Source organism: Isoptericola sp. NPDC057559, from assembly GCF_042801555.1.
In the GTDB taxonomy this organism is placed as follows: Bacteria; Actinomycetota; Actinomycetes; order Actinomycetales; family Cellulomonadaceae; genus Isoptericola.
Genome location: NZ_JBHVFQ010000001.1, coordinates 508563 through 565213 on the forward strand (window position 1 = coordinate 508563; position 56651 = coordinate 565213).

Genomic DNA, 56651 nt, shown 5'->3' on the forward strand with positions numbered 1-56651 from the left:
TTTCGTGGCGAGCGGCGCGATCGACGCGTTGCTGCTGCTGCCCGCAGGGGACGACTCCGACGCCGCGATCGCCCGGGACGCGGCGGCGCGCATCCCGACCGTGCTGGTCAACGAACGGTCTGCCGACTACCAGAGCGTCAGCGCGGACGAGTACGCCGCCGGCGCGCTCGCGGTGGAGCACCTGGCCGGGCTGGGGCACCGCGACATCGGGCTCCTGCACCTCGACGGGGCGACACGCCGCGGCTCGGACCGCATCGACGGGCACGTCGCCGGCCTTCGCGAGCACGGCCTCGAGCTGGACGAGCGTTGGGTCCTCGACGGCGGGCACGAGCCGGAGACCGGCCGGGAGGCGCTGCGTGAGCTGGTGGCTCGAGGCCCGCTGCCGTCGGCCGTCGTCGTGCACAGCGTCCAGGCCGCGGTGGGCGTGCTGCTCGGGGCGAAGGGGCTGGGGATCCAGGTGCCGGAGGAGCTCTCGATCGTCGGGTTCCACGACATGCGGTTCGCCGCCTACCTCGAGCCGGCGCTGACGGTCGTGCGGCTGGGGCTGCGCGAGATGGGTGCGGCCGCGGTCGAGACCGCGATGCGCCTGCTGGACGGTCAGGCGGTAGAGCGCCATGTGAAGGTCACCGAGCCGGCGCCGAGCCTCGTCGTGCGCGGCTCCACCTCGCCCCCGCGGCCTGCCGTGACGCCCGAGGCGCGCTGACCGGCCGAGCGCCGACGACTCCCGAACCGATGCCGAGGGTCCCTTGGCGACATCGTTAACACGTGTTACCGTCGCTCTCGCCCACGCCGGACGGCGTCCGTACGAGCCCGTCCCCCCGACACGTCAAGGAAGACGCCACATGTCGACAACAACCCTCAGCAGGCCCCGGATCGTCGCGGCGGCAGCCGCCGGAAACTTCGTGGAGTGGTACGACTTCGCGATCTACGGGTACTTCTCGGCCGTCCTCGCGAAGGTCTTCTTCCCCGAGAGTGAAGGGGTCGTCGGCCTGCTCGCCACGCTGGCGATCTTCGCGGCGGCATTCGTCCTCCGGCCCGTCGGCGCCCTGGTGTTCGGCCACCTCGGGGACCGTCACGGACGGCGCTGGGTCCTCTCCGTGGTCATCCTCCTGATGGCGGGGGCGACCACCCTGATCGGGGTCCTGCCGTCGTACGCGCAGATCGGTGCCTTCGCGCCTGCCGCCCTCACCGTCCTGCGACTGGTCCAGGGATTCTCGGCGGGCGGTGAGTTCGGCGGTGCCGCGTCGCTCCTGTTCGAGACCGCCAAGGACGGTCGCCGCGGCCTGATGGGCTCGGCGCAGCCCGCGAGCATCGTCGCCGCCCTCGCCGTCTCCGCGGGGCTCGGCGCCGCGCTGACCTCGGCGATGAGCGAGGAGTTCCTGTACAGCTTCGGGTGGCGCATCCCCTTCCTCCTCTCGCTGCCCCTGGGTGTCGTGGGGTGGTACATCCGCCGCCGCATCGACGAGTCCCCGGCGTTCGTCGAGCTCCAGGCGACGGACTCGCTGGAGGAGGCCCCGATCAAGGAGGTCTTCCGCTCCAGCTGGCGCATGATCGTGGCGGGCACCGCCGCGATCGTGTCCTGGACCGCCGGCGGCTACGTGACCCTCCAGTTCCTGCCCACCTTCTTCGAGGGGGTCCTGGAGCGTCCGCTCCACCAGGGCCTGACGGCCTCGCTCGTCGGGCTCACCGCGTACGCGGGCTTCGTCGTGCTCGGCGGCTGGCTGTCCGACCGCTTCGCCCGCTGGAAGGTCATGCTCGTGGGCGCGGTCCTGCTCGCGGTCCTCGCGATCCCCTGCTACCAGCTGCTCGTGGTGGGCACGCCCGCGGCGATCGGCGCCGCGGTGCTCCTCTTCGCCGCCGCCCTCGGACTGGTGGCCGGGCCCACCCCGGCGCTGCTGTCGGAGCTCGCGCCTGACAAGGTGCGGACCTCGTTCCTCGGCATCGTCTACGCCGTCGCGAACGCGGCGTTCGGCGGCGTGGCCCCCTACATCGTCGTGGCGCTCGTGTCGTCGACAGGGTCGCTGCTGGCCCCCGCCTACTACCTGATCGTCCTGCAGGTCGTCGCGATCGCCGGACTCGTCGCGGTCGGTGTCCACCAACGGAACGTCGCCCGGCGCCCGGTGCTCCAGACCGCGGTCTGACCGGCCCCATGCACCCCTGACCGAAGGAGTACCCCGGCATGCCGACCACCACCCTGCGCGGGCTGATCTGGGACCACCCACGAGCCGTCGACCCCATTCTCCGGGCCACCGACGAGCACGAAGCCCGTACGGGCACGACGGTGGCGTGGACCGCACGCCCGCTCGAGGAGTTCGAGGACGTCCCGCTCGACGAGCTGGCGGAGGACTTCGACGTCCTGGCCATCGACCACCCCTTCGTCGGGGACGCCGCGCGCAACGGCGCCCTCGCGCCGCTGTCGGAGCTTGTCGCGGCCGGCGAGCTGGACCGGCGCGACCGCGACTACGTCGGGCCGAGCCTCCGGAGCTATCTCTGGGAGGGGCGGCTGATGGCCCTCCCGGTCGACGCGGCTTGCATGGTGAGCGCCGCCAGGACCACGGGAGGTGCGGGCGTCCTGCCCCGCACCTGGCAGGACGCGGTCCTGCACCTGGCGTCGCTCGGGCCGGAGCGCACCCTGCTCGCCGCGAACCCCACGCACCTGTGGGGGACCTTCCTCTCGATGTGCGAGGCCGTGCACCAGGGCGGTCGGGCCGGCGACCGGCCGGCGTGGTGGGGCGACGGCGGACTGGACGAGGACACCGCGCTCGGCGCCCTCGACCTGCTCCGGGACGTCCTGGCGCTGGTGCCCGAGCGCTCGTTCGGCGCCAGCCCGATCCAGGTGCTCGACGAGCTCGCCGGAGCGGGTGCGGCCGTGTACTCGCCCCTCGTCTTCGGCTACGTCACGTATGCGCTGGAGCGGCCGGGTGCCGCGCGCGTCGCGTTCGGGGACGCGCCGTCCGGCGCGCCGGGGACGCCCACGGGCTCCCTCACCGGCGGGGTGGGGCTCGCCGTGTCGGCACGCTCGACGAACCTGCAGGAAGCTGCGGACTTCGTCCTCCTCGCGACGTCGCCCGACGTCCAGGCGGGAAGCTACGCCGCCGCCGGCGGCCAGCCCGCCGCCGCCCGGGCCTGGCACGACCCCGGGACCGACCGGCGCGCGGGCGGCTTCTTCGGCGGCACGCTCGCGACCATGGAGCGGTCCTTCCTGCGCCCGCGGGGCCCGGGCTACCCGCGGTTCCAGCGCGCCGCGGCGACGGCGCTGCACGACCTGATCCGCGGGGGTGCGAGGGACGCGCAGGTCGTCGCGCACCTCGACGAGCTCTGGGCGGGCGCTCGTGTCGGCTAGCCCACGCCTCGCCGGGACGCTCCCCGCCGTCCTCCGGGCGACGTACGAGCGGCACGCGGACGCCCCCGCGCTGTGGCACGACGGCCGCTGGCTGTCGTTCGCCGAGACCGCGCGGGTCGCCGCCGGGATCCGGGCGGTCCTCGCGGAGCGCGGGGCCGGGCCCGGGGACCGGGTCGTCGTGCACCTCGGGAACGGCGTCACGGCTCGGCTCGTCGACCAGGCGCTGCTCGGCCACGGCCTCGTCCGGGTGGCCGTGTCGGCACGGCTCCACGTGCGCGAGGTCGCGGCCATCGCCGCCGACTCGCGGGCGGCCGTCGTGTGCGGTGACACCGGGGAGGTCGCCCAGCTCCGGGCCGCGCTGCGCGAGGTCGGGTCGGCCGCCGTCGTGCTGGGGCTGGACCCCGACCAGCCGCCCGACGGCTCGTCGGCGTCCGACGAGCCGACGGCCCCGGGCCGCCTGCACGACGACGACGTCGCCATGCTCATGTACACGTCGGGCACGACCGGTGACCCGAAGGCGGCGGTGGTGACCCAGGGGGCGTGGGCGGCCCGTACCCGGGCGTCCCTCGCCCTGCTGCCGCGGCTCACAGAGGCCGACACGGTGGTCCTCGCCGCGCCGATGGCGCACTTCGCCGGGTCGGTGGCCCTCGACTGCCTGACGCAGGGTGCCCGCACCGTGGTCGCGCCGCGGTTCGACGCCGATGCCGTCCTCGACCTCGTGCAGGCGCACGACGGCACGGTGGTGCCGCTCGTGCCCGTGCTGCTGGCACGGCTGGTCGACGCGGCGGTACGGCGGCCGACCGCGGGCGGGAGCCTGCGCAGCCTCCCGTACGGCGGCTCGGCCGTGGGCACGGACACGCTGGTCCGCGCCTCCCGCCGCTTTCCCGGGACGCTCACCCAGTTCTACGGCCTCGCCGAGGCGCTCGCGCCGCTCACGGTGCTCACCCCCGAGGAGCACGACGCCGCGGCGGAGGCGCTCGTCGCCGGCGGCCCGGACGTCGCCTGGGCGCGCGGACGGCTCGCGTCGGCCGGCCGCTTCGTCGACGGTGTCCGGCACCGGGTCGACGACGGTGAGCTCGCCGTGCGCGGCCCGGCCGTCATGCCCGGCTACTGGGGCCGGCCGGACCTCGACGCCGAGGTGCTCCGCGACGGGTGGTTCGCGACCGGGGACCGCGCCAGCATCGACGACGACGGCTATCTCCGGCTGGCCGGGCGCGGCGCCGACGCCATCGCGTCCGGCGGGTTCACCGTCCACCCGCGCGAGGTCGAGCGGGTGCTCGAGCGGGTCACGGGGGTGGCCGACGTCGCCGTCGCCGGAGTACCGGACCCCCGGTGGGGCGAGGCCGTCCACGCGTTCGTCGTCGTCGATCAGGACGGACCGCTGCGGGACCCCGAGGTCCTGGCGGCGGCGCTGCGCGACGCGTGCACGGCGGCCATCGCCTCGTACAAGAAACCGCGTCAGATCCATGTGCGCGCCACGCTGCCGCGCAACCACCACGGCAAGGTCGACCGGCGGGCCCTGCGCGCCTCGGTCGAGCCCGAGCCGGTATCCGAGGAGAACGACTCATGACCCAGGCACTCGAGGGGATCCGCGTCCTCGACTTCACGCAGATGATGCTCGGCCCGTACGGCACGCAGATGCTCGCGGACCTCGGCGCGGACGTCATCAAGGTGGAACGCCCCGCGGGGGAGTGGGAACGCGGGCTGGAGATGATGGGCGACCTGGTCGCCGGTGAGTCGGCGGCCTTCCTCGCGATGAACCGCAACAAGCGGTCGGTCGCGCTCGATCTCAAGGACCCCGCTGCGCGGGCGGCCCTGCTGCGGCTCGCGGAGACCTGCGACGTCGTCGTGGAGAACTTCCGCCCGGGCGTGCTGGACCGGCTGGGGCTCGGCTACGACGATGTCCGGGCGGTGCGGCCCGACATCGTCTACTGCTCGGGCTCCGGGTGGGGGCAGAACACGCCGTTCGCCCGGGAGGGCAGACCCGGCCAGGACCTCCTCATCCAGGCCATGTCGGGGCTCGCGGCCGCCACCGGTCGCCGCGGCGACCCGCCGACGCCGGCAGGGACGGCGATCGTCGACCACGCCACGGCCCTCACGCTGGCCAACGGCGTCCTCGCCGCCCTCGTGGCGCGCGAGCGGCACGGCGTCGGACAGCGCGTCGAGGTGGACCTCTACTCCACCGCGATCGCGATGCAGTGCCAGGAGATCTCGGCGTTCCTCAACCAGGACGAGGCCTACGAGCGGTCCGAGGAGGGCATCGGGCAGGCATGGCTCTCCGCGCCGTTCGGCGTCTACGAGGCGCGGGACGGCTGGGTCGCGCTGGCCATGGCTCCGCTGGACGTGGTCGCCGCCGTCGTGGGCGACCCGTCCCTCGCGGACCTCGACCCCTGGGCCGAGCGCGACGAGGTCAAGCGCCTGCTCGAGGGACACCTGCGCCGAGAGCCGGCCGCCCACTGGGTCCGGGAGCTCGGGGCCGCCGGGCTCTGGGCGGCGCGGGTGCGGACGACCCAGGAGGCCGTCGCCGAGCTCCAGGAGCAGGGCTCCGACCTCCTCGTCACCACCGACGGCCCCGACGGCACGGCCATCTCGCTGATCGGCTGTCCCGTCACTCTCAGCGAGACCCCCTGGCAGCTGCGCCTGCCCCCGCCCCGCGTGGGTGAGCACACGGCAGAGGTGCTGCGCGAGGTGCTCACCGACGACGAGGTCGCACGACTCACGACGACCGCGACCGCCACCGGCGAGAGGACCCGGACCCATGGCTGACCAGCGACGTGTCCACCCGCACCTCGTGGTCCACGACGACGGCGCGGTCCGCGTCCTGCGGATCGACCGGGAGGAGAAGCTCGGTGCCTTCTCCGGTTCGCTCGTCGCGGCTCTCGGGCGCGAGGTCGCGGCGCTGCAGGACGCGGAGGACGTGCGCGCCGTCGTCCTCACGGGGACCGGCAAGGGCTTCGTGGCCGGTGCCGACATCGGCGAGTACGCGACGTCGGGCCGGGCCGAGTTCGAGGCGTACCAGCACCGTTCGCGCCTCGTCTTCGACGCCCTGAGCGCGCTGCCGCAACCGACCGTCGCCGCGGTGAACGGCTATGCCTTCGGCGGGGGTTTCGAGATCGCGCTCTGCTGCGACGTCATCCTGTGCTCGTCCAACGCCCGGTTCGGGCTGCCGGAGGTCCGGCTGGGACTGGTCCCCGGCGGGGGAGGGCCGCCACGGCTGGCCCGCGAGTTCGGCACCCGGTGGACCAAGGAGGTGGTCATGACCGGGCGCACCGTCTACCCGGAGGAGGCGCGTGCCCGCGGCGTCGTCGCGCGCGTGATCGAACCGGACCAGCTGTCGGGCGCGGCGCTCGAGCTGGCCACGACGCTCGCGGAGCTGCCGGCCGAGGCGGTGCGTGTCGCGAAGCGACGGATCGACCTCGGCCGGGAGCAGGACCTCGAGGCGGCACTCACCGACGACCAGACGGCCCTCGGTGAGCTGTTCGAGACGCCGGACGCGCGCGAGGGGATCGAGGCCTTCCTCCAGAAGCGCCCGCCGGTCTTCGCCCGGCCGCCGCTCGGCTGATGAAAAGTTTCCCTGCCGGTTGACATCATGAAAGTTGATGGCAACCTGGACGCGGGACGCTGCGACGGCGCACGTCCCGGCCCGACCAGCGGAGGATCCGATGAGCCGAGCTCTGCCCCCTGCCCGACGCCCAGCGACCGTCCCGGCAGGGATCGGCGTCCTGCTCGGCCTGGCGATGGCGGTCCCCGCCGGCGCCGCCGCGGCCGCGACGCCCGACCCCGACCTGCCGGTCGCGACCGCCGACCTCGCGCCCGCCGCGGCCACGGCGCAGCGCGACGACGTCGCGGACCTGCCGCTCGACGACGGCGGCGCGGCCATCGTCACCGAGCGCACGGAGCGGCTGATCGCCCCCGGCCTCGAGCTCACCGAGTTCGCGCGGGTGTCCGCCGCGGGCTGGCTGAGCGGCGAGGTGCTGGTCGCCCACCTCGGGCAGGACGACGGACCGCGGCTCGGCTACCTCGGCCCGGACGCCGTCGCCGGCAACGCCACCGTGAGCGAGATGGCCGCCGACCGCGGTGCCGTCGCGGCGGTCAACGGCGACTTCTTCGACATCAACAACTCCGGCGCGGCCCTCGGCGCCGCGGTGGACGACGGCACCCTGCTGAAGTCGGCGACCCCCGGGCGCGAGAAGGCCCTGACGGTCGACACGTCCGGTGTCGCGCGGCTCGCGGAGCTCTTCCTGGAGGGCACCGTCTCCTTCGGCTCGGGCGCCGGCGCGCGCGAGCTGCCCGTCGCCGGGCTCAACGTCACCGGCGTCCCGGCCGGCGGCGTCGCCGTCTTCGACGCCGCCTGGGGCGACGTGGCGCGCACGCGCCCGCTGGGCGCGGGGGAGCAGGGCGTCGAGGTGCAGGTCCGTGCCGCGGACGGTGCGACCACGGGGACCGTCGTCTCCGTCGGGAAGCCGGGTGCGGGCCGCCTGCCCGCCGACGTGCGGGCCGTCGTCGCCCGCCCGGGCGCCGCGGCCGACGCGCTCAAGGCGCTCGCGCCCGGCGCCGAGGTGTCCCTCGCCTACGGGCTGCGCGAGGACCTCGGCGAGATCCGCACCGCCATCGGCGGCGACCCGGACGACTGGCTGCTCGAGGACGGCGAGGTCACGTCGTCCACCAGCGACTTCGCGACGCTGCGGCACCCGCGCACGGCGGTCGGGATCAGCGCGGACGGCGGCACGGCCTACCTCGTCGTCGTCGACGGGCGGCAGGCGCAGAGCATCGGCGCGTCGCTGCCGGAGCTCGGCCGGTTCCTCGGCCAGCTCGGCGCCGACGACGCGATCAACCTCGACGGCGGCGGCTCCACGACGATGGTCGCGCGGCTGCCCGGCGACGCCGGCACCAGCGTGCTCAACAGCCCGTCCGACGGCACCGAGCGGCTCGACGCCAACGGCCTCGGCCTGTTCACCCCCGAGGGCTCGGGCGAGGTGCACGGGTTCGACGTCCGCGCGGCCGTCCCCACCGGGGACGCCCCGGCGACCGACGCGCTGCGCGTCTTCCCCGGCCTGCACCGCACCCTGACGGCGGCCGGCTTCGACGAGACCCGGGCGGCCGTCGACACCCGCCCGGACTCCTGGACGACGAGCGCCGCCGCCGCGGCGACGGTCGCGCGCGGCGAGGACGGCGCGGGCGTCGTCACCGGCGTCGCGGCCGGCACGACGACCGTCCGCGCGGCGGCCCCGGCGTCCGACGGCGTGGCGACCGGCTCCGCGGACCTCACGGTGCTCGGCGAGCCGGTGCGGCTCACGGTCCCCGAGCCCGTGGTGACGCTCCCCGACGACGACGCGACGGCGTCGCTCACCGTCGTCGGGCACGACGCCGACGGGTACTCGGCGCCGGTGGAGGCGCGCGACGTCGAGGTCACGGGCGGCGACGGCGTGGCCGCGCTGGAGCCCGCGGCCGACGGGTCGTTCACCGTCCGTGCGCTGCGCCCCTCGGGCGCCGCGAGCTTCACGCTCGCCGTCGGGGACGAGGAGGTCGAGGTCGCCGTGGCGGTCTCGCTGGAGGACGTCGTCGTCGCCGACCTGGCGGACGCCGCCCGCTGGACCTCCGCGCACGACCGAGCCGCCGGCGGCTCGGTCGCCCCCGCCGCCGGGCACGACGGCGCGGCCGGCCTGAAGCTCACCTACGACTTCACGCAGTCCACCGCCACGCGCGGCCAGTACGCCGTGGCCCCCGACGGCGGGATCGTCGTGGCGGGCCAGCCCCGCAAGGTCACGATGTGGGTCGACGGCGACGAGCAGGGCGCCTGGCTGCGCCTGCAGGTGCGCCAGGGCGACGGCGTCGTCACCAACCTCGACGGCCCCACCGTGTCCTGGAAGGGGTGGCGACAGGTCGAGTTCGCCGTCCCGGAGGGCGTCGCGTACCCCCTCACGGTGCAGCGCGTGCGGGTGCTGGAGACGCGCGCGGCCTCCCAGTACAAGGGCGCGCTCACGATCTCGGACGTGCGGGCGCAGGTGCCGCCGGACGTCGACGCGCCGCAGGCCGAGCGCGTCGAGGACCCCGTGGTCGTGGCGGAGGGCGCCACGGACGACGCGCCGCTGCGCGTGGCCGTCCTGTCCGACGCGCAGTTCGTCGCCCGCGACCCGGGTTCCGGCGCCGTGCAGGGGGCGAAGCAGGCGCTGGCCGAGATCGTCGCCGAGGACCCGGACCTGCTGGTCATCAACGGCGACCTCGTGGACGAGGCGTCGCCCGCCGACTTCGACCTAGCCCGCGAGGTGCTCGACGAGGGCCTCGCCGACGCCGACTTCCCCTGGTACTACCTGCCGGGCAACCACGAGGTCATGGGCGGCTCGATCGAGAACTTCGAGGACGAGTTCGGCGAGCGCACGCACGTCGTCGACGTGCCCGACCCGCGCGACCCCGACGGCGGCACCACGCGCCTCGTGATGCTGGACTCGTCCAGCGGGCGGCTCGGCAGCGACTTCGCCCAGCTGCGTGCCCTGCGGGACGCGCTCGACGACGCGGCGTCGGACGACGGCGTCACCGGCGTCGTGACCCTCTTCCACCACCCGCTGGACGACCCGCTGCCCACCAAGGCCAGCCAGCTCCAGGACCGGGTGGAGGCCCGGACGCTGCGCGCGTGGTTCGAGGACTTCCGCGAGACGTCGGGCAAGCAGGTCGCGTCCGTCGGGTCGCACGTGGGCGTCTTCCACGCGGGCACCGAGGACGGCATCCCCTACGTCGTCAACGGCAACTCCGGCAAGAGCCCGGCGAGCACGCCGGCCGACGGCGGCTTCACCGGCTGGTCGATGGTGGGGATCGACCCGGCCGCGCGGGGCACCGGCGACGGCGGCTGGTTCTCCTGGGAGGTCAACGCCCGCGCCGCGAGCGTCGCGGTGAGCGGGCCCGAGGAGCTCGCCGTGGGCACGTCCGGCCAGGTCAGCGCCCTGCTCACGCAGGACGGCACCCGCGAGGTGCCGGTCGCGTGGCCGGTCTCCTCGCGCTGGGGCGGTGACCGGGTGTTCGTCGGGTCGGCCGACGACGCCCCCCGCGGCACCGTCCTCGCCCTCGACCCGGTCACCCACGAGGCGACCGCCGTCGCCCCCGGCCGCGCGACCGTCGAGGTCGAGGTGAACGGCGTCGTCGGGACGCGCGAGGTGCTGGTGCCCGCGGGGGCGCCCGGCCAGGCGCGGATCAGCGACGACAACGGTTGGGACACGGGCCTGCGCGACGGCGACTACGACGTCCTCGTCGACCTCTGGTGGGGCGAGAACGCCACCAGCATGCGGCTCTACGAGGACGGAGCGCTGATCCACACGGAGAAGCTGACGCACGGCGGCACCGGCGCCCAGCGGGTCGCCATCCCCGTCACCGGCAAGAGGAACGGCGCGTACGAGTACACGTGCGAGCTGGTCAACGCCGCGGGCACCACCCCCTGCGCCGGCAGCCACACGGTGCGGGTCACGGACGCGAACCCGGGCACGCCCACGCTGTCGCACGACAACGGCGACGGGGACGGCGACTACGCCGTCACCATGCACAAGTGGTGGGGCACGCAGGCCACCGGGTACGTCCTGTACGAGGACGGCGTCGAGGTGGACCGGCAGGAGCTCGTGCCGGGGACCGGGGGAGACGCGCAGTCGGCCACGACCGTCCTCACCGCCCGCGCCGCCGGCGCGCACCGGTACGTCGCGGTGCTCACCAACGCCGCGGGCGAGACGCGCAGCAAGGAGCTCACGGTGCGCGTGCGGTGACGTCCGGGGAGCCGCCCGCCGCGGTCGTTGGCCCCGCCCGCGGCGGGCGGCATATCCTCGGACCATGAGCGACTTCCAGGTCAACCCGCGCGTCAAGTCCGAGCCCACCGGTGCCGTCCTCGGGCGCTTCATCGGCGCGTTCGTGCTCTTCCTGGGCGGCCTCGTGCTGTTCGGCTCCGGCGTCTCCGGCGGGAACCCGACCCTGGACCCCTACTTCGTCGTCGGCGGCATCCTCGCCGTCTCGCTGGCCTTCGGCCTGCCGATGATCGGCGCGCACGAGCGCGGCTGACCCCGCCGCACCGCACTGCCGAACAGGCGGTTGGCACCGGTATGGACCGATCTCTCGCTCCATACCGGTGCCAACCGCCTGTTCGTCGTCCTGCGGGGTCGGTCAGGTCATGACCGGCGCACCGTGAGGACCTCCGAGACGTTGCCCGCCCGGTCCGTCGCCCGGGCCTCGACCCGGTCGTGGGGCCGGATCCCGACCACGTCCTCGTAGCGCGTCCAGGCGGCGCCGTTCACCCGGTACTCCAGCAGCGCGACGCCCGACGCGTCGTCGGTGGCGCCGAGCGTCAGGGACTTCCGGTTCGGGTGGGCCCACGCGAAGGTCACCTCGGGCGCCGTGACGTCGGGCAGCAGGTATGCCCCGGTGCCCTGCACGGCCGTGCGTGTGGTGTCCTCGAGCAGCCACCGGGTGGCGTCGGCCGGCTCGGTGAGGGTGAGGGACACGCCCGAGGTGGTACGGCCGTCAACGTCGAGGGCGCCACCGCTCGCCGCGTTCACGAGCCGCCCGTCGTACTCCTCCGCGGTCGAGGTGTCCGGGACGAACCTCCACCGCTGTCGCGGGTCGTCCGCGTCCGCCTCGACGCCGGCGTACCGGACCTCGGTGTCCGAGACCGCGGCGAGGGCGCCGGAGCCGTCGGACGCCGCGATCGTGTACGCGCCGCCGCCCGCCGGGGCGAGCGACCAGACGCCGTCGCCCCACCGCGACCAGACGACGACGTCGCGCTCGGGGTGGTCGGCGTCGCCGGCGTACCGGTCCACCTGGTACTCGGTGCCGACGCCGGTGGTCACGATCCGGAACGCGTCCGTGGCGAAGTCGACGTCCTGCGCCGTCTCCCGCTCCGGGGCCGGGGGAACCTGGGTGTAGTCGCCGTGGTAGACGTCGGGCGCCGGCTCGTCCCACGGGGCGGGGAGCGTGAGGTCGGCGGGGTAGACCTTGGCGAACAGCGCGTAGGCCTGCGGGTCGTACTCCTTCAGCTCGGCCCGGGTGTTGATGGGGCTGCGTACGCCGTCGGTCCAGTCCGGCTTCTCCGCCATGACGTCGAACCAGATCGCCGAGAGCGTCGCGAAGTACTCGTCGATGTTGCCGATCGCGTAGGTGTTCGGCCACCGACCGGTCGCCCAGGAGTTCTCGTACGCCGCGTACAGCTCGTCGGAGAGGCTCTCGTCCGCGAGCGTCTCGATCCCCACCAAGCGCACGGCGTGGCCGAACTCGTGGACCAGGATGTTCTCGTTCCGGTAGCCCGTGTTGAGGAACGCGTTCTCGTCGTCGCGCGTGCGCAGCACGTTGCGCTCGGATATCGACGAGACGCAGCCGTTCCACTCGCTGCCGCCGTACCCCTCGACGTCGTACATCTCGGGGTCGTACCCGCCGCGGTGCTCGGGGACGAGGTACGCGTTCTCGCGCGCCGCGTACACCGCCAGGGAGCAGCCGAAGTCGGCCATCCGGTCCGCGATCCCGTTGTCCGTCTTGCCGAGCTGGACGTCCACCTGGGCGGCGGCGAGGTCCAGCGTGGCCGGGTCGACCCGCGGGTCCGCCTTGACCGTGATCCCCGTCCCCGTGGTCACCGACTGCGTGTAGTAGTCGAGCCGGGGGACGCCGGTGTAGGTCACGTCCTGGGCGGGGCGGCCCTCGGCGTCCTCGATGCTCGAGCCGTCGATCGTGAGGGTGAGCGGCTGGTCGGGGTCGAGGGTGCCGGTGTACGCCACGCTCGCGAGGTGCAGGTCGTCGGGGAGCCGCGCCATGCTGTCGGCGTCCGACGCCGCGATCTGCCGGTTGTCCTTGTCGAAGAAGATCGTGTCCGTCGGTCCGGTGGCGGGCTTCGGCGTGAGGGCGACCCTGGTGCCGCCGCTGGTCAGGGTGAGGTTGTCGACGCTGACCGCCGCGGTCTCGTCCACGTAGCGGTCCCAGGAGATCTCGAGGAACTTGCCCTCGTTGATGACGCGGACCTCGGTGACCTGGGGGCCGTCGAACCCCGGGTCCGTCGCCACGGTGCCGTCGGCGGCGACGGGGACGGCCGCCGCGTCCTCGTCCGCGGCGGCCGGCCCGCCCGTCCCTGCGAGCAGCGCCGCGAGCGTCGCCGACGCCGTGAGCGTCGCGGTCAGGGCGGCTCGAGCGCCCCGTTCTCGTCCGTTCTTCACACCAGTCTTCCCTTCGTCTGCGGAGGTCCTGCCTGACGTTGGTGACGCGGGTGTTGCTCGTCCCTGCCCCGGCCGGCGCCGGGGCAGGGACGCCTTCAGACGGACGGGGCCAGCAGGGCCGTCGTCCAGGCCTCGACGCCGGCCGCGTCGATGGGCAGGGCGTCGGAGAGCACCTCGTGCCCGTCGTCCGTGACGAGCAGGTCGTCCTCCAGCCGCACGCCGACGCCGCGCAGCTCCGGCGGCACGGTGAGGTCGTGGGCGTGGAAGTACAGCCCCGGCTCGACGGTCATGACGACGCCCGGCTCGAGGTCGGCGCCCATGTAGTCCTTCCAGTCGCTGTGCGCGCAGTCGTGCACGTCGAGGCCCAGGTGGTGCCCGATGCCGCACACGAGCCAGCGGCGGTGGTGCTGGCCCTGCGGCGACAGCGCCTCGTCGACGGAGACGGGCAGCAGGCCCCAGTCGTGCAGGCCCTCGGCGAGCACCTCCATCGCCGCGTAGTGGAAGTCGAGGTAGTTCACGCCCGGCCGCACGTGCGCCATCCCGGCCCGGTGGCTCTTCTCCACCAGGTCGTGCACGGCGCGCTGCTCGGCGCTGAACCGGCCGGACGGCGGCACGGTGCGCGTGACGTCGGCGGTGTACAGGGTGTCGGTCTCGACCCCCATGTCGAGCAGCAGGGGCGCGTCGGGCAGCACGGGGCCGTCGCAGCGCACCCAGTGCAGCGTGGGGGCGTGCGGCCCGCTGCCGATGATGGTCGCGTAGCCGGGGCCGTTGCCCGTGGTCCGGGCGTGGCGGTCGAACGTGCCCTGCAGCCAGCGCTCGCCGCCCGAGCGCACCGCCGCCGGGATCTCGCGCGCCACCGCCTCGAAGCCGGTCACGGTGTGGTCGACGGCGGCGCGCAGCTGCGCCACCTCCCAGGCGTCCTTGACCATGCGCAGGTCGGAGCAGACCCGGGCGAGCTCGGCGGACCGCTCCAGGCCGTGCCGTGTCACGAGGTCCGCCGGCACCCCGCGCCCGGCCCACCAGCCGGACCCGTGCGCGAGGGCCTCGTCCAGGTCGGCCAGGGGCCGCACGGGGACGCCCAGCGCGCGCTCCCACTCGCCGAGACCGGGGGAGGCGCCCACCCACAGCTCGCCGTGCAGGGCGTCGGAGTAGAACGCCGGGTCGCCCGGCCTGGCGGGGGGCGGCGCGAAGAGCACGGCGTCGGTGCCGTGCAGCACGACGACGGCGTCCTCGATCTGGCACCCCGTCAGCCACACGAAGTCGCTGTCGGCGCGGAAGTCGTACGAGGTGTCGTTGCTGCGCACGGGCGCGCGCCCGGCCCCGACGACGACGGTGCGCCCGCCGAGCCGTTCCGCGAGCCGCGCGCGGTGGGCGGCGGCCGCCTCGGCCGCGCCGCCGGGCACCCGGGCGGGCACGACGTCGGTGCCCCAGCCCTCGGCGATCATCGCGTTGAAGGCGGGCACCTCCGTGAGGCGTGGGGTCCGGTTGCCCGCGTGGGGCGGACGGTGGCCCTGGTCGTGGTGCGTCATCGTCGTTCTCCTCCCGCGTCCCGGACGAGCTCCCGCAGGCGCCGCAGCACCCGGGGGTCGCCGAGACCGTCGTGCTCGTACTCGTTGGTCACCCAGGCGTGCGAGCCGCCCAGCCTGGACAGGGTGTCGAGCTGCAGGCCCGAGTCCACGTACATGTCGTCGAAGTAGACGGCCGCGGCCAGGGGCACGTCGTTCGCGGCGAGCCGCTCGAGGTCGTACAGCGGGCTCCACCCCGCGCGGGCGGCGAGCGCGTGCACGGCCGGGGCGAACGGCCGCAGCAGCCGCACCTCGTCGAACATCCACGGGAAGGCCATCTCGCCCGTGAGCAGCAGCGGCCGCTCGTCGGGGCCGAACTGCGGCCGCTCGTCGCGGGCCCGCTGCGCCGCCCAGGCGGTGGGGCCGTTCGCCCCGTCGCCGTAGATGGACTCCTGCAGGGTCCAGAACAGCGGGTTCGACGCCGACGACGAGCGCACCAGCACCTGCTCGAGAAACCCGTGCGACAGCCGGCCGGGGCGTACGAACGCGTCGTCGACCAGCCAGTGCAGGCGCTCGGACCCGGGCTTCATCCCCAGGTCGATCCCCAGGGACTGGAATCGGTGCACGGTGAGGGCGTCGCCGTCGGGCAGGCGCACGTCGCCGGCGGCGAGCCGGTCGGCGATCGCGGCGACGGCCTCGACGTCCTGCGGGTACAGGTCGTAGTAGCGGCGGGTCTTGGCCTCCGCGCGGGCGAACGTGCGCCGGTACACCTCGTCGGCGCTCGCCGGCGTCCCCGGGATGCCGCCGGTGACGTAGCAGGCGGTGAGCCCCTCGGGCGCCGTCGACAGGTACGCGAGGGTGATCCAGCCGCCGAACGACTGGCCCAGGCTCGCCCAGCGGCGGCCGTCGTAGTGCGTGCGGCGCACGTGCTCGAGGTCGGCCACGATCGAGTCCGCGCGGAAGCAGGCCAGGTAGTCCGCGCCCGCCTCGGCGTCGCCGCGCGCGGCGACCTCCTCGCCGTCCAGCGGGGTGCTGCGGCCGGTGCCCCGCTGGTCGGGCAGCACGACGCGGTACGTCTTCAGGGCCTCGTCGATCCATCCGCCGCGGTCCAGGGGGCGCGGGGACGCGCCGCCCGGCCCGCCCTGCAGGTAGACCAGGAGGGGCAGGTCGTCGCCCCGGCGGTCGGGGTCGACCACCTCGCGCCAGAAGACGCGGATCTGCTCGCCGTCGGGCCGCGACCAGTCGAGGGGGACGGTGGTGCCGTGCTCGGTGACGTGCAGGCCGGGCAGGTGGTAGGTCGTCACGCGGTGGTCTCCTCCTCGGGGGCGGCGGGCCGGGCCCGGGCCGCCTCGCGGCGCGCCCGCTCCCACTCGGGCCGGATCCGCGGCACGGCGGCGAGCAGGGTCCGGGTGTACTCGTGCTGCGGGTCGTCGAAGACGGCGTCGCGCGCGCCCTGCTCGACGATCCGGCCCTTCGACATGACGGCGACGCGGTCGGCGATCTGCCGCACCACCGCGAGGTCGTGCGCGATGAAGAGGTAGCTGAACCCCTCCTCGCGCTGCAGCCGCCGCAGCAGGTTGATGATCTGCGCCTGCACGGACACGTCGAGGGCGGAGACCGCCTCGTCGCACACCACCAGCCGAGGCGAGACCGCGAGGGCCCGGGCGATGCCGATGCGCTGCGCCTGGCCGCCGGAGAACTGGGACGGGTAGCGGCGATGGTGGTCGGGGTCCAGGCCCACGCGCTCCATGAGCTGCTGCGTGAACGCCCTGGTGCCACCGGGCACGTCGTGCCCCTGGTAGACGAGCGGCGCGGTGACGATCCGCTCCACCGTGTGCCGCGGGTTCAGCGACGAGTACGGGTCCTGGAACACCACCTGCACGTCGTTGCGGAACCGGCGCAGCCGCTCGCCGCGCACCTGGGTGACGGGCTCGCCGTCGAACACGATCTCGCCCGACGTCGCGTCCATGAGCCGCGCGACGATCCGCGCCGTCGTCGACTTGCCCGACCCGGACTCGCCCACGAGCGCGAGCGTCTCGCGGTCGCCCACCTCGAGGCTCACGCCGTCGACCGCGCGGAACGTGTCCGCCCGGGCCAGCAGGCCGCCCGTGCCGGGCACGGCGAACTCCTTGACCACGTCGGTGACGGTCAGCAGGGCCTGCCCGGTGCGGGCGGCCGGGGCGGCGGGGGCCTCGGTCCCGGTGCTGATGGTGCTCATGCGTTCCCTCCCACCACGTCGATGCTGCGCAGCTCGCCGATCTCGTCGTCGATCCGGGGGACGGCGTCGAGCAGCGCGCGGGTGTACGGGTGCTGCGGGTCGGAGAACAGCCGCTCGGCGGACGCTTGCTCGACGCTCACCCCGTGCCGCATCACGACCACGTCCTCGGCGATCTCGCTGACCACCGCGAGGTCGTGCGAGATGAGGATCAGGGCCGTCCCGGTCTCGCGCCGCACCTCCTGCAGGAGGTCGAGGATCTGGGCCTGCACGGTGACGTCGAGCGCGGTGGTGGGCTCGTCGGCGATGAGCAGGTCCGGCTCGGTGGACAGCGCCATCGCGATCATCACGCGTTGGCGCATGCCGCCGGAGAACTGGTGCGGGTAGTGGTCCACGCGGCGGGCGGCGTCCGCGATGTGCACGCGCTCCATCGCCTCGACCGCGACCTTCCGGGCCTGCCGCCGGGTCACGCCCGCACGGTGGGCCCGGTACGCCTCCTCGATCTGCTGCCCCACCGAGTAGTAGGGGTTCAGCGAGGACAGCGGGTCCTGGAAGATCATCGACATGCGGTCGCCGCGCAGGTGCCGCACCTTCGACTCGGACAGCGAGGTCAGGTCGGTGTCCTCCAGGGCCACGCGGCCCCGCAGGCTCGCCGTCGGGGGCAGCAGCCCCATGACGGCCAGGGACGTCATCGACTTGCCGGAGCCCGACTCGCCGACGATCCCCAGCGACGCGCCCCGCTCCAGGGTGAAGGAGAGCCCGTCGACGACGTCCACCGGGCCCTGCGCGGTGCGGAAGGTGACGGTGAGGTCCTCGACCTCGAGCAGCGCGCTCATGCCCTCGCTCCGATCCGGACCCGCGGGTCGATGGTCGTGTAGACGATGTCCACGACCACGTTCCCGACGATCACGAGGAACGCCGCGACGAGCGTGACGCCCATGATGACCGGCTGGTCGTTCTTGGTGATGGAGTCGGACGCCATCTTGCCGACGCCGTTGAGACCGAACACGGTCTCGATGATGATCGCGCCGCCCAGCAGCCCGGCGAAGTCCATGCCGAACAGCGTCACGACCGGCGTCAGGGCGGGGCGGAGGGCGTGCCGCCGCCACACGAGCCGCGGGGCGAGGCCCTTGGCCCGCGCCGTGCGGACGAAGTTCTCGTCGAGGGTGTCCAGCACGTTCGCCCGGGTGAGCCGCTGGTACATCGACGCGTAGGTGAACGCGAGCACGAGCCACGGCATGACGAAGTTGAGGAACCACTGGCCGGGGTCGGTGCCGAACGGCACCGCCTGCGGGAAGGGCAGCCACCCGAGCCGGACCACCAGCACGTACTGCAGCACCAGGGCCAGCACGTAGTTGGGGATCGAGACGCCCCCGAGCGCGGCGCCGGTGGCGGCGCGGTCGAACCAGGTGCCCTTCTTGATCGCGGCGAGCAGCCCGCCGCCGACGCCCATGAGCAGCCACAGCACGGCCGCGCCGACGGCGAGCGTCGCGGAGACGCCGATCCGCTGCTCGAACATCGCGAGCACGGGCTGGCCGGTCTGGAAGGAGTAGCCGAGGCACGGCGCCGCGCAGTCGATCGCGTTGGCGCCGGTGCCGTAGGTGGTGCCGACGAACAGCCCCGACAGGAACCCGAGGAACTGCTCGTAGAACGGCCGGTCGAGACCCAGGTTGGTGCGGATCTGGTCGATCAGCTCGGGCGTGCAGTTCTTGCCGCAGATCTGCACGGCGGGGTCGGGGGAGAGGGCGAAGAAGATCGCGTAGGTGAACAGGACGACGAGGAACAGGACGCCGACCATGCCGGCGAGCCTCGTCACGAGAAAGCGGGCCATCAGCGCCTCTCCCCCGCGTCGACCACGTCCTTGAGCCGGTCGCCGAGGACCGTGAAGGACAGCACGAGCAGGAACAGGAAGGTCCCGGGGATCGCGAAGTACATGGGGTCGACGGCGTACCAGCTCATCGACTGCGCGATCATCTGGCCCCAGGAGGGGGTCGGCGGGACCACGCCGACGCCGAGGAAGCTCAGCCCCGCCTCGGTGCCGATGTACCCCGGCACGGCGAGGGTGGTCATGACGATGATCGTGGAGCGCAGGTTCGGCAGGATCTCGAGGAGCACGATCCGCCACCCCGACGCCCCGGACGCGCGGGCCGCCTCGACGAACTCGCGCTGCGCGAGCGTCATCGTCTGCCCGCGCACGACGCGGGCGAGGTACGGCCAGCCGAAGACCGAGATGACCAGCACCAGCAGCGGCGCCCGGTTGCTCGCCGGCAGCGCCGAGAGGATCGCGATCATGAAGATCAGCGCCGGGAACGCCATGAGGAAGTCCATGACGCGCGAGACGACCTGGTCGACCTTGCCGCCGTGGTACCCGGCGAGGAGGCCGAAGAGGACGCCCAGCAGGGTGGTGAGGGTGGTCGCCGCGAGCGCGATGAGCATGGAGGTGCGCGCGCCGTAGACGATGCGCGCGAACAGGTCGCGCCCGGTGCCGGGCTCGACGCCGAACCAGTGCTCGGCGCTGATCCCGCCCAGGGGCCCGATCGGCAGGCCGCCGAGGTTCGGGTCGATGGCCGACTGGTCGAACTCGTACGGCCCCCAGCCGGAGAGCTTGACGACGAGCGGCGCGGCGACGGCCAGCAGCGCGACGAGCGCGATGTAGGACAGGGCGAGCACCGCGCCGCGGGAGCGGAGCAGGTGGTGCCAGACCCCCTGCCGGCGCGCCGGGGGCGCGACGCCGACGGACGGCGCGCCCCCGGTCTCGGTCTCGAGCGTGGTCATGCTGATGGTCATGGGTCAGCCCTTGCTCGGGTCCTTGAGGCCGACGCCGGTGTAGTCGAGACCACCCGTCGCCACGCCGGGGCTGGAGTACACCCCGGTGATGTTCTCGCCGGGCAGCAGCACGACCTTCTCCACCAGGAGCGGCACGATCGGCGCCTCCTTGAGGACCTGCTCGTCGAGGTTGCCCCAGGCCTCGTTCGCGGCCGCCGGGTCGGTGATGGCGAGCGCGTCGTCGATGGCGGAGTTGATCGCCGGGTCGTCGATCTGCCCGAGGTTCGAGTTGCCCTTGGGGGTGATGCGCCGGCCGTCGAACAGCGGCGGGACGACGGTGCTCGCCGACGACGCCCAGTCGGGGCACCAGCCGGTGATCGCGGCGTCGTTCTGCAGCTTCGGCGTGCCGATCGTCTCGTAGAACTTCGAGGTGTCGATCGGGTTGAAGGTGACCTTGATACCCACGCGGGCCAGCGACTGCTGCACGGCCTCGGCCTGCGCCTGCAGCTTGGGCTGGGTGCGCATGTCGAGCACCATCGAGAACCCGTCGGGGTAGCCGGCCTCGGCGAGCAGCTGCTTCGCCTTGTCGGCGTCGCCCGCGTTGTTCTCGCTCGGGTACAGGTCGAAGTCCTTGTAGCCCGCGACGGACGTGGGGATCGTCGTGGTGGCGATGTCGGCGAGCATGGTGCCGCCGGTGCCGTTCTGCACGGCGGTCTTGTCGATCGCGTACGAGATCGCCTGGCGCACCTTGACGTCGTCCAGCGGCTTCTTCGTGGTGTTGAGGCCCATGTAGGTGGTGCAGACGCCGGGCCAGTCGACGAGGCGGTCCTTGTACCGCGGGTCCTGCACGCGGGCGAGGGTGGCGGGCTGAAGGTTGCCCGCGATGGCGTTGACGTCCGTGCCCTGCCCGGCGAGCAGGCGCTCGTCGATCGTGGACGGGTCCAGGCCGAGCTGGAAGTTCCAGCCGTCCGGCTTGGCGGTCCGCACGTCGTCGGTCGCCGGGTCCCAGTTCTCGTTGCGCGCCAGCTTGATGACGCTGCCGGGGGTGTAGGTGTCGAGCGTGTAGGGCCCGGAGGCGACGATGTCGTTGAGGAACTCGTCGCCGGCGCCGGAGCCCACGGGGAACGGCGCGAAGTTCGGCTGCGACGCGACGGCCGGGAAGTCGGGGAACGGCGCCTTGAGGTGGAAGACGATCGTCGTGTCGTCGGGCGTCTCGATGGTCGGCAGGTCGCCGGACCTGTACGGCCCCTCGTAGTCCTTCGGGGCGTCGATGACCTGCTTGGCGTAGGGGGAGCCGATGCCGATCTCCGGGTCCCAGGCGCGCGAGACGCCGAACTTGACCTCCGCCGACGTGATCGGGTCGCCGTCGTCGAACTTCAGGCCGTCCTTGAGCGTGAACGTCCAGGTGAGGCCGTCGTCCGACACCGTGCCCGTGTCCGTGGCGAGGTCGGGCACGATCTCGTTCGGGTCCTCGGCGCTGCCGGACGCCGGCGTCGTGAGGGTGCGGTACACGAGGCGGTAGAAGTTGTTCACGCCGCCGTCCCAGCCCTTGGCCGGGTCGAGGTAGGAGAAGTCGGCGTTCTGCAGCACCTGGACGACGCCGCCCTCGGCGGGCTCGCCCTCGAGGCCGCCGGCGGTGCTCGCCGTCGAGCCGCCGCCACCGCCCCCGGACGAGCAGGCGCCGAGCGCGAGGAGGGCCGCGACGCCGAACGCTGCGGCACGGAGGGCTGGTCTGGTCACTCGTCGTGTCATGGAAAACCTCCCAGGTGGGGATGGTGCGACGGGTCGGTCGGGTGAGCGGTGGTGCGGGTCAGGACAGGCGGAGGAAGACGCGCATGGCGCCCGCCTCGCGGTTGCCCCAGAGCGCGTAGGGCACGAGGGCCACGTGCGCGCGGTCGGTGGCGGGCGCCGCGGGGGCGCCCAGCGGGGGGTACGGGTCGTCGCCCGCGGGGGGCGCGACGGCGAGCGCGCCGCGCAGCACGTGCCACGGGTGGTCGTCGTCGGCGACGAGCCCGGGCACGTCCTCCGCGGCGAGGAGCAGGTCGTCCACCGGGGCGGGGGAGTCCTGCTGCTCGACGCAGTACACGAGCGGCCCGCGCAGGACGGCGGCCGTGCCGCGCGCGGCGTCCAGGTGCGGGTGCGCGGTGACGGCCCGCACCGGCATCGGCAGGTCCAGGGTGACGGTCTGTCCCGGCCGCCAGGCGCGCGTCAGCCGCAGCCACCCGTCGGTGGGCCGCTCCGGGACCGCGACGCCGTCCACCGCGGCGGCGGCGCCGTCGGCCCAGGCCGGCACGCGCAGCACCAGGGTGGCGGGGTCGTCGGTCGCGCGGCGCACGTGCACGGCCACGCGGCCGTGCCACGGGAGGTCCGTCTCGACGTCCACGTCGATCGCCGGCGAGCTCACCGCGGCGCTCGCGTACAGCGCGAGGGTGAGGGAGTCGTCGTCGGCGACGGCGAGGTGGTCCTGCAGCTCGGACATCCACCGCACCACGTTGGGCGGGCAGCACGGGCAGCCGAACCAGGCCCGGCGCAGCAGCTCGCCGTCCTTCTCGGCGCCGCTGCGCTGCTCGTGGTCGGGGCGGCGCTGCAGCGGGTTGTCGTAGAAGAAGGCCGCGCCGTCCTCCGACAGCCCGACGGCGAACGCGTTGTGCAGCACGCGCTCGAGGTGGTCGAGGACGTCGGCCCGCCCGGTCGCGAGGAAGAGCCGCCACCCCCACTGCAGGGTGCCGATAGCGGCGCAGGTCTCGGCGTAGGCGCGCTCGCCGGGCAGCTCGAAGCGGTCGCCGAACGCCTCGTCCGAGTGCCGGGACCCGATGCCGCCCGTGAGGTAGGACTTGCGGGCCACCATGTCGTCCCAGAGGCGCTCCAGGTGCGCGACCAGTGCGGCGTCGCCGGTCTCGAGCGCGACGTCGGTGGCGCCCGCGGCGAGGTAGACCATGCGCACGGCGTGCCCGGTGACGGAGCCCAGCTCCCGCAGCGGGACGGCGTCCTGGAAGTAGTCGGCGGCGAAGATCGTGTGCTCCAGCGTCCCGGCGCCACGGCGCTCGACGAACAGCCGGGCCTGCTCGAGGTAGCGCCGGTCGCCGGTCTCGCGGGCGAGCTCGACCAGGGCCATCTCCACCTCGGGGTGGCCGCAGTACGCGGGCTCGCCCTCGGGTCCGTAGCGCTCGACGACCAGGTCCGCGAACCGGGCCGCGACGTCGAGGAGGCGTCGGTCGCCGAGCTGGCGGGACGCGGCGACCGCGGCCTGGGCAAGGTGCCCCAGGTTGTACATCTCGTGCCCCCAGGACAGGTCCTGCCACGGCTTCTTGGGGCTCTGGGGCGACTGGTAGAAGGTGCCGAGGTAGCCGTCGGGCCGCTGGGCCCGCTCGATCAGCGCCACCGACTCCTCGTAGAAGTCGCGGGCGACGGCCTGCGCGTCGGCCTCGCCCGCGTCCTCGGGCTCCCGGGCGAGCTCGTAGGCCAGGCCCTCGAGCGTCTTGTACACGTCGGTGTCGAGGAACGGGTAGCGGCCCCGGTAGTCGCCGACCTCGGGGTCGGCGAGCCGGCGGAAGTTGTCGAGGTTGCCCGCGCCGCGGACCTCCCGCACGACGTGCGGGACGGTGACCGTCCGGTTGCGGCGCTGCCAGTCGTGCAGCAGGCCGCCCGTGAGCCGCACCCGGTCGGCGCCCAGGGGCGAGCCGGGACGGCCGCTCGCCGTGACGGCGGCGGCCCGGGTGGGGACGGGGGTCGGGTGCGGGGCGATGGCCACGAGGCCTCCTCAGTGATATATCACATTGCACAGGTGCTGACGGGTCGCCCAGGGCTCACCGTCAGGACGCCGTCGTCCGGTCCGTTCCGGCGACTACGGCGTCGCGTCGTCCAGGTCTCTGTCGGGGCGGGAAACGTGGTGTTCTCCCGGGTGGGGAGAGGGTCCGGGTCGCGGTCTCCCCCGCCATCGACGGGCGGGCCGCCTTGACCTCTGCGCCGATGTGGGCGGTAACATATCACGCGCTACTGTGATGTCTACCACCCCCGCGAAGCCCGTCCCGAGGAAGTGTCCATGTCGGAAGCCGTGTCGTCGTTCCGCCGTATCGAGGCGCCGGTGAGCCTGCGCGAGAGCGTCTCGCGCGCCCTCACCGCGGCCATCGTGTCGGGCGACCTCGCCCCCGGCACGCTCGTGTCCGTGCCCTCTCTCACCGCGCGGTTCGCGGTGTCGGCCACCCCGGTGCGGGAGGCGATGCTCGACCTCGAGAAGCGCGGCTTCGTGACCGCGGTGCGCAACAAGGGCTTCCGGGTCACGGAGGTGTCGCCCGAGATGCTGGGCCACATCGCCGCCGTCCGGCAGCTCCTCGAGCCGCCGGCGATGGAGCTCCTCGCGGGCCGGTTCCCGCAGGCGGCGCTGCCCGCGCTGCGGGAGCAGGCCGACGCGATCGTGACCGGCGCGCGCTCGGGGGACCTGGTGACCTACCTCGAGGCCGACCGGGACTTCCACCTGCGCCTCACGACCCTGGCGGGCAACCCGCTCCTCGTGGACGTCGTCGCCGACCTGCGGAGCCGGGCGCGGCTGCTCGGTCTCTCGCAGATGGTCGCGACCGACCGCCTGGAGCAGTCCGCGGCGGAGCACCACGAGCTGCTGGACCTGCTCGCGTCCGGCGAGGCGGCCGGCGCGCGGGACCTCATGCACCGGCACATCGGTCACACCACGGGCTGGTGGGCGGGGCGCCCCGAGGAGGAGTGACGCGCCCGGGTCGGTCCCCGGGCCGACTCGTACCCATTGCTGGTATGTGACATATTACTGATCCGTCGTGAGGGGAGCCGCATGTCCGACGTCGTGGTCGTGGGAGCGGGGATCGTGGGTGCCGCGTGCGCCCGGGCCCTCGCGCGCCGCGGGGTCACGGTGACCGTGCTCGACCGGCGCGGCGCGGCGTCCGGCACCACCGCGCACGGGGAGGGGAACCTGCTCGTCTCCGACAAGGAGCCCGGCCCCGAGCTGGTGCTCGCTCAGCACGCCGCGCGCCGCTGGCCGTCGCTCGTCACGGAGCTGTCCGACGAGCTCGGCCCCCGGTTCCCCGACATCGAGTACGACGCGAAGGGCGGGCTCGTCGCCGCGACCACCGCGGGCGGAGCGCAGCCGCTGCGCGACTTCGCCGCCCGGCAGCGTGGCGCGGGCGTCGACGCGCGCGAGGTCGACGTCGCGCAGGCGCTCGAGCTCGAGCCCGCGCTCAACCCGGGCCTGACCGCCGCCGTCTGGTACCCCGAGGACGCTCAGGTGCAGCCCGTCGCCGCCGCGGAGGCGCTGCTCGCCTCCGCCCGCCGCGCCGGGGCGCGCGTGCGCACGGGGGTCGAGGTCCTCGGCGCGCTGCGCGCGGGCGACCGGATCGTCGGGGTGCGCACGTCCGACGGCGACCTGCCCGCCGGGGCCGTCGTGCTCGCCGCGGGCCCGTGGTCCGGCGTCGTCGCCGCGCGGCTCGGCGTGGCGCTGCCGGTGCGGCCCCGGCGCGGGATGGTGCTGGTGACCACCCGGATGCCGCACGTGGTGCGGCACAAGGTCTACGACGGCGACTACGTCGGCGCGACCCAGTCCGGCGACGCCGCGCTGCAGACGTCCAGCGTCGTGGAGTCGACGGCCGCCGGCACCGTGCTCATCGGGTCGAGCCGTGAGCAGGTCGGCTTCGACGAGCGGCTGCGCGCCGTCGTGCTGCGCGAGATGGCCGCGCGCGCGATCCGCCTGTTCCCGTTCCTCGCCGACGCGAGCGTCATGCGCACCTACCTCGGCTTCCGCCCCTACGTGCCCGACCACCTGCCGATCGTCGGCGCCGACCCCCGGTCGCCGGGGCTGTGGGTGGCGACGGGGCACGAGGGAGCCGGCATCGGCCTGGGGCCCGTGAGCGGCGAGCTGCTCGCCGACCTGTTCACCGGCGCGCCGCCCGCGGTCGACCCCGCGCCGTTCCGCGTCGACCGCCCGGCGGTGCTCGCCGGCCCGCCCGTCGAGCCCACCGAGGAGGCCTCATGACGCCGGAGTCGCCCGGTGCCCCGGACCCGCTGACCATCACCCTCGACGGCGAGCCCGTCGCGGGCACCGCGGGGCAGACCGTCGCCGGGATCCTGCTCGCCGCCCGCCGCAGGTCGTGGCGCACCACCAGTGTGGACGCCGCGCCGCGCGGCGTCTTCTGCGGCATCGGCGTGTGCTTCGACTGCCTCGTCACCGTCAACGGCGACCGCGACGTGCGGGCCTGCCTGCGCCGCGCCGCCGACGGCGACGTCGTCGAGTCGCAGCACGACCCGCTGCCGGGGGCGGCGTCGTGAGCCGCCGCACGGTGGTCGTCGTCGGGGCGGGCCCCGCCGGCCTGTCCGCCGCCCGCGCCGCGGCCCGCGCGGGCGCGGACGTGACCCTGCTGGACGCGTCCGACCAGGTCGGGGGCCAGTTCTGGCGCCACCGCGTGCTCCCCGGCGGCGGCACGGCACCCGACGAGCCGACGTTCCACCACGGCTGGGGCACGTTCACCTCCCTGCGCGACGTCGTCGCCTCGCACCCGCGGGTCACGCTGCTGACGTCGGCCCAGGTGTGGGCCCTGGAGCGGCTCGACGACGGTGTGCGGCTGCGCGTGCTGGTCGGCCCGGCCGACTCCCGCGGCCGCGAGCACCTCACCCTGACCCCCGACGCGCTGGTCCTGGCCACCGGCGCGCACGACCGCACGCTGCCCTTCCCCGGCTGGCAGCTGCCCGGCGTCACCACGGCCGGGGCGGCCCAGGCCCTCGCCAAGGCCGAGCGCGTGGCCGTCGGCGAGCGGGTCGTCGTCGCCGGGGCGGGACCGTTCCTGCTGCCCGTCGCGACGTCCCTGCTCCGCACCGGCGCGCGCGTCCTGTCGGTCCACGAGGCCGCGACCCCGGCGTCGCTGGCGCGCGGCTGGGGCGCGCGCCCCGCCGGGCTGCTCGGCGCCGCGCACAAGCTGGGCGAGCTCGGCGGGTACGCCGGCACGCTCTCCCGCCACCGGGTGGCGTACCGCCTCGGCGAGGCCGTCGTCGCCGCCCGCGGGGACGGCCGGGTCGAGGAGGTGACCGTCGCGCGCGTCGACGCCCGCTGGGCGCCCGTGCCCGGCACCGAGCGCACCGTCGCGGCCGACGCCGTGTGCGTCTCGCACGGATTCACGCCGCGGCTCGAGCTCGCCGTCGCTGCCGCGTGCGCGATCTCGCCCGACCGGTTCGTCATCGTCGACGACGGGCAGCGCACCAGCGCCGCCGGGGTCTGGGCCGCGGGCGAGGTCACCGGCATCGGCGGCGCCGAGGCCGCGCTCGCCGAGGGGTGGGTGGCCGGGCACCACGCGGCGTCCGGGGCCTCCGACGACGCCGCCCTCGTCCGTGCCGTGCGCCGGCGGGACCGGTCCGGCGACTTCGCCCGCAGGCTCGAGGCGGCGCACGGGATCCGGCGCGGCTGGACCGCGTGGCTGCGCGACGACACGCTCGTGTGCCGCTGCGAGGAGGTCGACGCCGGCACGCTGCGCGCCGCCGCCCGCGCCACCGACTCCACCGACCTGCGCTCCGTGCGGCTGACCAGCCGCGCGGGCCTCGGCCCATGCCAGGCGCGGGTCTGCGGCCGCACCGTCGCCGAGCTGGTCGGGGCCACCGGGCCCGCGGCCGCGGGCTGCGGGGCGACGTCCGAGGCCCCGCCGGAGTCGCCGCCTGCCGTCCCCGACCGCCGGCCCCTCGTCGTCCCGGTGCGTCTGGGCGACCTCGCCACGCTGCCGGACGACCCGACCCGACCTGACCCGACCTGACCCGACCGCCCCGGCCCGCCGCCGGACACCGACCTTGCGCGTCCGAGCCCGTGACGCGCGAACCGAGAGGAAGACACCACATGAGCTCCCGCACCATGGACCTGGGCGGCGTCGTCGTCGCCACGACGCTCCCGTTCGTCGCCGACGCGGCCGCGCCCGCCGGCCTCGCCGTCGACCACGAGGGGTACGCCGCGCACGTCGACCACCTGATGAACGCCGGCTGCCGCGGCGTGGGGCCGAACGGGTCGCTGGGCGAGTACTCGTCGCTCACCGACGACGAGCGCCGGCAGGTCGTGAAGACCGCCGTCGAGGCCGTCGCCGGCCGCGGCATCGTCATCGCGGGCGTGCACGGCGTGGGCTGGCACCAGGCGCAGCACTGGGCCGAGCTCGCCGCCGAGGACGGTGCCGACGCCGTCCTGCTGCTGCCGCCCACGATCTACCGCGCGAACCGGCGCGAGATCGTCGAGCACTACACGCGCGTCAACGAGGTGGGCCTGCCGATCATGGTCTACAACAACCCGTTCGACACCAAGGTCGACCTCACGCCGGACCTCGTCGCCGAGCTCGCCGAGCTCGACAACGTCGTGGCGATCAAGGAGTTCTCGGGCGACGTGCGCCGCATCACCGAGCTGCGCGAGGTGGCCGACATCGACGTCGTCGCCGGCGCCGACGACCTCCTGCTCGAGTCGCTCGTCATGGGCGCCACGGGCTGGTTCGCCGGGTACCCGAACGCCATCCCGGAGGTCGCCGTCGAGCTCTACGAGCTGGTGCGGGCCGGGAAGGTCGTGGAGGCGCGCGCCCTGTACGAGAACGTCATCGCCATGTTCCGCTGGGACTCGCGGACCGAGTTCGTCCAGGCCATCAAGCTGTCCACGCAGATCGCGGGTCGCCCGTTCGGCACCGAGACGCGCCCGCCCCGCGGTCCGCTCTCCGCCGAGCAGGAGGCCGCCGTGCGTCGTGACACCGAGAAGGCGCTGGCGTACATCGCCAACCGCTGATCCTGTACAGAAACCCCGAGCCCGTCCCACCGAGCCCCACCGAGGAGGCCGACCATGCGATCGTCCCGGACCTTCACCGCCGTCGACTCGCACACCGAGGGGATGCCCACCCGGGTCGTCACCTCCGGGGTGGGCGTCATCCCCGGCGCCACGATGAACGACAAGCGCCTGTACTTCGTCGAGCACCTCGACGACGTGCGGAAGCTGCTCGTCAACGAGCCGCGGGGGCACGCCGCGATGAGCGGCGCCATCCTGCAGCCCTCGACGCGTGACGACTGCGACTGGGGCGTCGTCTACATCGAGGTGTCCGGCTGCCTGCCGATGTGCGGGCACGGCACGATCGGCGTCGCGACGGTGCTCGTGGAGACGGGCATGGTGACGGTCACCGAGCCGACGACCACCATCCGGCTGGACACGCCGGCCGGGGTGGTCGTCGCGCAGGTGGAGGTGCGCGACGGGCACGCCGAGTCCGTGACCATCGCGAACGTGCCCAGCTTCGTCGTGCGGCTCGACGACGAGATCGAGGTGCCCGGGCTCGGCACCGTGCCGTACTCGCTGGCTTTCGGCGGCAACTTCTACGCCCTCGTCGACCTCGACGACGTGGGGCTGCCGTTCGACCGGTCCCGGCAGCAGGACATCCTCGCCGCCGGCCTGGCGATCATGGACGCCATCAACACGACGGCGCCCCCGTCGCACCCGACGATCGCCGGGGTGGACCACTGCCACCACGTGGAGTTCATCGCGCCGGGCTCCACCGCCCAGCACTCGCGGCACGCGATGGCGATCCACCCCGGCTGGTTCGACCGGTCGCCCTGCGGCACCGGGACGTCCGCCCGGCTGGCGGAGCTGTGGGCGCGCGGCGAGCTGGGGCTCGACCAGGACCTCGTCAACGAGTCCTTCATCGGCTCGCGGTTCGTGGGCCGGGTCGTCGGCGAGACCGAGGTCTCCGGCATCCCGGCCGTGCTGCCCACCGTCACCGGCCGCGCCTGGGTCACGGGCCTGGGCACCTACCTGCTCGACCCGAGCGACCCGTTCCCCACCGGCTTCCAGTTCTGAGGTTCCGCATGTCGATCCCCACCACGCCACAGGTCACCCCGCCCGTCCCCGCTGCCATGGCGCCGGCCGACGTCGAGGCGGTCGCGCGCGCCGCGCAGCAGGCCGCGCCCGCCCTCGCCGCGCTGCCGCCCCGCGCCCGGGCCGCCGCGCTCCGGGCCGTCGCCGACGCGCTCGGCTCGCACGCCGACGAGCTCGTGGGGCTCGCGGCGGCCGAGACGCACCTGGCCGACGCCCGCCTGCGCGGCGAGCTGAACCGCACCCAGGTCCAGCTCCGCCTCTTCGCGCGCACGATCGAGGCGGGCGACTACCTCGACGTGCGGCTCGACGCCGCCGACCCGGGCTTCGTGCTCGGGCCGCGGCCCGACCTGCGCCGCACGCTGTGGCCCGTCGGTCCGGTGCTCAACTTCGCGGCGAGCAACTTCCCCTTCGCGTTCTCCGTGGCGGGCGGCGACACCGTGGCGGCCCTGGCGGCCGGGTGCCCGGTCGTCGTCAAGGCGCACCCCGGCCACCCGGGCCTGTCCCGACGGGTCGCGGCCCTGGTGACCGAGGCGCTGACCGCCGCCGGGCTGCCCGCGGGCACGTTCTCCCTGGTCGAGGGCGACGACGCGGGCCGCGCGCTCCTGGCGCACCCCGCGGTCCGCGCGGCCGCGTTCACCGGGTCGACACGGGTGGGCCGCCTGCTCGCCGACGCCGCGGCCGCGCGGCCCGACCCCATCCCGTTCTACGGCGAGCTCGGGTCGCTCAACCCGGTGCTGGTGACCCCGGCGGCCCTCGCCGAGCGAGGGGAGGAGATCGCCCGCGGCTGGGTCGCGTCCGTGAGCGGCTCCGCCGGTCAGCTGTGCACCAAGCCGGGCTTCCTGCTGGTGCCCGAGGGGCACGGCCTGGAGGGCGTCGTCGCCGAGGCCGCCGCCGCGGTCGCCGAGCACCCGCTGCTCAACCCCCGCGTCGGGGCGGGGTACGTCGCCCGCCGGGACGTCGTGCTCGGCACCGACGGCGTGACGGTGCTGGCCGAGGGCGCCGTCGCGACCGACGACGACGGGACCGTGCGGGCCACGCCGACGCTCGTCGCCACCGACCTGGAGGCCCTGCGCGCGCACCGCGACCCCGTGCTCGAGGAGACGTTCGGACCGTTCGCCGTGCTCGTCACCTACCCCGCGGGCACGGACCTCGGCGCCGTCGTCGGGGAGCTGTTCGCCGGCGAGCTCACCGCCACCGTGCACCGCGGGTCGGGGGAGTCGGGCGAGCTCGCGGGGCTGCTGGGCACCCTGGGCCGGCACGCCGGGCGGGTGCTGGTGGACGGGTGGCCGACCGGCGTGGCCGTCACCCCCGCGATGCAGCACGGGGGTCCGTGGCCCGCCACCACCAGCGACGGGACGTCGGTCGGCACCGCCGCCATCGGCCGGTTCCTGCGCGGTGTCACCTACCAGGACGCCCCGCAGGACGCGCTCCCGGCGCCGTTGCAGGACGGTAACCCGTGGGGGGTCCCGCAGGCGCGGTCGGGTGTGGGAGAGTCGGCGCACTGGTGAGGCAGCGAGGCCGGGACCAGCCGCGACACACGGGAGGAACGACGACGTGCTCATCGCCGAGGAGCTGCTGGTGCTCGCCCACGACGACCGCCGCACGGGCCCGTCGCTGTTCGACGACGCGCCCTACCGGCTGGCCGGTGCGCTGCTCGTCGAGCTGGTGATCTCCGGCCGGGCCGCGGTGCTCGACGGGCCGGCCGAGGACGGGCGGGTCGTGGTCCTGGACCCGGCGCCGACCGGGCGGCCCGAGCTGGACCGCGCCCTCGGGCTCGCCGGCGGGCGCCGCGCGGTGGAGCTGGTCGACCTGCTGGCCCGCGACGTCGAGCGGCCCCTGCTCGACGGTCTCGTCGCGCAGGGGCTGCTCCGGCGCGAGGAGCGGTCGGCCTGGGGCGTCCTGCGCAGCACGCGCTGGCGCACCGCGGACGGGCCGGCCCTCTCGGCGCTGCGCCGCCGCGTGCACGGTGTGCTGCTCGACGGCGGCGAGCCCGACGACCGCACCGCCGCGCTGCTCACCCTCGCGGACGGGTCCGGCTGGCTGCAGCCCCGGGTCCCGCGCGAGCGGCGGCGCGACGCCGAGGCGCGGATGGGCGAGGTCGCGGCGACGTGGTGGCGGGGCACCCCGGTCCGGGAGGCCGCCGGGGCGGTCGCCGCCGCCGTCCTCGGCGTCGTCGGCTCGGCCGCGCTGCTCGTGCCGGCCGGTACCTGACCGTCAGCGGTCGCCGTCGAGGCGGCTCAGCAGGTCGACGGCGGCGCGGGCGTAGTCGCCGATCCACCGGTCGTGGAGGCGTTTGATCGGCAGCGGTGCGAGGGCCAGGTGCCGCTCCCGCCCGACCTTGCGGCCGGTGACGAGCTCCGCGCGCTCCAGCACGCGCAGGTGCTGCAGCACGGTGGTGCGGTCCAGCTCGGGGAACAGCCCGCACAGCTCGCCGGTGGTGCGCGGGGAGGTCTTGAGCGCGTCGAGCATCCGCCGGCGCACCGGCGCCGCCAGGGCCTTGAACACCCGGTCGTCGTCGGCCGCGTCGTCGTCCGCCGCCCTGGTCGCGTCCCCACTCATGTGATAAAAATACAACATGAACGAGCAGCAGGCACTCACCGAGCTGACCTTCACGGTCTCGGGCCGCGTCTCGCGCCCGAGCCGCGACGTCTACGAGGCCATCGCGGACCCCGCACAGCTGTCCCGCTACTTCACGACCGGCGGCGCCCGTGGGCGCCTCGAGCCCGGGGCCGACGTGTCCTGGGACTTCGCCGACTTCCCCGGCCGCTTCCCCGTCACCGTCGTCGAGGCGGACCCGCCGCGGCGCATCGTCATCCGGTGGGAGGGCTCCGAGACGGCGGGCGGCTCCGCCACGACCACCACCACGTTCGAGCTCGAGCCCCTCGACGACGACACCCGCACCCTCGTCACCATCTCCGAGTCGGCGTGGTCCGCCACCCCTGGCGGCGCGAAGAACGCGTTCGGCAACTGCGAGGGCTGGACGGGCATGCTCGCCGCGCTCAAGGCCTGGGTCGAGCACGGCATCAACCTGCGCGACGGCTTCTACCGGTAGGGCTGCGCCGGTCGTCGTCCGCCGCTACGGTGAGCGCACGCCGCGCGACGTCGCACGCCCGCCGGCCGTTCCTGCAGGTCGGTCGACGGATCGGGGACCCATGGACGCCACGCTCCTCGTCGGGGTCGCGACGGCGGTGCTCACGTATGTCGCGCTGCGCGCCGGGCGCGCGTGGCGGGCGGTGGCGGCGATCCTCGTGCTCGCCGCCTGCGTCGACGGGCTGGCGGGCGACGACGGCGACCCGCCGTGGCTCGTCCCGTTCATCGTGGGTGCGGGCGTCGCGTTCCTGGCGGAGGCCCTCGTCTCCGGTGCCCGCGCCCTGCGGCAGGCGGACGCGGACCGCCGAACAGGCACCTGACACCGTGATCGGGGGTGAATGCCCCCGAGAACGGTGTCACGTGCCTGTTCGGCACCGGTCCGCGGCGGGCGTCAGGCGGTGCGGCGGACCTCGTCGAGGAAGCGGCGCACGCGGTCGCGGAGCGAGTCCACGCGCCGCTCGATGATGGCGGCGCGCACGCCCTCGTCGTCGGACCCGGCCTCGGCGAAGGTCGGGCGCCGTCGGGCGTTGCGGGAGCAGTGGAACTCGTTGCAGATCAGCGTGCCGATCGTGTCGCCGTTGCGGCCCGCGGCGCCGCCTCGCTTCGCGACGTAGAGCTGGACGTCGTTGGTCGCGACGACGTCCTCGCACCACGCGCACATCGCCGCACGCCGCCGGCCGGTGCCGTCGTTGGAGCGCAGGAGGACGCCGACCGGGGTGTCGTCCACCCAGGTCACGACGTACGCGGCCAGGGGCTGCTTGCGGTCGCGCCAGCCCAGGTACTCGAGGCGGTCCCACCGGACCTCGGCGAGGTCGGGGGGCAGGAGGCGCTGCCGCTCGCTGCGGGTGGCGTTGACGAGGCTGTCGCGGAGCTGCTTCTCGGTCAGGGGGTTCATGAGGATCGGCTTTCGGGTGAGCGGGGGGGGTGGGCACGACGACGTCCCGCACCGCCCGGCCTGCCGGACCGATCAGCCTGAAGAGGGTGCCTGATCGATCAGCGGGGGGCGGTACCGGGGCAGGCGGGACTGCCCGAGCAGGCCTGGTGGCCCACCCCGCTCCCTGCGACGCCCGGCATCGCTCTCTCCTCGCTCGTGAAGTCTTGGTCCGCTCGCGCTCGTCGGCGCGACCGGCCCGTCCATGGTGCCACGGTCCGTCGCCCGGGTCGACGAGAATTCCGTCACCCCGGTCCCGGCCCGACGCCGAACAGGCCGTTGACATCCAGATGGGGCCATGTCGAGCCCCATCACGGTGTCAACTGCCTGTTCGGCAGCCCGGGGGACGGGTCAGAGGGCGGCGCGGACCGCCCGGGCCGCCTCGACCAGGTGCGCCAGCGCCGGCTCTACCTCCGCGTACCCGCGGGTCTTGAGCCCGCAGTCCGGGTTCACCCACACGAGCGCGGGGTCGATCGATTTCACCGCGAGCTGCAGCAGCTCGGTGACCTCGCCGGCCGACGGCACGCGGGGGGAGTGGATGTCGTAGACGCCCGGCCCGATGCCGCGGGAGTACCCGGCGTCGGCGAGCTCCGGCACGATCTCCATGCGCGAGCGCGCCGCCTCGACGGAGGTGACGTCCGCGTCCAGGCCGTCGATGGCGCCGATGACCTCGCCGAACTCCGAGTAGCACAGGTGGGTGTGGACCTGCGTGGCCGCCTCGACGCCGGACGTCGCGAGCCGGAACGACCCGACCGACCAGTCGAGGTAGGCGGGCTGGTCGGCGCGCCGCAGCGGGAGCAGCTCGCGCAGGGCGGGCTCGTCCACCTGCACGATGCCGATGCCCGCGGCCTCCAGGTCCGCGATCTCGTCGCGCAGCGCGAGGCCCACCTGGTTCGCGGTGTCGCCGAGGGGCTGGTCGTCGCGCACGAACGACCACGCGAGGATCGTCACCGGGCCGGTGAGCATGCCCTTGACCGGCTTCTCGGTGAGCGAGGCCGTGTACGCGGACCACTCGACGGTGATCGGGGCCGGGCGCTGCACGTCGCCCCACAGGATCGGCGGGCGCACGCAGCGCGACCCGTACGACTGCACCCAGCCGTTCGCCGTCACCGCGAAGCCGTCGAGCTGCTCGGCGAAGTACTGCACCATGTCGTTGCGCTCGGGCTCGCCGTGCACCAGCACGTCGAGGCCCAGCTCCTCCTGCAGCGTCACGACGCGCCCGATCTCCGCGCGCATCGCGGCGGAGTAGTCGGCGTCGGCCAGCTCGCCCCTGGTCCACGCGGCGCGGGCCTTGCGGATCTCCGGGGTCTGCGGGAACGAGCCGATCGTGGTGGTCGGCAGCGCCGGCAGGTTCAGCCGCGCGGCCTGCGCGGCCGCGCGCTCGGCGTACGGGCCGCGCGCGAAGTCGGCGTCGGTGAGCGCCGCGGCACGGTCGCGCACCGCGGGCACGACGACGCCGGCCGCCACCGCGCGGGAGGCCACGGCCGCCGACGACGCGGCGAGCGCGTCCGCGACGGCGTCCCGGCCGTCGGCCAGCGCGCGGGCCAGGGTCGCGACCTCGCCCACCTTCTGGTCGGCGAACGCCAGCCAGTCGCGCAGGCGCGGGTCGAGCGTGGTGCCCGCGCCCTCGCCGAAGACCTCGTCCTCGACGTCGTGCGGCACGTGCAGCAGGGACGTCGACGTGCCGACCGCGAGGGCGCCCGCGCCGAGCGCGCGCAGCGGCTCCACGACGTCGAGCTTCGCGGTCAGGTCGGCCCGCCAGACGTTGTGGCCGTCGATCACGCCCGCGACGAGGGTCTTGCCCTCGAGCCCCGGCACCGGCGTGGTCGGCGTCGCGCCCTTGACGAGGTCGATCGCGATCGCGTCGACGTCGGTCGCGGCGAGGAGCGCGAGGGCGTCGTCGTGCAGGCCGCCGAACGGCGCCGTCACGAGGATCGCCGGCCGCTCGCCGTCGGCGTCGTCGGTGCCCGTCGCGAGGTCGGTCGCCAGGGCGCGGTACGCGGAGGCGATCGCCGCGTGCAGGCGCTCGGCGGGCACGTCGAGGGAGTCGGTGACCAGCGCGGGCTCGTCGAGCTGCACCCACGGCACGCCGACGGCGGCGAGCGCGCGCAGCAGCTCGGCGTACGCGGCGACGACGTCGTCGAGCCGGTCGAGCGGGTGGAAGCCCTCGCCCGCCTCGTCGGCCGCCTTCGACAGCGCGAGGAACGTCACCGGGCCCACCAGCACCGGGCGGGTGGTGACGCCGGCCTCCTTCGCCTCGGCGTACTCGCGGACGACGCGGTGGTCGGCGAACGAGACCGGCGTCGTCTCGCTGATCTCGGGGACCAGGTAGTGGTAGTTGGTGTCGAACCACTTGGTCATCTCGAGCGGGGCGTCCTCGCCGCGCCCGCGGGCCACGGTGAAGTAGCCGTCGAGCTCGAGGGAGCCGTCCTCGTCGTCGAGCAGGTCGCGGAACCGCTCCGGGACGGCGCCCAGCAGCGCGACGACGTCGAGCACCTGGTCGTAGTAGGAGAACGCGGCCGGGACGGAGCCGTCGTCGGGGTTCAGCCCGAGGTCGACGAGGCGGCGCACGGTCTCGCGGCGCAGCGCGCCGGCGGTGACCTCCAGGTCGACGGCGTCGGTGCGCCCGGCCCAGAACGACTCGACGGCCTTCTTGAGCTCGCGGCGGCGCCCGATGCGCGGGTAGCCGAGGATCGTGCCGCCGGGGAAGGCGGCGGGGGTGGTGGACATGAGCACTCCTCACGGTTCGCTCCGATGGGTCCGACGTCGCCGACCAGGCGGTTGCTCCCGGTACGGCACCCCGCGGGGTGCGAGAACGGTGGCAACCGCCTGTTCGGCGGGTGGTCAGACGGCGGAAGCCTGGGTCGGGATGCTCGGTACCCACGGCCTTCTGGCCAGGTCCGCGCCGTCCGACGGGGCGTCGGAGAGCGCCGGTCCGCCGAGGTGCACACCCTCGAGCAGGTCCAGAGCGGGACGGTACTTGTTGAACGTGTACACGTGGAGGCCGGGGGCGCCCGCGTCGAGCACGCGCTGGGCGAGCTCCACGGCGCGCGCCGTCCCGTAGGCGTGCTGCGCCTCCGGGTCCGGCAGGGCGTCGAGCGCGTCCAGCAGGTGCCGGGGCGCGCGGACGCCGGTGAGCTCCTCGACGCGACGGAGCCGGCGCGGCTCGGTCGTGGGCAGCTGCCCCGCGAGGATCGGGATCGTCACGCCGGCCGCGCGGGCCTCGGCGACGAAGTCGGTGTAGGAGTCGGCCTCGTAGAACAGCTGCGTGATGGCGAAGCTCGCCCCCGCGTCCTGCTTCTCCTTGAGGCGCCCGACCTCCTGGGCCCGGGTGGTGCCGGCCTGCACGTTGCCGTCGACGAACGTCGCGACGGCGATCGTCATCGGCCGGGCCGCGCCGCGCAGGGCGGCGCCGGGGTCGCTGGCGCACCGCCGCGCCTCGACCTCGCGCAGCAGGTGCACCAGCTCGATCGAGGACGCGACGCCGTCGGTGGGCGGACGCCAGTCCGGCTGGTCCTTGGGCGGGTCGCCCCGCAGGGCGAGGAAGGCGCGGGTGCCGGCGTCGAGGAAGTCGTCGATGACGGCGGAGACGTCCTCGCGGTGGGCGCCGACACAGGTCAGGTGCGCCACGGGCAGGACGGGCGTGCCTTCGAGCAGCGTCGCGACGACCTGCCGTGCCGTCGCCCGGTCACCGCCGCCCGCGCCGTACGTCACGGACACGAAGTCCGGGCGCGCGGCCACGAGCCGGCGCGCGGTCTCCCAGAACTTCGGGGCGGCGTCCGGCCGGCGCGGCGGCATGAGCTCGAACGAGACCGTCGGGCGTGCCGGCAGCGCCGGGGTGGGCGGAAGGGATGCCTCTGCGACCATGCGTCACTCCATCGATCCTGGCGTGAGCACCTTCGTCCTCGGGAGGCTTCCGTCGGAGAACGGGTTGCTGCGGCGTCGTCGAGCCAGGACTCTCGGCCGCTCTGGATGGCTGGACCTCGATCGTACGCAGCATCCGCGATGCGGTCGAGGATGAGACCGCTGGGTGAGACGAAGGCCGGACGACGCGCCTGGTCAGGGGGTCAGCACGACCTTGCCGCCCGGGTGCCCGGACTCGACGAGCGCGTGCGCACGGGCCGCGTCGGCCAGCGGCAGCACGGCGCCGACGGTGGTGGTGAGGTCGCCGCGGGCGAGGGCGTCGACGACCTCGGCGAGCTCCCCGGCGTCGCGCTCCGAGCGGTAGCTGGCCGTCACGCCGAGGTCGGCCGCGGCGTCGTCGGCGATGGTGACGATCCGGTCGGTGCCACCGCGCAGCGCGATCGAGTCGGGCAGCACGCCCGCGCCCGTGGTGTCGAGGACGGCGTCCACGCCGTCGGGCGCGAGCGCGCGGACGCGGTCGACCAGGCCGGCGCCGTAGGTGGTCGGCGTCGCCCCGAGGGCGGCGACGCGGTCCTGGTTCCGCGCCGACGCCGTCCCGATCACGCGGGCGCCGCGGCGCACCGCGAGCTGGGTGGCCAGCGCGCCCACCGACCCCGACGCCCCGTGCACCAGCAGCGTCTCGCCCGCGCGCACGTCGAGGAGGCGCAGCACGCGGGTCGCGGCCTCCGCCGCGACCGGGAGCGTGACGGCGTCGGTCGCCGCGAGCCCGTCGGGGACGCGCGCGAAGACCTTCGTGAGGGCGAGCTCCGCGTACCCGCCGCCGACGGCGAACCCGACCACCCGGTCGCCCGGCGCGACGCCGGTCACCCCGTCGCCGAGCGCGTCCACCACGCCCGCCACCTCGAGGCCGGGCACGACCGGGGAGGTCGGCGCCGGGGCACCGGTCGTCCCGGCGCGGGACTTCACGTCCCAGCCGTTGACCGCCGCCGCCTCCACGCGGAGGCGGACCTGCCCCGGCCCGGGCAGCGGCGCGGGCACGTCTGCCGGGTGCAGCACCTGCGGGCCGCCGAAGCCCTCGAACACCATCGCGCGCACGTCGTCCTCCTTCGTCGACCACCGCCCTCAGGAGGTCGAGGTCGTCCCCCACCCCGTGGCCGCGCGGTAGGCCGCGAACCCGGCATCGGTGGTCCTGAACCGCACCACGGGTGCGCCGTCCTCGTCGTCGGGATCGGGGCCCTGCCAGCTTCGGGGGTCGGCGAGCGCCTCGGGCACGTCGTCCGCCGTGAGCCGTCGGGAGGTGTCGAAGTCGCTCGACCACGGACCGACGGCCAGCTCGATCAGCCCCGAGCGGAGGAGGTCGACCAGCAGCCCGACGCGCCGGTCCCACGCCGTCCGTCCAGGCGCTGCGTCGTCGCCGTCTTCCCAGGACACTTCCCAGAGCCCTGAGACGTCTTCGTATCCGAGCCACAGGAGGTCGGCGGTCACCGTGTTCATGGCAGCGTCGGGTTGCCTTTCAGGGGTACGCGGGTAGGTGCGCCACGTCCGTCGCTCACGCGGAGATATGGCCCGGTGTGAAGCGGATCCGGGTGACCCGGCCATCCGCTCTCGTAGATGATCTGCTGCCCGGTGTTCTTGATCGGCGGCTCGTGCTTGACCGCGGTTCCTCCCGGCGGGACCTTCTTGGGTGTCGAGGCTACCCAGTCGTCCGGGATCATCTGCTTGACGTCGTCGTACGACTTCCCGGTGGCGCCCTTGACGTTGGTGATGACGTCGTTCGCGGCCTTCTTGGCGGCCTCGCGGGCGACCTTGTCGTGCCCGCCCGCGTTGTGGACGAGGACGGGCAGGTCGCCGGCCAGGACGTAGTAGTTGTGGTGGGTCTCGACGTGGAAGTTGTAGACCGTGACCGCGTCGCCCGGGTCGCGGTGCTCGATGTCGATCCGGTCGAGGGTGACCGTGCCGTCAGGCGTCACCAGGATGTCGCCGGGCTGCAGGTCCCGGGCGAAGATCCAGCCCATGTTCCGCACCATGAACGGGTGCTCGTCCGTGGTCGTCACGACCTGCCCGGCGATGGTCAGGTGGAACAGCGTCGTCGTGGTGCGCACGAAGGTGTCCATGACGAGCTGCAGCTCGTCGGCCCCGGTCTGCAGGTTGTGGGCGTAGACCTTGTCCCCGGCCCGGATGTCCTCGATCGCGGTCACGTCGCCTGGCCCGTCGCCGGTGCGGACCAGGGTCCCGGCGGTGAAGCAGGTCCCGAACCCGACCTTGCACCACGCCTTCTTCGCCCCCGACTTCAGCCCGGACTTCATGCCCTGCTTGAACGCGGCCTTCGACAAGCCCGTGGCGGCCTTCGCCGCACCACCCAGCCCGATCACCGACAGGGCGGCGCCGGCGATCGCGATGCCCGCCTCGGCCCACGAGCGTTCCCCCGTCGCCGCGAGCGTGATGTTCGCCAACGCGGACACGATCGCCGCGACCGCGGCGACCACGATCAACACCCCCGCCAGCGCCGTGCCCACGATCGGGATGAACGCGACCACGATCGCGAGCAGGCCCGCGATCGTGGAGATCATGTCCGCGATGTCCGCGATCGCGGCCACGACCTTCGAACCCCAGTCGTCCCACCACGAGTCGTTCAGATCATCACCGGAGGTGATGTCCTCGATCCGGGAGGCCGCGTCGTTCGCGGCCCGGTCCCGGTCCGAGACCGCGGACTCGATGTCCGAGCGGGCCGCGGCGGCCTGACCGTTCGCGTCGTCCGCGTTCCCGCCCGCGGCATCCGCCTGCTGCTGATACTCCCGCTTCTGTTCTGCGTCCGTCGCCGTGTCCGCGAGGTCCTGGTACCGGTCCCGCGACCCTGCCGCGGAGTCCGCCGCATCCTTCGCCGACCTGGCCTTCTCCAACGCCGCCAGGGTCTCGGCCTGCACCCGGTCCAACGTCCGGGCGTAGTCCACCAACGCCTCACCCGTCGCCTGATACCGGCTGTGGGCGCGCCGGATCTCCGAGACGGTGTCTTCCTTCGTCTCCATCAACGCGTCCACGGCCTGGGAGACCGTCCCGGCCACGTCCAGGCGGGACATCGCGCCGGCGGCGTCGTCGATCGAGCCCGCGACCTCCAGATAGTCCTGACCACCCGCCAGCACCAGCACCGGATCCCCCGGCGTCGGGTCCGAGTCCAGACCCACCGGCGACCAGTCCGACGGCCTCACACCGGGCCACCGGGCCGCGCCGGCGCGGGCTGGCCCTCGCCGCTGATCCCGTCGGCCAGGTCGGAGTCGATGTCGGTGAACGCCTGCGCCACCTGCACCGACGCGTCCGCGAGGAGGCGCAGGTTGTCGGTCATCTTCTTGCGCGTGTCGTCCCACGAGCTCGCGAAGTCGCGCACCGTGCCCGCCAGGCCGTCGTGCCCCACCGCGTCCGCGATCCGGTCCGACCGCGTCGTCGCGTTCTCGAACTCGTCCGCCACCGTGGTCAGGCTCGACCCCAGCTCCGTCACCGCATCCAGGTCCACCCGGAGATCCGCCACCGGCCCTCACCCCCTTCGCCCGCAAGAGAGTAACCAGGGTCACGTCTGATGCACCACGGGGAGAACTCCCCGTCGTGCCTGCTCAGCAGCAGCGCGACCCGGGGTTGCGGTCCTGCTCGGCGTAGCGCTCGCGCCAGAACGCGCGCTCGCCCAGCGGCTCACGGTCGGGGTGGGCGGACCGTTCGTGCGCGAGGTACGTCGCGTAGGCGTCGTCACCCATCACCTGGCGCACGTACCAGCGCGCCGCCGACGCCGCCCGGGCGAGTGCCCGGGCGGCGTCGCGCGCCGTCGACCCGACGGTGCGGGCGTCAGTGGTGCCCGGCACCGGCGTTCTCCCGCAGGCCGGCCTCGACCCACTGCCTCTCGATCCGCTTCTCGGCGGCCGACGCGAACAGGTTCGCCGGGGCGAACCGCCGCGACGCGACCGGCGGGTCCTCGTGGTTGGCGCCGCCGCCCGCGCGGAGGGCGTTGATCGTCACGATCACGGACGCCACGATCACGATGATCGACAGCACCACGAAGATGATCGAGAGCGTGCCCTGCACGAACGTGTTGCGGACCACGGCCTCCATCGCGGCGACGTCGGGCGCGGTCCCGAACGACGTCTCCCCGGCGTCGAGGGCCTCCTGGAACGCGCGGTGCTGCGCCCAGTACCCGACCGCAGGGACGTCCGAGAAGATCTTCTCGAACGAGGCGGTGATGGTGATGACCGCGGTGAACGCGAGCGGCAGGGCGACGATCCACAGCCACGCCCAGTAGGAGCGGCCCCGCTTCGCGACGATGGCGAGCACGACGGCGAGGGCGATCGCGGCCAGCAGCTGGTTCGCGATGCCGAACAGCGGGAAGAACGTGTTGATGCCGCCGAGCGGGTCGGTGACGCCGAGGTAGAGGATGCTGCCCCACCCGGCGACCATGATCGCCGTGCAGACCCACACCCCGGGTCGCCAGCTCACGTCCTTGAACTTCGGGGCCACGTTGCCGATGGTGTCCTGCAGCATGAACCGGGCCACGCGGGTGCCGGCGTCGACGGCGGTGAGGATGAACAGCGCCTCGAACATGATCGCGAAGTGGTACCAGAAGCCCATCATCGCGGTGCCGCCGAACAGCTGGTGCATGATGTGCGCCAGCCCGAGCGCGAGCGTCGGCGCGCCGCCGGTGCGGGACACGATCGACGGCTCGCCCACCTGGCTCGCCAGGGTGCTGAGCGTGTCGGGGGAGAGGTTCACGCCGGCGAGGCCGAGCGAGTTCACGAACGCGACCGCGCCCTCGATGGTGCCGCCGGTGGCCGCCGCCGACGAGTTCATCGCGAAGTACACGCCGCGGTCGATCGAGATCGCGGCGACCAGGGCCATGATCGCGACGAACGACTCCATGAGCATGCCGCCGTACCCGATGAAGCGCGTCTGGCGCTCCTTCTCGACGAGCTTCGGCGTCGTGCCGGACGCGATGAGCGCGTGGAACCCGGACAGGGCGCCGCACGCGATGGTGACGAACAGGAACGGGAAGAGGCTGCCGGCCACGACCGGGCCCGTCTCCGAGCCGGCGAACTCGCTGACCGCGGGGACGGTGATCTCGGGGCGCACGATGACGACGGCGCCCGCGAGCACCAGGATGACGCCCACCTTCATGAAGGTGGACAGGTAGTCGCGGGGGGCCAGCAGCAGCCACACGGGCAGCACGGCGGCGACGAAGCCGTAGACGATGACGCCGACGGCGATCGTCGTGCGGTCGAGGTGGAAGAACTCCGCGCCCCACGCCGTGTCGGCCACCCAGCCGCCGCCGATGATGGCGGCCATCAGCAGCACGAAGCCGATGATCGAGACCTCGGTGATGCGGCCCGGGCGGAGGTACCGGAGGTACACGCCCATGAACAGGGCGATCGGGATCGTCATGGAGACGGAGAAGACGCCCCACGGGCTCTCGCCGAGGGCGTTGACCACCACGAGCGCGAGGATCGCGACGATGATGATCATGATGAGCAGGGACGCGACGATCGCGGCCGCGCCGCCGATCCGGCCCAGCTCCTCGCGCGCCATCTGCCCGATGGTGCGGCCGCCGCGGCGCATGGAGAAGAAGAGGACCAGGTAGTCCTGCACGGCACCCGCGAGCACCACGCCGACGATGATCCAGATCGTGCCCGGCAGGTACCCCATCTGGGCCGCGAGGACGGGGCCCACCAGCGGGCCCGCGCCGGCGATGGCGGCGAAGTGGTGGCCGAACAGCACCCGGCGGTCGGTGGGGACGAAGTCCTTGCCGTCCTCGCGCGTCTCGGCGGGCGTGGCGCGGCGGTCGTCGGGCCGGGTGATGAACTTCTCGATGACCTTCGAGTAGAAGCGGTACCCGATGAGGTACGTGCAGACCGAGGCGAAGACGAACCAGATCGCGTTCACGGTCTCGCCGCGCACCAGCGCGAGCATGACCCAGGCGACGCCGCCGAGCAGCGCGATCGCCGCCCAGAGCACGACCTTCTGCCATGTCCAGCGCGGGGTGAGCTCCTCGGCGGGGACCGCCGTCGGGGGGAGCGCGGGGTCGGGGACGATCTCGTCCGTCGCCACGGTGGCTCCGGAATCTGCTGACAAGGTGAGCCTCCAAGGCGTCGCGTCGTTGCGGGACCCGACACAGGATAGGGGGTGAAAAAAGTGCGGAGGTCACCGCGAGGTGTGGACGGCGCGCCAGAGGGCGTGATATGCCCCGCGCTCCCCGCGTGCGCGGGTGCGGCATCGCGGGAGTCGGATCACCAGGGGACGACGCCGTGCTCGGCGAGGAACGTCCCGGACGGCGCCCCGGCGGGCAGCGTGGCCGCCCGCAGCACGACCTTCGCCGCGTCGTCGGCCGACGTCGGCGCGTGGTCCCGGTTCCCGGGTGCGAGGTCGGTGCGGACCCAGCCGGGGCACACGGAGGTCACGACCGTCGGAGTGCCCGCGAGGCGCTTGGCGAGCGCCACGGTGATGCCGTTGAGCGCGGCCTTCGAGGCCTGGTAGGCGGGCAGGACCATCCCGAACCAGGGCGAGTCCGGGTCCTGCTGGTCGGTCAGCGAGCCCATCGTCGAGGAGACGTTGACGATGCGGGCGCCGGCGGACCGCTCGAGGAGGGGGAGGAACTCCTCGATGACGGCCACGGGACCGAAGACGTTCGTCCGGAACGTCTGCTCGAGGACGCGGGGGTCGGCGAACCGGGGCCCGTGCCGCGTCGGGTCGGCGCTCGCCTCGGGCAGGATCCCGGCGTTGTTGACGAGGATGTCGAGGCGGTCGAAGCGCTGCGCGACCTCGGCCGCGGCGGCGCGCACGCTCGCCGGGTCGTCCACGTCGAGCATGACCCCGGTGACGTCCAGCCCGTTCGCGCGCAGGGCCGCCACCTCGTGGCAGACGGCGTCCGCGCTGCGGCCGGCCAGCAGGACGGTCGCCCCCTGCGTGGCGAGCGCCTCGACGACGGCGCGCCCGAGCCCGCGCGTGCCCCCGGTGACCAGTGCGACGGTTGTCATGAGTCCTCCTGAGCGTGGGTGGACCGGCAGGGTCGCCGGCGCACCCACTCTCGCCGACCGGTCGCCCGGCCTCTGGCGCGGATCGGACGTCGCACTCACGCCCCGGCGCGGCCTCGGAGGGGCCGCGTCATCGGCCCGGCTCGTCCGGCTGGCGTGTGGTCGCGACGGCCTGCCGCATGACGTGCAGGAAGCGGTCGACGGCGGCGACCTCGGCCGGGGTGAAGGCGCTCAGCGCCGTGACGGCTTCTCCGATGAGCGGGCCGAAGAACGACCGGCCGAGCTCGTCCGCCCGGTCCTCCAGGGCCAGCAGGACCCGGCGCCGGTCGCCGGTGTCGCGTTCGCGGCGGACGTGCCCGAGGCGTTCCATCCGGTCCACGAGGGCGGTCACCGTGGACGAGTCCAGGCCCAGGCGCCCCGCGAGCTGTCCCGCGCTGATCGCCTGGCCGGCGCGCTCCGCCTCGACGAGGACGATCAGCGCGCGCACGTCGGTGGGGTGCAGCCCGTGCCGTCGGGCGAACTCCCCGCCCAGGAGGTCGAGCTCGACGGTCAGCGCTCGCAGCTGCGACACCAGCCGGCGCCCCGGTTCGTCATCGGTCACGCCGACCTTCTTCCCTTGACCGTCCAACATCTTGATGGTCAAGATACCTGGAACGTCGGCGGAGGGAGCGAGGGGTGGACGGATCGGCAGGGGTGGACGTGTTCGCGGCGACCACGAGGCAGAGGCGGGCGATGGCGGACCTGCTCGAGGAGCTGGACGGCGCCCAGCTCGCCGCGCCCAGCCTGTGCGCCGGGTGGGACGTCCACACCGTCGCGGCGCACGTCGCCGAGGCCACCGCGCCCCGAGCCCTCGGGCGGCTGCTGGTGGACCTGGCCCGTGCCGGCGGAAGCGTGCACCGGGCCAACGACGCGGCGGCCCGCCGCGCCGGGCTGCGCCCGGTCGGCGAGACCGTGGCCCTGCTGCGCGAGCGGGCGGAGAGCCGGGTCGCGCCGCCGGTCACCGGCCCGCGCGCCCCGCTCGCGGACGTGCTGGTCCACGAGGGCGACATGCGCCTGCCGCTCGGCCTTCCGTACGCGCCGGACGGCGCTTCCGTCCGCGTCGCGCTGGAGTTCGTCACGAGCGGGCGGCCGGTCGGGTTCGTCCCGCGGGGCCGACTGAGCGGTCTGCGGCTGGTCGCCACCGACCTCGGCTGGTCGTGGGGCGAGGGCGCCGAGCTCAGCGGTCGGGGTGTGGACCTCCTCGTGGCCGCCTGCGGCCGCGCCGCCGTCCTGCCGCGACTCACGGGTGCGGGCGTCCCGCTGCTGACCGCCCGCCTGGGCGCCGGCCCGGGCTGACCGGGGAGGTCGGCGTCGGGCTGTCCGGGAGTGCCGGGCATAGTGTGGCCGCCATGGACACCGAAGAGCGCCTCGCCGTCTTCCTCGACTACGAGAACCTGGCGCTCGGCGCCCGCGACCACCTGGGCGGTATGCAGTTCGACTTCAAGCCGATCGCGGACGCGCTCGCGGTGCGGGGGCGCGTGGTCGTGCGCCGCGCGTACGCCGACTGGTCGTACTTCGACGAGGACCGCCGGATGCTGACCCGCCACCAGGTCGAGCTCATCGAGATGACGCAGCGCATGGGCGCGTCCCGCAAGAACGCCGCCGACATCAAGATGGTGGTCGACGCGATCGAGATGGCGTTCGAGCGCGAGTACATCACCACGTTCGTCATGTGCACCGGCGACTCCGACTTCTCCCCGCTGGTGCACAAGCTGCGCGAGCTCGACAAGCGCGTCATCGGCGTCGGGGTCGAGAACTCCACGTCGCGGCTGCTGCCCCCGGCCTGCGACGAGTTCCTCTTCTACGACCGGCTCGAGGGCGTCGACGTGCCCGACGAGTCGGAGGCGCCGGCCCCCAAGCGGTCCGGCCGCGGGGCGGGCAAGGGCACCAGCCGGGGTGGTCGGGGCGGCCGCGCCAAGGCGCCCGCCGCGGAGGCGCCGGCCGAGGCTGCGACGGAGGCGCCGGCCGCCACCGAGACCACCACCGGGGCTCCCGCCGAGGAGGCCGCGCCCGCGACGTCGGGCACCGCGCCCCGCAGCCGCCGCAAGAAGGCGCCGGCGGCGGAGGCGCCCGCCGTCGAGCCCGTCGCGGAGCCCGCCGCCGAGGTGGACCAGGACGTCGAGCACGACGACGCCGCCGCGACCGGCGAGGAGCCCACGATGGAGGTCACGGTGGCGCAGACGCTCGCCGACCTGCAGGCCTCCACCAGCGGCTCCGTCACCGCGTCGATGCTCAAGCGCACGATGGTCCGCAAGGACCCCACGTTCAGCGAGTCCGACTACGGGTTCCGCACCTTCGGCGAGTTCCTGCGCTTCCTCGCCGACCGCGGCTTCGTGGTGCTGTCGCCCGGCCCGTCGACCGGCGACCCGGAGGTGGAGCTGCCCGCGCAGCAGGACACCGAGGGCGCGTTCGGCCTGCTGCGCCAGGTGGTGCAGGACGCGGGCGGGTCCGCGCCGCTGTCCGGGCTGAAGAACGAGGTGCGCAAGCGCCGCCCCGACTTCTCGGAGAAGGCGCTCGGCTACCGCGGCTTCCTGCAGTTCGCGAAGGGCGCGGCGGCCGCCGGCGCCGTCGCCCTCGCGTGGGACGACGACGCCGACGACTACCTGCTGACCACCAGCTGAGCGCTCAGCGCCCGACGAACGCGAGCAGCGCCGCGTTGACCTCGGCGGCGTGCGTCCACAGCAGGCCGTGGGGCGCGCCCTCGACCTCGACGTACTCCGCGTCGGGCACGGCCGCGTGGAAGCGGCGGCCGGAGGCGTCGATCGGCAGGATGTTGTCCTTCGTGCCGTGCAGGATCAGCGTCGGCTTGCCCGCCGCGCGGACCGCTTCGACGTCGGGCCGGAAGTCCTCGATCCACGTGGGGACGACGGCGTACGCGGCGACGGGGGCCGAGCCCACGGCGGTGCTCCAGTTGGCGCGCACGACCTCCTCGGAGATCCGCGTGCCGAGGTTCTCGTCGAGGTTGTAGAAGTCCTTGTAGAACTGCGTGAACCAGGCGTACCGGTCGCTCCGGGCGGCGTCGACGATCCCGTCGAAGACCGCCTGGGGCACGCCCTCGGGGTTGTCGTCGCGCTGCACGAGGAACGGCTCCAGCGAGGCGAGGAACGCCAGCTTGGCGACGCGCTCGTGGCCGTGGTTGCGCACGTACCGCGCGAGCTCGCCGGTGCCCATCGAGAAGCCGACGAGGATCACGTCGCGCAGGTCGAGCGTCGTCAGGACGGTGTCGAGGTCGCGGGCGAACGTGTCGTAGTCGTACCCGGACCCGACCTTGCTGGAGGCGCCGAAGCCGCGGCGGTCGTACGTGACGACGCGGTACCCGGCGGCGAGCAGCTCGCGGGTCTGGAGCTCCCAGCTGTGCCCGTCGAGCGGGTACCCGTGGACGAGGACGACCGGCTGCCCGGAGCCCTGGTCCTCGTAGTAGAGCTCGACGTCCGTGCTGTTCTCCTGACCGACGGTGATGTAACCCATGGTCGTGCTCCTTCTCGCCAAGGGGAGAACGATCGTTCTCCCGCTGGTCGCTACACTAGAGAACGATGGTTCTCCACGCAAGGGGAGCCGGCCGACGAAAGGGTGAACGATGCTCGACGACGAAGCGGCACGCGACGCCGTGGTCGCGGCCGCGGACCGGCTGTTCTACGCCCGCGGCGTCCAGGCCGTGGGGATGGACGCCGTGCGCGCCGAGGCGGGCGTCTCGCTCAAGCGGATCTACGGGCTCTTCCAGTCCAAGGAGGACCTCGTCGTCGCCGTGCTCGCGCTGCGCACCACGCAGTGGACCGACGGGGTGGAGCGCGCCGCCGCGACGGCCACCACGCCCCGCGACCGCATCCTCAGCGTCTTCGACTTCCTCGACGCATGGTTCCGCGAGGACGGCTTCCGCGGCTGCGCGTTCATCAACTCCTTCGGCGAGCTCGGCGCGACGTCGCCCCGCATCGCCGACGCCGTGCGCGGCCACAAAGACGCGTTCCGGCAGCACGTGCTCGGGCTCGTGCGCGAGGCCGGCCTGCCCGACGCCGTCGCCCTGCAGGTGGTGCTGCTGGCCGAGGGCGCGCAGACCACCGCCGCGATCACGCACGACGCCGACGTCGCCCTCGAAGCGCGACGTGCCGCCGAGTCGCTCCTGGCCGCCGCCACGGTACGAACCGCCTGATCCCGCGCATGCGGGACCGGCCTCGCCGGACCCGCGCGGAGCAGGGGGCACAATGGTGCGGTGACCTATCGGTTCCTGCGCCTCGTCCTGTCGCTCCTGGTGTTCGTGCTCCTGCGACCCCAGGTGACGGGACTCCACAACATCCCGCGGCGCGGACCGGTGATCCTGGCGAGCAACCACCTGTCGTTCATCGACTCGATCATCATCCCGCTCGTCGTACCCCGGCACGTCACCTTCATCGCGAAGGCGGAGTACTGGACCGGCCGCGGCCTCAAGGGCCGCGTCTCCCGCTGGTTCTTCACCACCATGGGTCACATCCCCGTCGACCGCGAGGACCCGCGCGCCGGCCAGCGGTCGCTCGACGACGCGCTCGTCGTCCTCAAGCGCGGCGGCGCCTTCGGCATCTACCCCGAGGGGACCCGCTCCCGCGACGGCAAGCTCCACCAGGGGCACACCGGCGTCGCCTGGCTGGCGCTCGCGGGCTCGGCGCCCGTCGTGCCCGTCGCGCTGCGCGGCACCGACAAGGTGCAGCCCGTGGGCAAGCGGCTGCCCCGCCCGGTGCGCGGCATCCAGGTGAACTTCGGCGCCCCCATCGACCCGTCGCGGCAGCTCACCGCCGGCCGCCCGGCCCAGGTGCGTCGTGAGCTGACCGACCACGTCATGGACTCGATCCACAAGATGAGCGGTCAGGAGCTCGCCGCGTGACCGTCCCCTCGCCCCACGGCGAGGAGGTCCAGCGCCTCTTCGACACGGTCCCCGGCTACTACGACCGGATGAACCGGCTGATGACGCTGGGCCGCCACGCGGCCTGGTGCCGTGACGTCGCACGACGCGCGCAGGTCCCCGCCGGCGGGTCGCTGCTCGACATCGCCACCGGCACCGGCGTCATCGCCCTCGAGGCCGCGCGCCAGTACCCCGGCGCCACGATCCACGGCGTCGACTTCTCCGAGGGGATGCTCGACGGCGCCCGCGCCAAGCCCGGCGCCGACGCCGTCACCTGGGGCTTCGCCGACGCCAACGCGCTCCCCTTCGACGACGCGTCCTTCGACGCCATCACGCACGGCTACCTGCTGCGCAACGTCGAGGACGCCGAGCGCGTGCTCGCCGAGCAGCTGCGGGTGCTCAAGCCCGGCGGCCGCCTCGCGCTGCTCGAGACCTGCCCGCCGCGCGGCCTGCTGCGCGTGCCCGTCACGCTCGGCGTGAAGGTCGTGATCCCGCTGCTCGGCCAGCTCGTGGCGCGCGACAAGACGTCGTACACCTACCTGGAGGAGACCACCCTCGGGTTCATGTCTCCCGAGCAGGTCGCCTCCATCCTCTGGCGGCTCGGGTTCGACGACGTCACCTGGCGGCGCCGCTTCCTCGGCACCCACATGATCGTGAGCGCCCGCAAGCCGACCTGACGATGGTGACGTAGCACCCGGCGACGGGTCCTCCCGCGGAAGCGTCACCAGGTGCTACGTCGCAGGGTCCTCGGCCGGGGAGGGTGGCGTCACCCCCGGGCCGCGAGCCTGCGCATTGCCGTTCCCGCGTGCGCCGATACGCTGCCGCCGTGGGATCCACCACGAAGGGTGCCTGGCCATGAAGCGCCGTCGCGTCCTCGTCGTCGGGCTGGTCTCGGGCGTCCTCTCGCTGAGCGCCTGCGCGAACGATCCGTACGCCGCCTTCCGAGACCGCGGCGATGCGGTGCAGGTGGCATCGGTGCGCGCCGACGTGCTGGGGCTGCTCGAAGCGGAGAACGAGGCCGGGCGGCTCGTCCTCGCCGCTGACGGTTCCCTGGGGTCGGAGAACAACGCCTCAGCCTCCGCGACCGAGCGGCGCCGTGCCGAGCTGGGTCGCGTCGCCGTTCAAGGGCGGGCCGAGGACGAGCTCGGGATCATCGACGCGAGCATCGCCGAGCTCGTCGCCGCTCCTCACGACGCCGAGCTCCTCGGCTACACCCACGCCCAGCTGGACCTCGAGGATTTCCGAGGCGTCGCCGTCGACGCCGACGCTGCGACGGTCCTTTTCCGAGGAACCGAGTGCTACATCTCGCTCGACGGTGCACGGTCCTGCGGTCCGCCCTCCGACTTTCGTCTCACCCTCGTCAGGCGGCAGGGGCGTTGGCTGATCAGTGAGAAGACGTCCCAGCACCTTCCCGGCGAAGGCCCCTGAGTTCTCTTTGGCATAGCGATCCCAGGGAGGTCCCCCGGCCGGGGGAGGCGCGCCGCGGGACCGGCGGGAAGACTGGTCGGCATGACCAGGCGGACGACGACCGGTGAGGGGCGGCGCACCCTGCGGTGGGCGCTGTCGCCGCTGACCAGCGCGTCCACGGTGCGCGCGGGCGTGTACCTCGTCGTCGGAGGAGTCGTCGCGGGTGCGTACGCGCTGCTCGCCGCCGGCTTCGTGCAGATGTTCGCCGACCCGGCCACGCCCCGCGCCGCCGTCGCCGTCCTCGCCGCGGTGACTGCCGTCATCGTCGGCGCGCCGCCGTTCCTCGCGCCCGTGCGCGCGCTGGAGATCGCGGCCGTGCGGACCTTCCTCGACGTCGACGCGCGCGAGCTGCCCGACCCCTCCGGCCCGACGACGGTCGCGACACGGTGGCGCGGGGCGGCCTGGTTCGCGCTCCACCTCGCCCTGGGCGCGGTGATCACCGTCGGCCTGCTGGTCGCGGTGCCGCTCGCGACGCAGCTGGTGCTGTCGGCGTTCGGCATCGACGAGTCGTTCCTGGTGCGGATGGCGCCCACGTTCACCCGCCACGCCGCCGGGTGGGTGGCGCTCGCGGTCCTGGCGCTGCTCGCCCTCCCGTACGGCACGGCGCTGGCGCGCCGGCTGCTGCGGCAGTCGGCGGAGCCGCTGCTCGGCCCCGACCAGACGGCGCGCATCGCCGAGCTCGAGGCGCAGGCGGACCAGCTGGCCGAGCGCGGCCGCCTCGCGCGCGAGCTGCACGACTCCGTGGGCCACGCCCTGACCGTCACGACCCTCCAGGCGGCGGCCGCGTCGCGGCTCGTCGGCTCCGACCCGGACGGGGCGCGGCGCTCCCTCGCGGCGATCGAGGAGTCCGGCCGGGCCGCGATGGCCGACCTCGACCACGTGCTCGGCCTGCTGCGCGCCCCCGACCGGGCCGGTGACGTCGCGGAGGCGCGCCGCGCGCCCGCCCGGTCGCTCGCCGACCTGCCCGCCCTCGTCGACGACGCCCGGCACGCCGGCGCGGACGTGCGGCTCGACGTCGACGACGGCGCGGCGGACGCGCTGCCCCGCGCGACGTCGCACGAGGCCTACCGCGTCGCGCAGGAGGCGCTCACCAACGCCGTCCGGCACGCCCCCGGACGCCCGGTCACGGTGAGCGTGACCGTCGACGGCGCGGCGCGACGGCTCGACGTCGAGGTCGCGAACCCGCTCCCCGCGGCGGCCGCCCCCGGTGGCGGTTGCCGGGGCCTGCGCGGCATGGCGGAGCGCGTCCGGCTGCTGCGCGGCGACCTCGACGCGGGGCCGGACGACGGCCGCTGGGTGGTGCGGGCGCGATTTCCCGTCGACCGGGGGCGTGGCGCCTCGGGATGATCGAGGCGTGGACGAGCTCTTCGGCGGGGACTGTGCGGCGTGCGGCCACCCGTGGTCGCTGCACGCGGTCGCCGTCGCAGTCATGCGGGCGTGCGCCTCGTGCGTGTCCGACGAGGACCGCGACCTCCGGGACGACATCTGCGCCCTGTGGCCGCCGGACGCCGAGCTGCCCGCGGACGAGGCCGTCCGCGTCGTCGTGCGGCGGGGGCGGTGGGGTCGGAGCCGGCTGACGTTCGTCCTCCGCGACGGCCGCACCTGGGCGGTCGCACGCCGTCGGCACTGGAGGGTGCCCGACGACGTCGGGCGGGTCGAGCGCGAGCTGGCGACCACGACCCTCGGCGCGTTCTGGGAGCGGCACTACCCCGAGCTCCGCTGAACGGCGCGCCACGCCGCCCGCGACGCGGCCGGTCCGTGGCGGCCGTCGATACGGCAGGATCGACGCCGTGACCGTGCCTGCCGAGACCGACACCCGCGCCGCCGCCGTCCGCGTCGTCCTCGTCGACGACGAGCCGCTGGTGCGCGCGGGGCTGCGGGTCATCCTCGACGCGGAGCCGGACCTGGAGGTGGTCGGCGAGGCGGGCGACGGGTCCGAGGTGCCGCAGGTGGTGGCGCAGGCACGTCCGGACGTGGTGCTCATGGACGTGCGGATGCCGCGCGTGGACGGGATCGCGGCGACGCGGGCCGTCGTCGGGGCGGACCGCCCGGGCGTGCCGGCGCCGCGTGTCCTCGTGCTCACGACGTTCGAGAACGACGACCACGTGCTCGACGCCCTGCACGCCGGGGCGCAGGGCTTCCTGCTGAAGCGGGCGCGCCCGGAGGAGGTGGCGGACGCCGTGCGGCTGGTGGCGCGCGGCGACTCGCTGCTGTTCCCCGACGCGATGCGGCGGCTCGTGGCCGCCCGGGGGAGCGACGACGCGGGCGACGCGCTGCGGGACGCGCGGCTCACCGAGCGGGAGGGTGAGGTGCTGCGGCTGATGGCGACGGGCCTGTCGAACGCGGAGATCGCCGGCGAGCTGTACCTGGGCGTCGAGACCGTGCGCACGCACGTGGGCAACGTGCTCGCCAAGCTCGGCGTGCGCGACCGCACCCAGGCGGTGGTGCGTGCCTACGAGTCCGGCTTCGTCCCGGTCCACGGCGGGCCGACCGCCACGAGGTAGAGCCTCCGGCCGCGAGGTCGTGCTCGGCGGGCGCGACCTCGCGGCCGGAGGCTCTACCTCGGCGCGAGCGGCACCCGGTAGCGCACGACGCCCGGGTGCGGGTGGTCGACCACCCGGCCGCCGAGCTTCTCGATCAGCCCCGCCGACGCGGTGTTGCCCTCCTCGCACACGAGGTCGGCGTGGTCCATCCCGTGCTGGGTCGCGGCCACCTCCAGGACCCGCGCGAGCGCCCACGCCGCGTGCCCCCGCCCGCGGGCCCCGGGACGGACGCCGTAACCGATGTGGCCGTGGCGGGCGGCGTCGGGGTGGTCGGGGTGGCGCAGGGCGATGCCCCCGACGATGTCGGGCGCGCCGTCGTCGCCCACGACGACGATCCACCAGAGCGTCGCCGCCGGGGCGGAGCGCACCCGGCCCACCCAGTCCGCGAAGCCCGTCACGGACTCGACGTCGTCGTCGGGGCCGAGCCCGAACCCGTCCTCGTGGAGGCCGGGCCCCCAGTCGTCGTGGCCGGCGTGCCACTGCCGGGCGAGGCCGGTCGTGGGCGGCACGAGGCGGCGCTCCGGCTCGGGGGGCGGCGGGCGCGCGGTCACGTCGCGTCGCCCCAGCGCCCCGCCAGCCGGTCGGCGAGCTGCGCGCCGTCGGCGCCGTGCACCAGCGGCGCTCCCGCCTCCGGCCGCCCCCGCGACGGCCGCACGCGGGCCCGGGCGACCTGTCGGACGGCGATCGCCACCACCCGCCCCGGCCAGCGCGCCGACGCCCGCACGTACACGTCCTCGTCGAGCTGCCCGGCGTCGCCCACCAGCAGCCACCGCACGTCGGGGAAGGTGGTCATGAGGCGGTCCAGGCTGTCGCCCTTGTGCTGCGGCCCGCTGCGGAACCAGCCCGTCTGCGTGGGGCCCCAGTCCGTGAGGAGCAGCGGGCCGGGCGGGAAGCCGTGCCGGTCGAGGAAGCGGGACAGCGTCCCGGCGGTGTTCCAGGCGCCGTTGGAGAGGTAGACGAACGGCGCGTCGGGGCGGTCCGCGGCGATGCGCCGGTACAGCTGCGCCATCCCCGGCACGGGGCGGCGCGCGCCCGCACGGCTGAAAAACGTGTTCCACGCCGCGACCAGCGGGCGCGGGACGGCCGTGATCATCGCCGTGTCGTCGATGTCGCTCACCACCCCGAACGACGCCGTGTCCGCCACGACCACGACGGGCGCGGCCGCCGCGACCCCGGTGCGCACGGCGGTGAGCGTCGCGTCGTGGCGCCCGGGGGCCAGGGGATCGCCGTCGGGCAGCGGCACCTCGGCGTCCACGTAGCCCGACCGGTCCGTCTCGACGACGACGTCCGCCCCGCCCACCACGACGCGCACCGGCTCGCCCGGCGCGGGCATCGTCAGGTAGCTGCGCAGGGGGCGTCGGGCGGCGTGGTCCGCCGGGGACAGCGGGCCCGACGCCCGCGACGGCGGCACGAGCAGCACGCGCGCCAGCACGCGCACGTCGCGCGGCGTGCCGAGCCCGGTGTACGTGAGCAGGCGGGGAACCCACCCGCGGCGGCGCAGGAACGCCCCCGCCACCGCGCACCACCGGTCCTCGAGCACGGCGGCCAGGTGGGGCCGCTGCGTGGGTCGGGGGGTGGCGTGCTGGGTGGCGGGGGCGGACATGCTCCCGAGTCTCGCGGCCCGGGGGTGCCTGCGCGCGGCGTGGCTCAGGACTGCTTCACCGTGTCCTGCACGTAGGCGAACCACTGGTCCACGAACTGGTCCTCGGTGAGCTTGCCGTACTGGACCTCCTCGGACAGGCGCGCCATCTCGGCCTCGATCTCCCCGTAGCCCTCGACGGGCACCGGAGCCGGCTCCGTGACGTCGTCCTTCGCCGCGTCCTCGTAGGCGATGAGGCGGGAGTCGGGCGACCCGTCCTCGAGCGCCATCGCGTCCTTCTGCGCCTGCGTCGCGGGGACGCCCTTGCTGGTGCCGAAGATCTCGCCGACCCGCGGGTCGTTCGTCATGAAGTCGATGAGCGCGGCCGCCGCGTCCGGGTGCGACGAGCTGGCGGACGCCGAGAGCATGACGCCGGAGTGCCAGTACATCTTCTTGCCGTCGTCCCCGGTCGGGATGGGCAGCAGCTGCAGGTCGTCGCTGCCGAGCTCGGCCACGTAGTTGGGCATCAGGGTGTCCCAGTTCGCCTCGGCGACCACCTCGCGCGAGTTCAGGCCGGTCTTCGGCTCGAGCTGCGCCGCGCGCTTCGCCGGGAAGAAGACCTGGGCGTCGCGCAGCGGCGCCCACAGGTCGGCCCAGGCCTGCACGTCGTCCTTCGTGAAGGCGATCTGCCCGTCGTCGGTGAACGGCGCCCTGCCCTGCTGCACCAGCCACTGCAGGAACCAGGGGCTGTTCCCCGTCATGTCGCCGATCGGGTACACCTGCGGGTCGTGCTTCGCACCCGCCTCGGCGACGTCGGCGAACCAGGAGATCAGGTCGTCCCAGCCGTAGCCCTCGGCCGGGGGCTCCACGCCGAGCTCCTTGAGGAGCTTCGCGTTGTAGATGATCGACTGGGTGTTGAGGCTGACCGGGACGGCGTACGTCGTGCCCTCGATCTGGCCCGAGGCGAGGGCGGTGTCGTCCACGCCGTCGACGTCGAGGTTGACCCCGACCTGGCCGTCGAGCTCGGCGAGCTGGCCCGTCGCGCCGTACTGGCGCACGTAGCCGGCGTCCATCTGCACGACGTCCGGCAGCGCGCTGCCCGCCGCCTCCGTCGACCGGGCCGTCCAGTAGTCGTCCCAGGCCTGGAACTGGGTCTGGACGGTGACGTTCGGGTGGTCCTCCTCGAAGAGGTCGATCGCCTTCTCGTACTTCTCGGCGCGGTCGTCGTTGCCCCACCAGGCGAACGAGAGCGTGATGTCCTCGTCGGTGGAGACCGGCGCCGCCGGTCCGGCGTCGGCGCCCCCGTTGCCGCAGGCGGCGGTGAGACCGATCGTCAGGGCCACGGCGGCGACGGCGCCGCTGAGTCGTGCGAGCTTCATGGGTTCCTTCCGTCCCGCGGCGGTGCGGGATGTGGCTGGTCCGGTCGTCGTGCGGTGGGCC

52 protein-coding genes and 1 riboswitch (1 of these 53 only partly in view) are annotated in these 56651 nt (G+C 74.3%); of the genes, 27 read left to right on the plus strand and 25 right to left on the minus strand.

What is annotated here, in order from left to right; translation table 11 throughout:
- The 8 genes from ACFU5J_RS02285 to ACFU5J_RS02320 all read left to right on the plus strand — a co-directional run.
- Positions 1-703 carry the 3' portion of a LacI family DNA-binding transcriptional regulator gene (locus ACFU5J_RS02285; RefSeq protein WP_430577667.1) on the plus strand. Its footprint begins 332 nt before the window's first position, so 703 of the gene's 1035 nt are visible here — the last part of the coding sequence; its start codon lies beyond the left edge, outside the window; its stop codon occupies positions 701-703.
- 139 nt (positions 704-842) lie between these two features.
- The gene (locus ACFU5J_RS02290; RefSeq protein ID WP_430573672.1) at positions 843-2141 is read left to right on the plus strand and encodes an MFS transporter; all 1299 of its coding nucleotides are present in this window, start codon (positions 843-845) and stop codon (positions 2139-2141) included.
- A gap of 38 nt (positions 2142-2179) precedes the next feature.
- Positions 2180-3343, plus strand: coding sequence for an extracellular solute-binding protein (locus tag ACFU5J_RS02295; RefSeq protein ID WP_430573673.1), 1164 nt, complete (start codon positions 2180-2182; stop codon positions 3341-3343).
- Positions 3333-4913 (plus strand): class I adenylate-forming enzyme family protein, encoded by a 1581-nt coding sequence (locus ACFU5J_RS02300; RefSeq protein WP_430573674.1) that lies wholly within the window; start codon positions 3333-3335, stop codon positions 4911-4913. Before ACFU5J_RS02295 ends, ACFU5J_RS02300 begins: the two co-directional genes overlap by 11 nt.
- The gene (locus tag ACFU5J_RS02305; protein ID WP_430577668.1) at positions 4910-6109 is read left to right on the plus strand and encodes a CaiB/BaiF CoA transferase family protein; all 1200 of its coding nucleotides are present in this window, start codon (positions 4910-4912) and stop codon (positions 6107-6109) included. The genes ACFU5J_RS02300 and ACFU5J_RS02305 overlap by 4 nt, the downstream gene beginning before the upstream one ends.
- Positions 6102-6905, plus strand: coding sequence for an enoyl-CoA hydratase/isomerase family protein (locus ACFU5J_RS02310; protein ID WP_430577669.1), 804 nt, complete (start codon positions 6102-6104; stop codon positions 6903-6905). The genes ACFU5J_RS02305 and ACFU5J_RS02310 overlap by 8 nt, the downstream gene beginning before the upstream one ends.
- A gap of 100 nt (positions 6906-7005) precedes the next feature.
- Positions 7006-11088: a phosphodiester glycosidase family protein gene (locus ACFU5J_RS02315; RefSeq protein WP_430577670.1), complete on the plus strand. Its 4083-nt coding sequence runs from the start codon at positions 7006-7008 to the stop codon at positions 11086-11088.
- A 64-nt stretch (positions 11089-11152) separates the two neighbouring features.
- Positions 11153-11377, plus strand: a complete 225-nt coding sequence (locus ACFU5J_RS02320) for a hypothetical protein (protein ID WP_430573678.1) — start codon at positions 11153-11155, stop codon at positions 11375-11377.
- A 107-nt stretch (positions 11378-11484) separates the two neighbouring features.
- Here the strand turns inward: ACFU5J_RS02320 and ACFU5J_RS02325 are convergent, their stop codons facing one another.
- From ACFU5J_RS02325 to ACFU5J_RS02365, 9 genes are all read right to left on the minus strand, one after another.
- Positions 11485-13512 (minus strand): RICIN domain-containing protein, encoded by a 2028-nt coding sequence (locus ACFU5J_RS02325; RefSeq protein ID WP_430577671.1) that lies wholly within the window; start codon positions 13510-13512, stop codon positions 11485-11487.
- A gap of 95 nt (positions 13513-13607) precedes the next feature.
- A complete protein-coding gene (locus ACFU5J_RS02330) occupies positions 13608-15041 on the minus strand; it encodes an aminopeptidase P family protein (RefSeq protein WP_430577672.1) in 1434 nt (477 codons plus the stop codon).
- Positions 15038-16321, minus strand: coding sequence for an alpha/beta hydrolase family protein (locus ACFU5J_RS02335; protein WP_430573681.1), 1284 nt, complete (start codon positions 16319-16321; stop codon positions 15038-15040). The genes ACFU5J_RS02330 and ACFU5J_RS02335 overlap by 4 nt, the downstream gene beginning before the upstream one ends.
- Entirely contained in the window at positions 16318-17235 is a 918-nt protein-coding gene (locus ACFU5J_RS02340) for an ATP-binding cassette domain-containing protein (protein WP_430577673.1), read from the minus strand. The genes ACFU5J_RS02335 and ACFU5J_RS02340 overlap by 4 nt, the downstream gene beginning before the upstream one ends.
- A complete protein-coding gene (locus ACFU5J_RS02345) occupies positions 17232-18068 on the minus strand; it encodes an ABC transporter ATP-binding protein (RefSeq protein ID WP_430577674.1) in 837 nt (278 codons plus the stop codon). The genes ACFU5J_RS02340 and ACFU5J_RS02345 overlap by 4 nt, the downstream gene beginning before the upstream one ends.
- Entirely contained in the window at positions 18065-19063 is a 999-nt protein-coding gene (locus ACFU5J_RS02350; protein WP_430573684.1) for an ABC transporter permease, read from the minus strand. The genes ACFU5J_RS02345 and ACFU5J_RS02350 overlap by 4 nt, the downstream gene beginning before the upstream one ends.
- Positions 19063-20019, minus strand: a complete 957-nt coding sequence (locus tag ACFU5J_RS02355; protein WP_430573685.1) for an ABC transporter permease — start codon at positions 20017-20019, stop codon at positions 19063-19065. The genes ACFU5J_RS02350 and ACFU5J_RS02355 overlap by 1 nt, the downstream gene beginning before the upstream one ends.
- A gap of 3 nt (positions 20020-20022) precedes the next feature.
- Entirely contained in the window at positions 20023-21750 is a 1728-nt protein-coding gene (locus tag ACFU5J_RS02360) for an ABC transporter substrate-binding protein (RefSeq protein ID WP_430577675.1), read from the minus strand.
- Between the two features lie 58 nt (positions 21751-21808).
- Entirely contained in the window at positions 21809-23749 is a 1941-nt protein-coding gene (locus ACFU5J_RS02365) for a glycoside hydrolase family 127 protein (RefSeq protein ID WP_430577676.1), read from the minus strand.
- A gap of 291 nt (positions 23750-24040) precedes the next feature.
- Between ACFU5J_RS02365 and ACFU5J_RS02370 the strand changes: the two genes are divergently transcribed.
- The 8 genes from ACFU5J_RS02370 to ACFU5J_RS02405 all read left to right on the plus strand — a co-directional run bounded on the left by ACFU5J_RS02370 (position 24041) and on the right by ACFU5J_RS02405 (position 32038).
- Positions 24041-24718 carry a GntR family transcriptional regulator gene (locus ACFU5J_RS02370; protein WP_430573688.1) on the plus strand — a complete coding sequence of 226 codons (678 nt, stop codon included), beginning with the start codon at positions 24041-24043 and terminating at the stop codon, positions 24716-24718.
- An 81-nt stretch (positions 24719-24799) separates the two neighbouring features.
- Complete coding sequence (locus tag ACFU5J_RS02375; RefSeq protein WP_430573689.1) at positions 24800-25993, plus strand: NAD(P)/FAD-dependent oxidoreductase; 1194 nt, start codon at positions 24800-24802, stop codon at positions 25991-25993.
- Complete coding sequence (locus ACFU5J_RS02380) at positions 25990-26286, plus strand: (2Fe-2S)-binding protein (RefSeq protein WP_430577677.1); 297 nt, start codon at positions 25990-25992, stop codon at positions 26284-26286. The genes ACFU5J_RS02375 and ACFU5J_RS02380 overlap by 4 nt, the downstream gene beginning before the upstream one ends.
- The gene (locus ACFU5J_RS02385) at positions 26283-27755 is read left to right on the plus strand and encodes an NAD(P)/FAD-dependent oxidoreductase (protein WP_430577678.1); all 1473 of its coding nucleotides are present in this window, start codon (positions 26283-26285) and stop codon (positions 27753-27755) included. Before ACFU5J_RS02380 ends, ACFU5J_RS02385 begins: the two co-directional genes overlap by 4 nt.
- 80 nt (positions 27756-27835) lie before the next feature.
- Positions 27836-28753, plus strand: coding sequence for a dihydrodipicolinate synthase family protein (locus tag ACFU5J_RS02390; protein WP_430573692.1), 918 nt, complete (start codon positions 27836-27838; stop codon positions 28751-28753).
- A gap of 54 nt (positions 28754-28807) precedes the next feature.
- The gene (locus ACFU5J_RS02395) at positions 28808-29809 is read left to right on the plus strand and encodes a proline racemase family protein (protein ID WP_430577679.1); all 1002 of its coding nucleotides are present in this window, start codon (positions 28808-28810) and stop codon (positions 29807-29809) included.
- Between the two features lie 8 nt (positions 29810-29817).
- The gene (locus ACFU5J_RS02400) at positions 29818-31335 is read left to right on the plus strand and encodes an aldehyde dehydrogenase family protein (RefSeq protein WP_430577680.1); all 1518 of its coding nucleotides are present in this window, start codon (positions 29818-29820) and stop codon (positions 31333-31335) included.
- A 46-nt stretch (positions 31336-31381) separates the two neighbouring features.
- Positions 31382-32038 carry a GPP34 family phosphoprotein gene (locus ACFU5J_RS02405; protein ID WP_430573695.1) on the plus strand — a complete coding sequence of 219 codons (657 nt, stop codon included), beginning with the start codon at positions 31382-31384 and terminating at the stop codon, positions 32036-32038.
- A 3-nt stretch (positions 32039-32041) separates the two neighbouring features.
- On the opposite strand, the gene ACFU5J_RS02410 is transcribed toward ACFU5J_RS02405, so the two are convergent.
- Entirely contained in the window at positions 32042-32386 is a 345-nt protein-coding gene (locus ACFU5J_RS02410; protein ID WP_430577681.1) for an ArsR/SmtB family transcription factor, read from the minus strand.
- A gap of 16 nt (positions 32387-32402) precedes the next feature.
- Between ACFU5J_RS02410 and ACFU5J_RS02415 the strand changes: the two genes are divergently transcribed.
- Positions 32403-32879, plus strand: a complete 477-nt coding sequence (locus tag ACFU5J_RS02415; protein WP_430573697.1) for an SRPBCC domain-containing protein — start codon at positions 32403-32405, stop codon at positions 32877-32879.
- 100 nt (positions 32880-32979) lie between these two features.
- Entirely contained in the window at positions 32980-33237 is a 258-nt protein-coding gene (locus tag ACFU5J_RS02420; RefSeq protein WP_430577682.1) for a hypothetical protein, read from the plus strand.
- A 71-nt stretch (positions 33238-33308) separates the two neighbouring features.
- Here ACFU5J_RS02420 and ACFU5J_RS02425 read toward each other — a convergent pair whose 3' ends face one another.
- From ACFU5J_RS02425 to ACFU5J_RS02475, 11 genes are all read right to left on the minus strand, one after another.
- The gene (locus ACFU5J_RS02425; protein WP_430577683.1) at positions 33309-33812 is read right to left on the minus strand and encodes an FBP domain-containing protein; all 504 of its coding nucleotides are present in this window, start codon (positions 33810-33812) and stop codon (positions 33309-33311) included.
- 387 nt (positions 33813-34199) lie between these two features.
- Entirely contained in the window at positions 34200-36578 is a 2379-nt protein-coding gene (gene metE / locus ACFU5J_RS02430; protein ID WP_430577684.1) for a 5-methyltetrahydropteroyltriglutamate--homocysteine S-methyltransferase, read from the minus strand.
- A 114-nt stretch (positions 36579-36692) separates the two neighbouring features.
- The gene (locus tag ACFU5J_RS02435) at positions 36693-37715 is read right to left on the minus strand and encodes a methylenetetrahydrofolate reductase (RefSeq protein ID WP_430577685.1); all 1023 of its coding nucleotides are present in this window, start codon (positions 37713-37715) and stop codon (positions 36693-36695) included.
- Positions 37716-37720: 5 nt separating this feature from the next.
- Positions 37721-37827, minus strand: a riboswitch (SAM riboswitch).
- Between the two features lie 80 nt (positions 37828-37907).
- Positions 37908-38807 carry an NADP-dependent oxidoreductase gene (locus ACFU5J_RS02440; protein WP_430577686.1) on the minus strand — a complete coding sequence of 300 codons (900 nt, stop codon included), beginning with the start codon at positions 38805-38807 and terminating at the stop codon, positions 37908-37910.
- A gap of 27 nt (positions 38808-38834) precedes the next feature.
- On the minus strand, positions 38835-39197 hold the full coding sequence (locus ACFU5J_RS02445; RefSeq protein WP_430577687.1) for a hypothetical protein: 363 nt from the start codon (positions 39195-39197) through the stop codon (positions 38835-38837).
- 5 nt (positions 39198-39202) lie between these two features.
- Positions 39203-40894, minus strand: coding sequence for a polymorphic toxin-type HINT domain-containing protein (locus ACFU5J_RS02450; RefSeq protein ID WP_430577688.1), 1692 nt, complete (start codon positions 40892-40894; stop codon positions 39203-39205).
- A gap of 20 nt (positions 40895-40914) precedes the next feature.
- Positions 40915-41235, minus strand: a complete 321-nt coding sequence (locus ACFU5J_RS02455) for a hypothetical protein (protein ID WP_430573705.1) — start codon at positions 41233-41235, stop codon at positions 40915-40917.
- 82 nt (positions 41236-41317) lie between these two features.
- A complete protein-coding gene (locus ACFU5J_RS02460) occupies positions 41318-41560 on the minus strand; it encodes a YbdD/YjiX family protein (RefSeq protein WP_430573706.1) in 243 nt (80 codons plus the stop codon).
- Positions 41544-43790 carry a carbon starvation CstA family protein gene (locus tag ACFU5J_RS02465; RefSeq protein WP_430573707.1) on the minus strand — a complete coding sequence of 749 codons (2247 nt, stop codon included), beginning with the start codon at positions 43788-43790 and terminating at the stop codon, positions 41544-41546. Before ACFU5J_RS02465 ends, ACFU5J_RS02460 begins: the two co-directional genes overlap by 17 nt.
- Positions 43791-43969: 179 nt before the next feature.
- The gene (locus tag ACFU5J_RS02470; RefSeq protein WP_430577689.1) at positions 43970-44716 is read right to left on the minus strand and encodes an SDR family NAD(P)-dependent oxidoreductase; all 747 of its coding nucleotides are present in this window, start codon (positions 44714-44716) and stop codon (positions 43970-43972) included.
- Between the two features lie 127 nt (positions 44717-44843).
- A complete protein-coding gene (locus ACFU5J_RS02475; protein ID WP_430577690.1) occupies positions 44844-45314 on the minus strand; it encodes a MarR family winged helix-turn-helix transcriptional regulator in 471 nt (156 codons plus the stop codon).
- Positions 45315-45388: 74 nt separating this feature from the next.
- Between ACFU5J_RS02475 and ACFU5J_RS02480 the strand changes: the two genes are divergently transcribed.
- Together ACFU5J_RS02480 and ACFU5J_RS02485 are read left to right on the plus strand one after the other, a co-directional pair.
- Entirely contained in the window at positions 45389-46048 is a 660-nt protein-coding gene (locus ACFU5J_RS02480; RefSeq protein WP_430577691.1) for a maleylpyruvate isomerase family mycothiol-dependent enzyme, read from the plus strand.
- Between the two features lie 53 nt (positions 46049-46101).
- Complete coding sequence (locus ACFU5J_RS02485) at positions 46102-47373, plus strand: NYN domain-containing protein (RefSeq protein ID WP_430573710.1); 1272 nt, start codon at positions 46102-46104, stop codon at positions 47371-47373.
- 4 nt (positions 47374-47377) lie between these two features.
- On the opposite strand, the gene ACFU5J_RS02490 is transcribed toward ACFU5J_RS02485, so the two are convergent.
- The gene (locus ACFU5J_RS02490) at positions 47378-48220 is read right to left on the minus strand and encodes an alpha/beta fold hydrolase (protein ID WP_430573711.1); all 843 of its coding nucleotides are present in this window, start codon (positions 48218-48220) and stop codon (positions 47378-47380) included.
- Positions 48221-48329: 109 nt separating this feature from the next.
- Here ACFU5J_RS02490 and ACFU5J_RS02495 point away from each other — a divergent pair, with 109 nt between their 5' ends.
- From ACFU5J_RS02495 to ACFU5J_RS02525, 7 genes are all read left to right on the plus strand, one after another.
- The gene (locus tag ACFU5J_RS02495) at positions 48330-48899 is read left to right on the plus strand and encodes a TetR/AcrR family transcriptional regulator (RefSeq protein WP_430573712.1); all 570 of its coding nucleotides are present in this window, start codon (positions 48330-48332) and stop codon (positions 48897-48899) included.
- A gap of 60 nt (positions 48900-48959) precedes the next feature.
- Positions 48960-49604, plus strand: coding sequence for a lysophospholipid acyltransferase family protein (locus ACFU5J_RS02500; protein ID WP_430573713.1), 645 nt, complete (start codon positions 48960-48962; stop codon positions 49602-49604).
- A complete protein-coding gene (locus ACFU5J_RS02505; protein ID WP_430577692.1) occupies positions 49601-50299 on the plus strand; it encodes a ubiquinone/menaquinone biosynthesis methyltransferase in 699 nt (232 codons plus the stop codon). Before ACFU5J_RS02500 ends, ACFU5J_RS02505 begins: the two co-directional genes overlap by 4 nt.
- A gap of 178 nt (positions 50300-50477) precedes the next feature.
- On the plus strand, positions 50478-51050 hold the full coding sequence (locus tag ACFU5J_RS02510) for a hypothetical protein (RefSeq protein WP_430577693.1): 573 nt from the start codon (positions 50478-50480) through the stop codon (positions 51048-51050).
- Between the two features lie 81 nt (positions 51051-51131).
- Positions 51132-52436 carry a sensor histidine kinase gene (locus ACFU5J_RS02515; protein ID WP_430577694.1) on the plus strand — a complete coding sequence of 435 codons (1305 nt, stop codon included), beginning with the start codon at positions 51132-51134 and terminating at the stop codon, positions 52434-52436.
- Between the two features lie 7 nt (positions 52437-52443).
- A complete protein-coding gene (locus ACFU5J_RS02520; protein WP_430577695.1) occupies positions 52444-52812 on the plus strand; it encodes a hypothetical protein in 369 nt (122 codons plus the stop codon).
- A gap of 67 nt (positions 52813-52879) precedes the next feature.
- Entirely contained in the window at positions 52880-53593 is a 714-nt protein-coding gene (locus ACFU5J_RS02525) for a response regulator (RefSeq protein ID WP_430577696.1), read from the plus strand.
- A gap of 53 nt (positions 53594-53646) precedes the next feature.
- Here the strand turns inward: ACFU5J_RS02525 and ACFU5J_RS02530 are convergent, their stop codons facing one another.
- Genes ACFU5J_RS02530 through ACFU5J_RS02540 form a run of 3 tightly spaced genes read right to left on the minus strand, consistent with a single transcriptional unit; the run spans position 53647 to position 56590 of the window.
- A complete protein-coding gene (locus tag ACFU5J_RS02530) occupies positions 53647-54183 on the minus strand; it encodes a GNAT family N-acetyltransferase (RefSeq protein WP_430577697.1) in 537 nt (178 codons plus the stop codon).
- On the minus strand, positions 54180-55235 hold the full coding sequence (locus ACFU5J_RS02535; protein ID WP_430577698.1) for an App1 family protein: 1056 nt from the start codon (positions 55233-55235) through the stop codon (positions 54180-54182). The genes ACFU5J_RS02530 and ACFU5J_RS02535 overlap by 4 nt, the downstream gene beginning before the upstream one ends.
- Before the next feature lie 44 nt (positions 55236-55279).
- Entirely contained in the window at positions 55280-56590 is a 1311-nt protein-coding gene (locus tag ACFU5J_RS02540) for an ABC transporter substrate-binding protein (RefSeq protein WP_430577699.1), read from the minus strand.
- Between the last annotated feature and the right edge of the window lie 61 nt (positions 56591-56651).

Coding starts and splice junctions, on each gene's coding strand:
- ACFU5J_RS02290 (WP_430573672.1), top strand. CDS start 843: ATGTCGACAACAACCCTCAGCAGGCCCCGGATCGTCGCGGCGGCAGCC.
- ACFU5J_RS02295 (WP_430573673.1), top strand. CDS start 2,180: ATGCCGACCACCACCCTGCGCGGGCTGATCTGGGACCACCCACGAGCC.
- ACFU5J_RS02305 (WP_430577668.1), top strand. CDS start 4,910: ATGACCCAGGCACTCGAGGGGATCCGCGTCCTCGACTTCACGCAGATG.
- ACFU5J_RS02310 (WP_430577669.1), top strand. CDS start 6,102: ATGGCTGACCAGCGACGTGTCCACCCGCACCTCGTGGTCCACGACGAC.
- ACFU5J_RS02315 (WP_430577670.1), top strand. CDS start 7,006: ATGAGCCGAGCTCTGCCCCCTGCCCGACGCCCAGCGACCGTCCCGGCA.
- ACFU5J_RS02320 (WP_430573678.1), top strand. CDS start 11,153: ATGAGCGACTTCCAGGTCAACCCGCGCGTCAAGTCCGAGCCCACCGGT.
- ACFU5J_RS02330 (WP_430577672.1), bottom strand. CDS start 15,041: ATGACGCACCACGACCAGGGCCACCGTCCGCCCCACGCGGGCAACCGG.
- ACFU5J_RS02340 (WP_430577673.1), bottom strand. CDS start 17,235: ATGAGCACCATCAGCACCGGGACCGAGGCCCCCGCCGCCCCGGCCGCC.
- ACFU5J_RS02345 (WP_430577674.1), bottom strand. CDS start 18,068: ATGAGCGCGCTGCTCGAGGTCGAGGACCTCACCGTCACCTTCCGCACC.
- ACFU5J_RS02350 (WP_430573684.1), bottom strand. CDS start 19,063: ATGGCCCGCTTTCTCGTGACGAGGCTCGCCGGCATGGTCGGCGTCCTG.
- ACFU5J_RS02355 (WP_430573685.1), bottom strand. CDS start 20,019: ATGACCATCAGCATGACCACGCTCGAGACCGAGACCGGGGGCGCGCCG.
- ACFU5J_RS02360 (WP_430577675.1), bottom strand. CDS start 21,750: ATGACACGACGAGTGACCAGACCAGCCCTCCGTGCCGCAGCGTTCGGC.
- ACFU5J_RS02370 (WP_430573688.1), top strand. CDS start 24,041: ATGTCGGAAGCCGTGTCGTCGTTCCGCCGTATCGAGGCGCCGGTGAGC.
- ACFU5J_RS02375 (WP_430573689.1), top strand. CDS start 24,800: ATGTCCGACGTCGTGGTCGTGGGAGCGGGGATCGTGGGTGCCGCGTGC.
- ACFU5J_RS02380 (WP_430577677.1), top strand. CDS start 25,990: ATGACGCCGGAGTCGCCCGGTGCCCCGGACCCGCTGACCATCACCCTC.
- ACFU5J_RS02390 (WP_430573692.1), top strand. CDS start 27,836: ATGAGCTCCCGCACCATGGACCTGGGCGGCGTCGTCGTCGCCACGACG.
- ACFU5J_RS02395 (WP_430577679.1), top strand. CDS start 28,808: ATGCGATCGTCCCGGACCTTCACCGCCGTCGACTCGCACACCGAGGGG.
- ACFU5J_RS02400 (WP_430577680.1), top strand. CDS start 29,818: ATGTCGATCCCCACCACGCCACAGGTCACCCCGCCCGTCCCCGCTGCC.
- ACFU5J_RS02410 (WP_430577681.1), bottom strand. CDS start 32,386: ATGAGTGGGGACGCGACCAGGGCGGCGGACGACGACGCGGCCGACGAC.
- ACFU5J_RS02415 (WP_430573697.1), top strand. CDS start 32,403: ATGAACGAGCAGCAGGCACTCACCGAGCTGACCTTCACGGTCTCGGGC.
- ACFU5J_RS02420 (WP_430577682.1), top strand. CDS start 32,980: ATGGACGCCACGCTCCTCGTCGGGGTCGCGACGGCGGTGCTCACGTAT.
- ACFU5J_RS02425 (WP_430577683.1), bottom strand. CDS start 33,812: ATGAACCCCCTGACCGAGAAGCAGCTCCGCGACAGCCTCGTCAACGCC.
- metE (WP_430577684.1), bottom strand. CDS start 36,578: ATGTCCACCACCCCCGCCGCCTTCCCCGGCGGCACGATCCTCGGCTAC.
- ACFU5J_RS02435 (WP_430577685.1), bottom strand. CDS start 37,715: ATGGTCGCAGAGGCATCCCTTCCGCCCACCCCGGCGCTGCCGGCACGC.
- ACFU5J_RS02470 (WP_430577689.1), bottom strand. CDS start 44,716: ATGACAACCGTCGCACTGGTCACCGGGGGCACGCGCGGGCTCGGGCGC.
- ACFU5J_RS02485 (WP_430573710.1), top strand. CDS start 46,102: ATGGACACCGAAGAGCGCCTCGCCGTCTTCCTCGACTACGAGAACCTG.
- ACFU5J_RS02490 (WP_430573711.1), bottom strand. CDS start 48,220: ATGGGTTACATCACCGTCGGTCAGGAGAACAGCACGGACGTCGAGCTC.
- ACFU5J_RS02495 (WP_430573712.1), top strand. CDS start 48,330: ATGCTCGACGACGAAGCGGCACGCGACGCCGTGGTCGCGGCCGCGGAC.
- ACFU5J_RS02510 (WP_430577693.1), top strand. CDS start 50,478: ATGAAGCGCCGTCGCGTCCTCGTCGTCGGGCTGGTCTCGGGCGTCCTC.
- ACFU5J_RS02515 (WP_430577694.1), top strand. CDS start 51,132: ATGACCAGGCGGACGACGACCGGTGAGGGGCGGCGCACCCTGCGGTGG.
- ACFU5J_RS02535 (WP_430577698.1), bottom strand. CDS start 55,235: ATGTCCGCCCCCGCCACCCAGCACGCCACCCCCCGACCCACGCAGCGG.
- ACFU5J_RS02540 (WP_430577699.1), bottom strand. CDS start 56,590: ATGAAGCTCGCACGACTCAGCGGCGCCGTCGCCGCCGTGGCCCTGACG.